Here is a 57,671-nt window from a genome sequence, read left to right on the forward strand (position 1 = left end):
GATGTTATCAGGTTGTACCTCCCCTTGCCCCTCTTTATCTAAAGAGGGGAATATAGAAAAAAGGAAATCAAATGGCATTACCAAGAACATTAAAATTGATGAATGTGTTTAATAACGGGGTGAGCTTTCTCGGCGTTGCTGAAGAAGTGGAACTCCCGAAATTAACAATGAAAATCGAAGATTATCGAGCAGGTGGAATGATTGGTGAAGTGGGGATTAACCTTGGCTTAGAAAAGCTAGAGCTTACCCATAAATACGCTGGCATTGTGCCTGAATTATTTACTGGCTTTGCGTCTGAAACCATTGATAGCGAACTTATTCGCTTTGCTGGTGCATATCAGAAAGACGATACAGGCGATGTTGCTGCGGTTGAAGTGTTGATGCGTGGTCGTCATACGGAATTAGACGGTGGCAATAGCAAAGCAGGTGAGAAAACCGAAAGTAGTATTAAGTCGGCATTGACTTATTACAAGCTATCGGTGGACGGCAAAGAGATTGTTGAAATTGATTTGATTAACTCGGTGTTTAAAGTAGATGGCAAAGACCGTTATGCGAAACATCGTGCGGCAATTGGATTGTAACGACCATATCGGACGGGCACAGGACCCGTCCCTACCCAAATACTCTAAATGGAAAAACTTATGACAACTAAAACAATTACCCTAAAACAACCTATTATTCGTGGTGAAACGCAGATCAGTGAAATTCAACTGCGTAAGCCAAATGTGCCTGCGTTGAAAGGCTTAAAATTGCTAGATTTAATGCAGTCTGATGTGAATGCAATCAGTACGTTATTGCCACGCATTACGCAACCAATGCTGACTAAAGCCGATGTTGATCGTCTTGATGTAGTGGATTTTACTAAGCTCACTGGTGCTGTTTTTGATGTGATGGGTGTGAATGAAGAAGAGAGCGAAAGCGAAACTGATGAGGGAAAGTCAGACTAGTTCCTTCTTGTGTTGAAGATGCCATCGCTGACATCGCCACCGTTTTTCACTGGCAACCGAATGCTTTTGATGAGATGGATTTAGATGAGTTGATGCGATGGCGTGAGTTGGCTCGGCAACGAGCCGAAGTTAGTCAAGATGAATAGAGAGATTAAATGCTCCAAAATATCGCCCTAATGAGTTTGGGATTTTTTGTCTTTATGCGACAAACGATACCCTTTCAAGAAACAAGTCGAGATGTCTCGTGGAATCACCCAACAAATAATGTGGTGGGGAAATTACCACGCACGCAATTTACAGGCAAAGCTGGTGAAACCATTACCCTAAGTGGCACGTTAATGCCTGAAATTACAGGCGGTCGAATGAGTTTATTGGCGTTGGAAATGATGGCTGAAAAAGGCGTGCCATATCCGTTGATTGATGGTGCAACCTTTATGATTAAAGGTTGGTTTGTGATTGAGAGTATCAATGAACAATGCACCGAATTATTTGGCGATGGCACGCCCCGTAAAATAGATTTTTCAATGACGCTAAAACGCACTGATGATTCTATTTTGGGTGATATTATTGATGATGTGATGAGTTATTTGTAGTCGCCTGCTCTGCGAATTGCTTTAATGCTAGCGTTACCACTTGATTTTGCCCAATCCCCATTTCTTGACTTAACTGCTCTAAGAGTGAAATGGTATCAATATGTAGTTTAAGCGATTTCTGTTTAATGCCTCGTTTCGCATCACTTTTTGCGTTGATTTCTTGTCTTGTCATTGCCATTTGAATTACCTATTGATCTTTAAATTAAGTTTTTGTATAGTTGGAGCCGTCAGGGGAAGCTGCAACTTCCCCCTTCGGATTATCTTAGCTAATTACAGTTCCAGAGCAACTAGCTAAACAACAGATAATCAGGATAATGAAGAAAAGCGACTTTTTCATATCCTTACTCCTATTGTTAGCCCCACTTTCTACAAGGTGGGGTTTCTTGTCTCTAACCCCTTGCTAGATATGGTTATTGTAAGGGATCTTACATTAAATTGCAAGTGTTTTGTTATCTTTTTTTCCACATTTTCAACAAGTTATCTCTTTTTTCAGATGGTTTTAATATGGCGTTTATTTTTCTATTTGATGATGACTTATGTTTGAAAAACTGCTCCAAACTAACCACCGCAAGCCGAAGGTGCATTTAAGCGTTCGACCTGATCCGAAAAGTGAGAAAAAGGATATTACGACCTTACTCTCCCAGCGTTTGATGAGTTTAACTTTAACGGATAGTCGGGGCTTTGAAGCGGATCAGCTTGATTTAACCTTAGATGATGCAGACGGTTTGTTAGATTTGCCAAGTCGTGGGGCGATTCTGTCGCTAGCGTTTGGTTGGGCTGATGAGCCGTTGGTGTTTAAAGGGGAATATACGGTTGATGAGTTGGAACATTCGGGTGCACCTGATATTGTGACGATTCGGGCCCGATCTGCAGATATGCGTGGCACGTTAATGAACCGTTATGAACGTTCTTTTAATAATCAAACCATTGGGGCGATTGTGAAAAAGATTGCCGAAGAAAATCAGCTTAAGCCGTTGGTTGATAAGGTGTTCGAGAATTTTGTGGTTAAACATATTGACCAAACCAATGAAAGTTCAATTAACTTGCTTTCTCGCCTAGCGGAAGAACACGATGCGATAGCTACGGTTAAAAATGGCAATTTACTGTTTATTCAAGCAGGGCAAGGGAAAAGTGCCAGTGGCAAGCCATTGCCGACAATACGCATTACCCGACAAGATGGCGATAGCCACCGTTTTGCGATTGCAGAGGGCGATAATTATAAAGCCGTTAAAGCCTATTGGCACGATACCGACACAGGTAAGCGTGGTGAGGTGATTATTGATGAAAATAGTGACGTGAAAAAGGTCAATAAAAAGACTAAAAAAGGTAAGGTCAGCAAAAGTAAGAAAACGGTGGTAGTGCAGAATGAGCCTGTTGAAAGTGATGCCGATAATATCAAAACCCTACGCCATACTTATAAAACCGAACAATCTGCCTTGCGTGCTTGTCAGCGTGAGTTTGGTCGTTTACAACGTGGCGTTGCCAGTTTTTCACTGAATTTAGCGGTGGGTAATGCGGAGTTGATGCCTGAGTTGCCAATTGAAGTGAAAGGCTTTAAGCCACAAATTGACAGCTCCGAGTGGATTATTACGCAAGTAACACACTCAATCGGTGATGGTGGATTTACCACCGCGATTGAGTGTGAGTTGGGAACAGGGAGAGATGCCGAATAAAATCTGCACTATGCGGATTTGTTATGAAGATGTTTAATAAGCTGAGATACCGTAAGATGTAATTGCATTAAATTATATAATGAATAAACACCAATACAAAAATGAAGAAAAAACAGCGAATACTTTATAGGCTTATTTGGTGAAATTGCAATGATAATATCCGTAAATAATGCATTGCTCGCTACTAAAAATAGTGTGATAAAGAGCCATTTACTAAATAAAGCGTAGGTTGTGAATAATGATTTTTGCATAATCCCCTCCTAAATAAAACAGGGGCATTATACAAAAATTATTCGTGCTTATAGAGCCTTTTGAGCTTGTTTCTGTCCACATAGCCTATGATTTGCTTGTGATTTTCAAGTTGAAAAACGACTTTAACCCGTTTGGCATTTCCTTTGGGTTCGCTAAGCATACAAAGCTGAGTGCCATTCAATACAAAATCCACCGATTTTTTCCCTTTTGGATATTGATAAATCTCAATACCACTACGGTGATCTACTTCCACAAATTTAACCGCTTCTCTTTCTAATTCAGAAATAGCACCACAAATTTCAGAAATCGGATCATAAGTTAAATCTTTGTAGAATTCTTTTATGGCAGGATATGCAGGAATAAACCAATATAAAAAAGCAAAGATCAATACAATCAGTTTTTTAATTGATAGAATGCTTCATCACAAGAAACCATTTCTTTACAGTATTTTTTATCGCAGTCGTATTCGGTGGCTTGAGCTACTGTTGCGAATAGAAAACCGAGAGTAAGACAGTACAATATGGCTCTCATAAATATCCTTTACTCGTTTTCCCCCACAATTTCTAAAAATGTAGCTTCATCAATAATACACGCAGCTACTTTTTCCGCTTGGGCAAGTTTAGCTGGTCCAGCATTTGATCCATAAACCAAATAAGACAAGTTTTTAGTTACGCTTTTTTTCACCGAGAAACCATTTTCTGCAGCTAGAGTTTCTAGGCGTTCTCTATCTGCTTTCTTAAATCCAGTAAAACAAATTTCTTCATCAATACTATATTCATTGTCAAAATCATCTTCGTTGTCAAAATCAAAGTCAGATTTTTTATTGCGATATTTGATGACTTCATAAATGCTGTGATTAGCTAACCAATCTGTTTTGGTCAGGATTTCACCTGTTGAAAGATCAATAATTTCATCATCAATTCTTTCAACACGAAATGTCCGTATATCTTCCCTATCGTGGCAATAGGCTTCTAAGTATTCACTATCTAATTTTTTTACATCAACGGTGCGGTGGGTCAAATTACCTTCAAAGTCTGTGTACCAAAATTGAATAGTCTCTTTATTTGTATTATTTCGAGCTTTCTTTGAAGGCTTGGTTTGCTGAATAATCTGTGGAGAAGTCTCTAGCAACTCATTTGAATTTGCTTGCTCTTGCTTCTGTTTCTTTTTCTCTTCACGATCAGCCCAAAAACCTAAACCTATCAATACACTAGTCGCTACAACTGCCCATTCGCCACCAAAATAGGAACCGATTGCACCGACAAGAGCGATTAAAATAAAAAGACCTAAACAACCTGCAATCATAGTTTGTACCCTATTTCTTAATCCCAGCCACTTCAACTACATCTCGGTTAAAGACTTGTTGGTTATTGTTATTGCCATTCGCCACTTGATTTACGCCATTTCCTACGCCATTGAGCGAAGCATTAAGCAGTTGCAATTTTTGGGCGGAATCTAACCGCTTGTAGTTATCCAGTAGCAGTTGTTCCATTTCATCAAGGGCTGGCTTAGTTTCTTTGCCCAAAATAAGCCAATTCAAATCAACATCATATTCATCTGCAAAAGTAACAATCGCCTGTAAAGGCATTGAATTTCTACTTTTCCAACCTGAAAGGGTATTCTGTGCAATTCCAAAAATTTCTAATAAAAATTTATCTGTCTCTCTACTCGCACTCTCTTTCATTCGCTCAATAATTAAGCAACTATCATAATTTTTCATTAAAATCCCCATTTTAGATTGATATATCTCACAATGAGATATATAATTCACACACATTAAAGAGATTGAAGCAAAGAAAGCAAATCAATCAAATTTCCCAAATATACCACCAAGGAGCAAAAAAATGAACACATCAGCACGCAAAATCGTGAGCTTTCAAGAAGCTTTTGAAGTAAGCCGTCAATTACGTTGGAGAATGGAATACTTAGAAGAATGTGGTGCAAAAGGTGTGTGTTTTGCTCTTGAGATTGAAGAAGAATTAGCGGCAGCAAAAGCCTTATTAGCCCGTAAATTTAACGCTAAAGCAAAAGCGAATGCGTTGGATATTAAAATCCAAGCTCGTGTTGAACGTATCGAAGCGTTTATTGCTGAAACAAAAGAAACCATTCACTAAATCACAACGGGGCGTAAGCCCCATTTTATAGGAGAACAATATGGAAAAACAAACCAAAAACGAAGCGGAAGCCCAAGGAAATGTACGCTTTACGGGCAAAATTGCGGAAAAAATCAGACAACTTGCCGAAGACGATGATCGCTCTATTTCTTATGTAGTGAAACGTTTAGTCAGAGAACGTTTGGAGCAGATGGGGGAAGTATGAGTAATTTAGACAAAAGCCCTGAGCTTGCAGGGCTATGGGCAGGTATTAGTCAGCAAGATAAGCCAGAATTATCGGTGTTAATGTATCAAAGAGCGCATCTTGATATTCAGTTAAACCGTTTGAGAGTTGCTCTCGTTGCTCATCAAGAGCCTCAGCCCACTGCTCAAGTGCAGTTTTTTGGTTTGCCGTCAGTGTTGGCTGAAGTAATGCTAAAGCCTGCTCTATCTGTGTTGCAGAATGAGCTTCAACGGCAAGATTGTCGTTTAAATCCGCATCAACAAGAGCGTAATCAATACCCGATGTCGCTAGGATTTGTTGCTGAGAATTGGTATTTAGTCGTCGCAACGCTCGAAGCAAGCGATAGTTTGAAATCTGCGTTAAAGCCTCTTTGTTTAGGTGATTTTGGTTCATATTCATTCCTTAAAGCATTTTTGGGGCTTTAAGTATAACAGTAGGTCAATGACAAATGAATGGTAATGAAAAAAGCCCTGAGATTGCAGGGCAAGAGAAAAATGCTAACCACGAGGGGCAAGTTCGATTTCTGTTACCGCATACAATGGAGACGCTCTATATAGGCGGTAGATTTCACGATACATCTCGTGTGCTTGATGTGATTCTAGGGTTGCACGGACTTTCAGTAGATATGCTTCGAAATTGCGAAGGCTTTCTGAATTCAGCGGAATACCGTGAGAAGCAAGCATCAATAATGCGTTGCGTGAAAGATTTTCGTTCTGATTCGCTTGATGAGCGAAGAACAAAAGGCTACTTGCGAAGAGAACTTGACCAGCTACTTTGGGGGATAGATTCACTAGTAGATCGTCAAGCAAATTATGAAGCAGGGAATCATTCAAATTTGGATTTCTTTTCATAGTGTTTCCTTAAGTTGAGTAAGACAGAAGTTAAATTATAAATAAATAGGAGGCATTGGCAAAAAAACAACAATATCTAACCGCTTGTTAGGGGTAACAATGGTTAGTAAAAAACGTTAAGGCTGGGCTGTGAGCTGTGGGGACAGTGAGCAGAATGGTGGATAGATTTGGTAAAAGTAAAACATATGGCAAAGGGTAAAGATGAATGTAAATCTAAAATGTCTTAAATGCGCTACAAAGTTGAATGTGAGAACCTCTGACAACCCAACTTTGCAGACTTGTACCACTATTTTTAGATGCCATAACTGTGGCTGTTATGGAAAAGCCTATTCGGAAATTGTGGAGTTTTACGAGCCTGAATACCGAGAGGCTGAAGGTTGGCGACTAGCAACTAAGCCGTTAAATCAGCTAGATAGACAAACTGTTGATATGTTCGCACCTGAATATACACATTCATCTCAATTCAAATATTAATCTTTAAACGGTACAAAAAATAGCCTTTTTAATCAGGGCGGGTTTTTTGCACCCTAAAAATAGGAAATTGCACAATGAATAAACAATTTAGACGTAATCAACGTTGGCGTATGAACCGACAATTGAATAACCGCAGACGGGTGAATTTGTGGCTGTTGGAGAAGCGTGTGAGCTATTTGGAAGGTCGTGAAGAGGTGTTGGTGCTTGATTTGGAGAACACCCACGATTTGATGAAAGCCCTTGAAACAAAGGTGCAAGCGTTGATTGCGGAAAATCAGGCATTAAAAACGACACAACCTGTCGGGCTGTTGGCTCGTTTAGGTGCGTTTTTGTCGAGTAAGGGTAATCCGTAGGGTTCGGAGGGTGTATGAGTAAGATTGTTATTGAGGTGGGTAAATCGTTTCGTATGGCTGATGGTAGCAAAGCCACAATCTTTGCCGATTTGCGTCAGGTTATTGAAGGGGGCGATCACTTTGGTTTCCATTTTTTCGGCGGTTATGTCTTTGAGGGGCAATTTTATGAATGCCGTTGGAATGAGCAGGGGCAATCAGACAGAACAAACTATCGTGGCTTTTTAGAAGGTCCTTGGCAGGAATAATTGGGGGAGTTATGGCGTTGGATTGGTCGCAGTTACGCACTCAATGTTGGCAAAAGGTGGTTGATCGCTTTTTGCCAAGAGGTAAGCGTGATTGGTTTTTTCTGCGTGAGCGTTGGAATTTATACAGTGATGATATGCGTTCTATTGTGCTTGCAGTTGCAAGAATTGAGACACTTCAGCCTATTGAGCTGTATAGCAACACAGAAAAACGTGCGATTGCCACCGCTATTGCCCTAATCAATGCCTTTAGTGAGTCGGATAAGGCGTTAATTGCGAAAGAAAAACATAAATGGGAAAAGCTGTATCAGCCCGAAGAGTAGGAGTAAGAAATGAGTCAGTTACAACGTGCAGAGTTTTTTTATCAATTTTGGTTTAGCTGTTTTTGTCGTACTGGGTTGCCTTGTGCTTTTAAGCAGATGATGCGGTATTTCGACCGTATGGCTGAGCTAAAGGGGGTGTGATGATTTGTATTCGTCAGAGTGTTGAATTGTTACCCAATGATAACCGAGAGCAAGCCGTTAAGCGATTACTGTCGATATTAGAAACAGGCTTACTTTCTGAGCTTAGTCAGTTTGATGGCAATAATCCCAATCCGATCACCATAACATTGCGTATTAAACAAACCATTACACAGAAGGAAAATTAGATGAACCGTAAGATTATTTTTACCATCGATGGTGCTGAAACTTTTGAGATTGAAAAGAATGTCTATGGCTACCGTATTTTACAGGTAATTACGGAGCAGGAAGCGAGAGCGGTCAGTGGTTATTATGCTAATGCTGGGGAGTTGGTTGATGGCTTGGTTGAGTTAGCCATTTTTTCAGGTGATGATGCGGTGGCGTTAGCGGATATTGGCAATTCGCTTAAAGGTATTCGCACTTCATTGAGTGAGTATTTAGGTTGTTACGCTGAGATGTAAGCCGATGAGTGGTTGGGATTATGGCAAGCGTGCGGCTGAAGTGGATGCGGAGCGTTTGCAAAACTTTGAGCGTAACAGACCGCTTGCTCGCACGCCGATTAAGCCTGTATTAGATGACCCACGAGCCAATGCCACTCAGCTTGAGTTGTTTGAGCTGGTGGGGCGTGATACTTATGAGTATGTGGAGGGTTTGATCCGCTCTTTGCCGTCTTTGCGTCAGCGTGAGCATTTCCGCAAGATTTATTTGCGTGAGTATCGTTCGGTTGAAGATGACGGTTCGTTAGCCTTTTCTAGTGGGAATTTACCGAAACGCCACGCGAATACGTTTTTGCGTGAGCTGTTGGAAGATCGGCTAGGCAAGGTGTTCAAGCAATATCGCTTTGACCTTGAGTGGTTGAGTTTGACGATGGCTCAAAAATGGCAGTGGGCGTTAGACTTTTCTGAGCAGTTTCGGGGTGAGAGCATTGTGTTAGATGGCGATGCGTCAATGGCGTTTGAGAAAGCTGATGATGTTCGCCGTAAGTTGCCTTTCTATTTGATGAGTGAGTCGAAGTTAGCCGTTGTTGCTCATCATCTTTCTTTTATCTTTTCTAAAATTCAAGCCGATTTTTTCACAGAGCAAGCCTTAAATCAGACCGCAGATAAAACGTTGTCTTGCGGTGATGTTGATGCGTTGGTGGTGGTGTTGTATCGCCATTTGGGTTTGTTGTGTGAAGCGATTGGTTTGGAGTTTCATTATTGGAAAACCTTTAGCGAGCGTGATGGCGATGCGGATTTCCGCCCGAATATTAAGTCGATTGAGATTGCACTGAATAAGACTGTTTGCGATAAGTTTTGGTTGCGTGCGTTGCGTAAGGCTCAACGTCAGATGGTGGAACATTTGGCGATTGCTTGCGGTGAGGTGCGTAAGGGTGTTTCTCCGTATATTTCAGAGAAAAGTTTTTCTGAGTGGCGTTCGAAGATGAAGAAGAACTTTGATTTTCTGAAGTCGATGATTGTTGAGAATGTTGATGACCCTGATGAGCAGATTGAGCTTTTGACGATGTATCAGAAGTCGTCTGCTAATCCGTCTATTCGCCGTTTAGAGATGATGACTCGTTTGCGTGGCATTGAGGAGTGGGCGGAAGAAGCGGGGCATCAGGCGTTGTTTTTAACTTTGACGGCTCCGTCTTCGTTCCACGCTCAGTTAAGCAAGGGCGGTCAAAATCCGAATTGGTCGGGAGCAAGTCCGAAACAGACTCACGCTTATTTAAATAAGGTGTGGGCTCAATATCGGGCGTTGTTGGCTAAACGTAAAATCGGTTTTTACGGAATGCGTGTGGCTGAACCGCACCACGATGGCACGCCACACTGGCATTTGTTGATTTATGTTAAGAAAGAGTATGTTGATGAAGTCAGTGAGCTGTTTCGTGCTAAGGCGTTGGAAGTTGATGGCGATGAGAAAGGGGCGAAAAAGCATCGTTGCAAGATTGAGATTTGCGATAAGGCAAAAGGCTCGGCTACGGCTTACATTGCGAAATATATTGCGAAAAATATTGATGGTTTTTCGGAGTTTGGCGATATGTCGGACGAGGTGGAAGGCTTATCTATTAAAGATAATGCTCGTTATGTCAGTGCCTGGTCGAGATGGTGGGACATTCGTCAGTTCCAGTTTTTTGGAGTGAGTTCAATCGGTGTGTGGCGTGAGCTTCGCCGTTTGACTGCTGGGCAGTGTGGGGACGATCAGCTTGAGCTTTTACGCATTGGGGCTGATTTGGGCGATTACGCTTTTTATTTGGATAAACAAGGGGGCGGTGGAGCTGGTCGTTCGGTTCAACTCGCTAAATTACATTATGAAGATAGAGAGGAGAATAAATATGGTGAAGTAGGTAAGAAAGTTGTTGGGATTGCGAATGCGTTTAAACAGGCTGGGGAGTGGGTCAAAACAAGGCTCAAAAATTGGGTTATCAAAAAAGGCTCAGTGAAGTCTGTTTCTGAGCAGGAGGCAATCAATTCTAATACGGAGCGTAGCTCCGCTTGGACTTGTGTCAGTAACTGTAACCCTAGTGATAGCAAGGGTTCAGGGGCTGATACAGTAGAAATTGTTGATAATTTCATCACGCAAAATGCTCATCAATTGCAACGGTTAAAAATGGCTCTTGGTTGGCGTGGAATTGATGAAAAAACGTTCTCAAAAACGCATTTTTTCACTCTTCTGAAAGGCGGTTCGGTGAAGTTATTCGGCAGTGATTACGTTTCCTTTGATGGAAATGAGGTGCAGATTTGCCGTAAGGGTGGGTTTGAGCTAGGTAAATTTAATAAATTGGAGAAATGTTATGGACTTTAGCTATAACGAAAATGAGGCTCTACAAGGTGGAGCAAGCGGTTATATTACTCAGACAGGTGCTTATGTGGTTAAGATCACAATGGCAAAATGGACGGTCTCACAGTCAGGTGCGGAAGCATTGGAGCTTTCTATTGAAACTGAAAATAGTGAGAAGCTAGATTACCTTTCTATTTATTACAGGGGTAAAGATGGCAATGTTATTGATTTTGGGCGAAATATGATCCAGTCGCTGATGGGATGTACTGGAGTGAAAAAACTTAGTCGTCAGCCTACTGAGAATGCGTTGATTGCACCTGAATTGATCGGTAAGAGTGTTGGGTTGTGTTTACAAAAACATCTTTATACAAAGCAAGATGGTAGTGATGGTTTTTATTTCAAGATTATTCAAGTTTATTCTGCAAAGTCAGGGCTAACATTATCTGAACACAAAAATAATGAACCAGCCAAGCGTGTTGCTTACTTGATTAGTACAATGAAAGATAAAGATGAGCGAGAAAAACCTAAGAGAACAAAGCAGTCAAAACCGAAGAATGAGACTAACCAAGCCAATGAAGCCACTGCTCAGCTATATGGTAAATATGATTTCGATGATGATGTGCCGTTTTGATATGTAAGGGGTAAATATGAGTAATATCAATCAAACCATCACCCAGCGGGGCAAGCAATACGGTAGCTTTGATGATGTGGCTTTAATGAGTCAGCAACTCAAGGGGATTTTGCACAATACGAATACTCAGCTTTCTGCTGTTCAGCAGGAGGCGGTGGAGATGATTTGTGTGAAACTGGCTCGTATTTGTGCTGGGGTTGATCCGAGTTATGCGGATAATTGGCGAGACATTGCAGGTTATGCGGTGTTAGGTGGGAAATTGGAAAATTAGGGGGATGTATGGAAAAGGTGGAACAAGTGGCTGAAATTGAGAAAAATGTTGCAAATATGCCTGAGCCTGATATTGAGTTTATTAGGTTAGGTGAAGTGGTTAAATTGTTTGGGGTAAGTCGTGCGACATTTGACCGTTGGCAACGGCCCGATTCGGAGTATTATATTCCTGATTTTCCGAAAAAAATCAAAATGGGGAATTTATCGTTTTATGTTCGGTCGGAAATTCGGGCATATATGCAGAAAATGATTGATGAAAGTTAAAAGAAAGGCTGGGAGTTTTACCCAGCCTTTTTGTTATTGTGATTTCCAACCGCATTTTTCGATGAAATTACCCCAGTAATTCATTATTGGTATTCGCTCTGGTAGGTAATTGTGGCGATTATAGACTTTTCTCACTCGGTTACCTTTGATGGTATGGGCTAACACGGCTTCAATAGCATCAGGGTCAAAACCTTGGCTATTAAGGTGGGTGCTGATTAAGGCTCGCATACCGTGTGAGGTAAAGATGCCTTTGTAGCCGTTAGATTTCATTGCTCTGTTCACTGTTTCGCTACACATTGGTCGGCTACCACCTTTGAAATGAGGGAATACATAATTTGAGCGACGGCTGAAAGCTCGCATTTGTTGTAAAATGTTTATCGCTTGGGGCGAGAGTGGTACGATATGATCACGTTTTTTGTAGCGTGAGCCTTTCATTTTTTCTTTTGGTATGTGCCATAGGCGATTTTCCCAGTCAATTTCCGACCATTCTGCAGATACGGCTTCGGCTGGGCGAACGCCTGTGAGGAGATTCCAAAAAATCAGATGGCGAGTCTGTGGCTTGATATTTGCTGTTTGCATCCGATAGATGAACTCTGGCAGTTGTTCGTCACTGATAGTTGGGTTGTTATCCGCTGGCTTATAATGAAAGGCTTTTTTGGCTTTATGGCAATTATGCATTTCAATTAGGCCCGAGTTTTCGGCGTGATCCATTATTCCTTCAATAGTGCGTAATACTTTCTCGATGACGGAGGTTTGCTGTTTGCGATAGACTTTTTGCAGTGTATCCACCAGTAATTTTGAGTTGATTCGTTCAAGAGGTAGGTTCGCCAAGGTTGGGAAGATGTGGTTTTCTAGCCGTCGCCAATCTTGTTTCATCGTTTTTTCTGTAACCTGTGTGGTTTTGAATGCCTTCCATTTTAGGGCTGCGTTGTAAAAGGTGCGTTCTATGTTGTCGCTAATGCGTTGTTGGATTCCCAGTAGGTATTCTTTTGGGTCGATTTTTTCAATTAGCAACTGTTTGTATTCCGCTCGTTTTTCCCTTGCTTGTTTGAGAGACATTGTAGGGTAATGTCCTAGCGTGATTGATGTGCGTTTTTTGGTGATGGGCTTGTCGTAAATAAGTCGCCAGGTTTTTGAGTTAGGCGTGATGTCTAATACAAGCCCTTCGCCGTCTCTGAGTCTGCCGTTTTTTGCATTTTTTATGTCTAGGTTTGATAGCGGTTTGATGATAATAGCCATTGCTTATATCCCCTTTGTTCTATCGGGTTTGGTGTGCAGAATTTTGGTCACATTTTTAGTCCGATAGGTCTGTTTTTGCCTGATCTAGTTTGATCTCTGCAAAAGCCTAAAAATAGCCTAAAGCATTGATTTTACTAGCGTTTGATCGGTGTTGGTTTTGGGGTGATAAAAACTGTGGAGGCGTGTACCGGAGTCGAACCGATCTACATGGATTTGCAATCCAGTGCATAACCGCTTTGCTAACACGCCATTTAAAAATGGAGCGGGAAACGAGGCTCGAACTCGCGACCCCGACCTTGGCAAGGTCGTGCTCTACCAACTGAGCTATTCCCGCATTTGATTTGGTATGTCGTTAAGACGTTGCGTATTCTACGAATTTTTAACGCTGTGTCAAATTATAAATTCATTGGCAATTTTCGATTGACGAAAAAAAGTTCGTTATGTTGTTTTTTTGATAAATTTAGTTGCGAATTGAGCAAAAAGGCGGATAATTGCGAATGAATAAGAATAACTCTTATTTGTATAATTTATCTCTCAATGTAATTTATTCAAGGAGCCTATTATGCGTTTAAAATCCTTAGCGTTCGCTATCTCTACTCTTTTCTTAACAGCTCAAGCTAATGCAACTGATTTATCTAAAGAAACGGAAGCATACAAAAATTTTGTTGTAGCTCAAATTGATAATTTGGTTTCAGACACAGAAAAATTTGTGAGTTATTTAAAAGCAGGAGATTTGCAAAAAGCAAAACAGATCTACCCGCTTGCACGTATGTATTTTGAACGTTCAGAACCTATTGCAGAAAGTTTTGGCGATTTAGATCCTCGTATTGATGCTCGTTTAGCTGATTTAGCTGAAGAAGGCAAAACTGAAAAAGATTGGTCAGGATTCCATAAAATAGAACAAGTTCTTTGGGAGAAAAACACCACTAAAGGAACAGAAGAAACTGCAGATCAGTTATTAAAAGATGTTAAAGAGCTGCGTGCAAAAATTCCAACAGCTGAAGTAACACCAGAATTAATGATTACTGGTGCAGTAGATTTATTAAATGAAGTTTCAACGACAAAAGTAACGGGTGAAGAAGAAATTTATTCAAAAACAGACCTTTACGATTTTAAAGCAAACATTGAAGGGGCTGAAAAAATCTATGAATTATTCAAAGAAAAATTAGAGAAAAAAGATCCAAAACTATCTAAAGAAATTGCCACTCGCTTTGCTGAAGTAAATGGATTACTAGATAAACATAATCAAGCCAAAGGTAGCTATGATTACGTTGGTTACGATAAATTATCTGATAAAGAGATTAAAGCTCTTGCAGAAGCTGTAAATAAATTAGGTGAACCTCTTGCTCAAATGGGTATTCTACTAGCGAAATAAGGAATTATTATGAGCGATCAACATAATCAAAATGCTCGCCGTGATTTCTTAAAACAAGCAACCTTAATCAGTGCCAGTCTAATGGCTGGCACTGCCTATGCTTTAGAACCGCGAGTTCCCTCACAAATTAAAAACCTCTATCCATTTTTTGGTACACATCAACAAGGTATTGCCACTCCCGCACAAAAACAGATCTATTTTATGGTGTTGGATTTACACACTCACGATATTCAAGAAATCAAAGAGATGTTTAAAACGTGGACGACATATAGTGCTAATTTAACCTCTGGAAAGAATGTAAAAAACTATGGCTCAAATACTTATATTCCACCAATAGACACAGGTGAAGCAGACGGTCTAAATCCACATAATCTAACCTTAACCTTTGGTATTAGCCCAACTTTCTTTGAAAAATTAGGTATTACCAAGTTAAAACCGAAAGCATTAAATCCCCTTCCTCACTTCCCTCGTGATCAATTAAAAGAGCATTACAGCGGTGGCGATATTTGTATCCAAGCCTGTGCAGACGATCCTCAAATTGCTTTTCACGCAGTACGAAATTTAGTGCGTGTTGCTCGCTCTAAAATTACAATGCGTTGGAGCCAATCAGGTTTTAATTCCTTTGAAAATGGTGATACCCCTCGTAACTTATTTGGCTTTAAAGACGGTACGGGTAATCCACAAGGTGAAGCCTTGAACGAAACAGTATGGTGCAGTGAAAATGATTGGCTCAAAAATGGTTCTTATTTGGTTGCTCGCCGTATTCAAATGCACTTAGAAACTTGGGATCGCACGAATTTGAATGGACAAGAAGAAACCTTTGGTCGCCATCGTGATTCAGGCGCTCCATTAGGTGAGAAAAAAGAGTTTGATGCTGTTGATTTAGAGAAAAAAGATGAAAAAGGCAATGTCGTTATTCCTGAAATTTCACATCTTCATCTTGCGAAGAAAACAGGCTTACAAATACTTCGCCGTTCTTTCTCTTATGCGAGTGGTGTTGATCCTAAAACAGGGCAATTTGATGCTGGGCTACTTTTTATTTCATTCCAAAAAGATCCTGCACAATTTATTACGATCCAAAACAGTTTAGGCAATATAGACAAAATGAACGAATATATCACTCACATCGGCAGTGGCTTATTTGCTTGTTTTGCAGGGGTAAAAGATGAAAATGATTACTTGGGCAAAGCATTATTTGATCAAATTTAACCACCTTATTGCACTAGCTACGCTCAGCATTACGCTGAGCGTTTGTGCTTATGCAAAAGTAGAAACCAGCCATCTTTTTGTGTATCTTTCTGATGCAATGGCTGAAGTGAAACGAGGTGAAATTGCAAAATCTCAGCCGTATCTTACCGCTTTAAAACAGGAGTTTGAAGCGATCCCAACTCATCAATCAAATGCTGGACAAGCGGTCAGTTCTGCAATTTCTTTTGCAATTAACCAACCGAGTTTAACCACCTTTGAGCAACTTTCAAAAGCGCTTTATACCTTTGAAAAAGAGCAAAATCCCGTAGATTACAACCAAAAACGACAACAATTCGCTAAACGTGTATTGCCTGTTTATCAACAATTAGCCAAAGCGGTTTCAGAGTAAGATTTAACCGAAACTCAAATTATCTTTAAGCGGTTCAATAGCACTTGGACGGCAAATGAAAAAGTCGTTCGGGAAACTAGTTTAGGACACTACGGGCAAATAGAAACAGCAATGACATTACTACGCATTGCAATGCTTTCTGAGCCGACAAACTTTGCAGAAATGCAAAAACAGGCGATGGCATTAGGGCAAGCTTTAAATGACTTTAAACAAGGTAATACCCTTCAACCACAAGCATCAAACTTAGCGAATGCTCCACAAACATTAGCAGAAGGTATTCAACTCTTAGAAAAGAGCCATCAAGCTTTTGAAAATAACCAATCTGAACAAGCCAGAGCGGATATCACACTTTTTATTCAACAATGGGCAATTTTTGAAGGAGATGTCCGTACTCGTAATAGTACGCTCTATACTAAAATTGAAAGCGATTTGCCAATTATTATGGTAAAAGGCAACAATCCAGATAATTTACAGCATTTTCAACAACTTATCAGCGAAATGAAACAGCTTGATACCGCTAAACATTATACGGCGATTGATGCAATGCTCATTTTATTACGCGAAGGATTAGAAGCCTTACTCATTATTATGGCATTGCTCACCACTTTAAATGTCGCTAATCAACCCACTGCTAAACGTTGGGTTTATGCTGGTGCAGGTTTAGGGCTAATGGCTAGTATTGCAGGAGCAATGGCATTACATCTACTCTTCCCTGCGATTTCTGCTGGTACAAACCGAGAAATTTTAGAAGGTGTAGTTGGTGTGGTTGCAGTGCTGATGATGTTATTTGTTGGGGCTTGGCTACATCGCAAATCATCTATTCAAGGTTGGCAACAATTTGTGAATAAACAGGTTAGTCAAGCACTAGCAACTGGTAGCTTAGTTTCTATGCTATCTCTTAGTTTCTTATCCGTATTCAGAGAAGGAGCAGAAACAATTTTATTCTATGCAGGAATGTTACCGCTTATTAGCACACAAGATCTCATTTTGGGCTTGATGCTAGCCGTTGCATTATTGGTATTCATCGCGTTTATAATGGCATTTTCATCTAAAAAATTGCCTATACACCATCTATTTAAAGTAATGACACTACTTATCTACGGGCTAGGATTTAAAATTTTAGGGGTAAGTATTCACGCTTTACAACTTACGCAAGTTATCCCAAGAAGTGTTGTTGATAACTTAAGTAGCATACCTGAAATTGGTTTTTATGCCTCTTGGCAAGGGGTTATTGCACAGCTTGTCTATCTTGCTCTTATACCGATTGTTGCGAAATTCTTTAAGAATTAAACCATTAGTAGTATATGTCTAAAATTTCAGAATAATATTCACTAGTTTGGTGAATATTATTCTTGAAATATGTAAATAATCCACTCTCATAATTTACATATTCTATACAATTTTAAAAGGTATGTAACATATACATAAATAACTCTTTGATTTCATTCTAAATATTTATATTCCCAATTTGTGATCTAATTCAAAGTTTACTATTGTTTTGTAAACTTGTTTTTGATACAGTCCAAATAATAGTTTTATCTATTTTTTTTCTACATTTTGCCTACAAGCTAAGGAGAGCAAATGAAAAAAATGATTAACTTATCTGACAAAGATGCTCTTTTTATTGAGCAACTCTCTTTAGGCTTATGCAAAGATCCCTTCGCTTTTTTAGGTATTCACGCTGTTGCTAAAGGCGTTATTATCCGAGCCTATTTACCCGAAGCCTTAACTGTAACGATTATTGATGAGCAAGCCAATCCTATCGCTCAAATGCAGAAAATAGATGATCGTGATTTTTTTGCTGTTGAGTTAAGTGGTAAAAAAACAGACTTATCTTACCGCTTACTCGTTGAATATGCTCACATTACCCTTGATATTGAAGACCCTTACCGTTTCCAATCTCATTTTTCTGATTTTGATAGCTGGCTATTATCTGAAGGCTCACATACTCGTCCTTATGAAAAACTAGGTGCACATTTAGTTACACAAAATGAAGTCGGAGGTATCCATTTCAGTGTCTGGGCGCCAAATGCCAAACGGGTATCGGTAGTAGGCGATTTCAATTTCTGGGACGGTCGCCGCCACCCGATGCGTTATCATAGTAATAGCGGTATTTGGGACATTTTTATCCCTAACGCTAAAAAAGGGACACTCTATAAATTTGAAATTTTAGATCATAATGGCAAACTTAGATTAAAGTCAGATCCTTATGCTTTCTTTTCGCAATTTCGTCCTGATACTGCATCTGTTGCAACAGGCTTACCCGCCAAAATTGAGACCAATGAGCAACGTCGTAAAGCCAATGAGCCTGACCAACCCATTTCCATTTACGAAGTTCATTTAGGTTCGTGGCGTCGTAATCTAGAAAATAATTATTGGCTAAATTATCAAGAAATTGCCGATGAACTTATTCCTTATGTCAAAGAGATGGGATTTACCCATATTGAGTTATTACCAATATCAGAATTTCCATTTGACGGTTCTTGGGGTTACCAGCCGACAGGGCTTTATGCGCCAACAAGCCGATTTGGTTCGCCTGATGGATTACACCATTTAATCAGTAAAGCACACGAAGCAGGGATAAATGTTATTTTAGATTGGGTTGTTGGACACTTCCCAACTGATGAACACGGGCTAGCCTATTTTGATGGCACACATCTCTATGAGCATTCTGATCCTAAAGAAGGCTATCACCAAGATTGGAATACCTTAATTTTTAATTATGGTCGCCACGAAGTGCAAAATTACTTATCGGGAAATGCACTCTATTGGGTTGAACGTTTTGGCATTGATGCTCTACGGGTTGATGCTGTTGCCTCAATGATTTATCGGGACTATTCACGCAAAGACGGCGAATGGATTCCGAATAAATACGGTGGACGTGAAAACCTAGAAGCGATTGATTTTCTGCGTAAAACCAACACAATGTTACAAGCTGAAAACCTTGGCAGTATCACTATCGCCGAAGAATCCACGTCATTTGCAGGCGTTACTCATTGCCTAAAAGAAAACGGTTTAGGCTTTGATTATAAATGGAATATGGGTTGGATGAACGATACGCTACGTTATATGAGTACCGATCCTATCTATCGTAAATATCATCATAATTTGATGACATTTGGAATGATGTACCAATATAGCGAGAAATTTATGCTTCCGCTTTCGCACGATGAAGTTGTTCACGGCAAGTACTCAATGCTTGGGAAAATGCCTGGGGATTGTTGGCAACAATTTGCGAATTTGCGTGCTTATTATGGCTATATGTGGGGCTATCCTGGTAAAAAATTACTGTTTATGGGCAACGAATTTGCACAAGGTCGTGAATGGAATTTCCAAGAAAGCCTAGATTGGTTCTTGCTTGGAGAAGAAGGCGGTGGCTGGCACAAAGGTATGCTAAGTTGGGTACGAGACCTCAATCACCTTTACACAAAAACGCCTGCTCTTTATGAATTGGATTATTCTCCTGATGGCTTTGAGTGGTTAGTTGTTGATGATGCTGAACGTTCTGTATTTGCCTTTGAACGAAAAGCGAAAAAAGGTAACAGTGTTATTGTGGTCAGCAATTTTACCCCTGTTGTTCGTGAAAATTACCGCATTGGTGTAAATCAACTCGGCGAATATAAAGAAATCTTAAACTCTGACTCGATTTATTATATGGGAAGTAATGTTGGCAACTTTGGTAAGATCGCTTGTGAAGAACTCCCTTCACACAATAAGCCTTATTCGATCAACTTAACCCTACCTCCGCTTTCTACACTATTTATTGTTTGTGAGCCTTGTATTCACTCAAACACAACTAAGCTAAACACAAAAAAGACAGTAGCTCGAAACACAAAGAAAACGAAAGGTAAATAGTGATATGCAATATCTTACAGGGAGAGCCTTTCCACTAGGTAGCCAAATAACTAAATTTCAAGGCAAGCAAGGAGTTAATTTTGCAATTTTCTCACGCAAAGCCACCGCTATTGAACTCTGCTTATTTAAAGAGCAGAGTGAAATTCGCTTACCAATGGTAAAAAGTGATGATATTTGGCATCTTTTTGTAGCCAATGAAACGGCTAGTTGTGAATATGGCTTTCGAGTATATGGCGAAACGAACGAAGCAACAGGTAATTTATTTAACCCAAACAAACTATTGCTCGATCCTTATGCGAAAAAAATTATTGGTACGCCTGATTTAAGTAGTGAAGAGAAAGGAAAATGGTTTCTGTGGAATGATGAACGAGATAATGCACATCTTGCACCAAGATCCGTTGTGATCGATGCTGATTTTGATTGGCAAAATATTCGCCCACCAATGACACCTTGGGCTGAAACCATTATTTACGAAACACAAGTAAAAGGTTTCAGTAAACTTAACCCTGATATTCCACCTGAAATAGCAGGAACATTTGCAGGAATGGCACACCCAAGCTCAATTTCACACTTAAAACGCTTGGGTATTACCGCAGTGGAATTATTGCCAATTACTTATCATATTGATGAGCCTCATTTACAAAAAATCGGTTTATCAAATTATTGGGGATATAACGTTATTGGGCATTTTGCTGTTGATCCTGTCTTAGCTTTTGATAAGCAAAACCCACTAAATGAATTTAAAACACTCGTCAAAACCTTACATCAAGCGAACATTGAAGTGATTTTAGACGTTGTTTTTAACCATACTGCCGAAGCAGGTAAAGATGGACCAATGCTATCATTACGCGGTATTGATAACAGTGCTTACTATTGGCTTAGTGAACAGCAAGAATATGAAAATTGGAGCGGTTGTGGTAATGCATTAAATATCCATAGTGAAATGAGTGTCTTACGTTGGGTGATTGATTGTTTAAGCTATTGGGTAACTGAATGCCAAGTTGATGGCTTTCGTTTCGATTTAGGTGCAATGTTAGGTAGAACACCGAACTTTTCAGATAGGGCTGCATTTTTCACTGCTATTGCAAGCCATTCAACCTTAGCGAATATAAAAATGATTGCAGAACCTTGGGACATCGGTTCAAATGGCTATCAGCTCGGAGCATTCCCAAAACCTTTTGCAGAATGGAATGATCGTTATCGTGATGAAATGCGTCAATTTTTCTTAACCACAAGCGGTCAGTTAAGTTCATTTGCTCGTAAATTTGCGGGAAGTGATGATATTTTTGGACATAACCGCTTACCTAATAGCAGTATCAATTTTATTACTGCTCACGATGGCTTTACATTACAAGATCTAGTCAGCTACAACCAAAAACATAATCACGCCAATGGTGAAAATAACCGAGATGGACATCACCGTAACCTAAGTAACAATTACGGAATTGAAGGTGAAACAAATGATCCTAACATTCTAGCTAAACGAGATGCTGCCCGTAGAGCCCTATTAGCTACACTCCTACTCTCTGCTGGTACACCAATGATACTTGCTGGAGATGAGTTAGGGCATACTCAACAAGGTAATAATAATAGTTATTGCCAAGATAACCCTATCACTTGGATTGATTGGCAAAAAGCAGATCAATCCTTAATTGACTATGTGGCGACGCTTATTCAACTACGCAAACATATTCCATTACTTTCACACAATCAATGGTGGAAAACTGAATCAGTTCAATGGCTGAATAAAAACAACACCCCTATTTCACATAATGAATGGCACGATGAAAGCATTCGATCGTTAATGATCTTACTTGAAAATCAATGGCTTATTTTGATTAACGCCACACAAACAACACAACAATTTTTACTCCCAGAAGGACAATGGCAAACCCTTTTAGGTATAGAAAAGGCAACTCTGATGACTGATACGCAATCCGTTACTCTCGACCACTTAGGAGTATGCGTACTTCAAAGGATTATTTAAAATTCACTTAATTGGAGATAACAAAATGCTAAAACAGGAAGCATCAACAGACAGACGTAACTTAGCCGCCCAAACCCTTGTGTTAATTCTTGCTGGGGGACGTGGTTCTCGCCTTTACGAACTTACAGATATGCGTGCAAAACCTGCCGTCTATTTTGGGGGAAGCCGCCGAATTATTGACTTTGCATTATCTAACTGTATCAACTCAAATCTACTGAAAATTGGGGTTATTACCCAGTATGCGGCTCACTCACTACTCCGCCATTTACAACGTGGTTGGTCATTCTTACCTTATGAGCGTAACCAATATATTGATATGCTCCCCGCACGTCAGCAAATTGATGATAAAACGTGGTATCGTGGTACAGCTGATGCGGTTTATCAAAATATGGAAATGATGAAATCACACTATCGCCCAAAATATGTTGTGATCTTAGCTGGCGATCATATCTATAAAATGAACTATAACAAAATGTTAGAAGATCACGTTGATTCTGGTGCTAAATGTACTGTTGGCTGTATTGAAGTACCAAGAGAACAAGCCACTGAATTTGGCGTAATGGCAGTTAATGAAAAATTAAAAGTAAAAGCCTTTGTTGAAAAACCAAGTGATCCACCTGCAATGCCTGACAAACCTAATTCATCATTAGCATCAATGGGAATTTATGTATTTGATGCGGATTATCTGTATGAAATGCTCGAACAAGAAGTTAGCAATCCAGATACTTCTCACGATTTTGGTAAAGACATCATTCCAAAAGCCGTAGAACAAGGCGTAATCTACGCTCACCCATTTGAACGCTCGTGTGAAGGTCGTAATACCACAGGTGCAATTTACTGGCGTGATGTGGGGACTATTGACAGCTACTGGTCGGCACATATGGATTTAGTCAGTGAAAAACCACAGCTCGATCTTTATGATGAGTCTTGGCCAATTCACGGTCGTCCACAACAGACTGCACCTGCACGTTTCTTCTATAAAAAATCGCGTGCACATACCCTTGACAATTCCTTAATTGCAGGTGGCTGTGTTATCACTGATGCAGAAATCAGTAATTCCGTTTTATTTGGGCGTGTACACGTTAATGAGGATAGTATCATTGAACAAGCCGTTATCCTACCGCAGGTAAAAATTGGGCGGAATTGTGTAATTAAACGAGCCGTTGTCGATCGCCATTGTGATATTCCTGACGGCTTGCAGATCGGTGTTGATCCTGAACAAGATGCCAAATATTTCCGTATCAGTAAAAACGGTATTGTATTAGTTTGCCAAAAAATGTTGGATAAATTAGCTAAAGAAAAAGCATCTCAAACAGCGTAAATATCATATACTTAGATATAATCTATAAGAACGGACGCCACGCTTGGCGTCCGAATCAAAACACTTTGTCAATAATCTGAAGCGGTAAGATCCGCTGATTTTTTTGCACATTTAATTTGGTAATAGGAAATGAAAATTTTACATATTGGCTCAGAAATGTATCCGCTTATTAAGACAGGGGGCCTAGCTGATGTACTCGGTGCATTGCCTTATGCACAACAAGCAATGGGTAATGATGTGCGTGTTATTTTACCACTCTATCCCCAAGTTGCAGAAAAAATAGGTGAAACCCAAGAAGTCGCAACAATCGGAACTTTTGCCGGTGTTGTTACGCTACGTTTTGCCTATTTCAACGGTTTAGGGGTCTATGTGATTGATGCCCCGCATTTATTCAATCGTCGCTTACCCTACTATGATGATAACTATCAAGACTACGGCGATAACTACAAACGTTTTGCACTGTTAAGTTACCTAGGTGCACAACTCGCTGAAGGGCTAGATCACTGGTGGGGACGTGCAGATATTTTACACGCACACGATTGGCAAGCAGGTTTAGCTTGTGCTTATTTAAAAAGCTGGCACAGCCCTGTAAAAAGTATCTTCACTATCCATAATATTGCTTACCCAGGACGTTTCCAAGGCTATCATCTCGCTGAATTAGGTTTGCCTTGGGAATTTTTCTCTCCCTACGGCTTAGAATTCTATGGAGAAATGTCCTACTTAAAAGCAGGCTTGTTCTACGCAGATAGAATTACGACAGTTAGCCCAACTTATGCTCAAGAAATTACCGAACATATTGCAGGTGGCGGTATGCACGGACTATTGCAAACACGTCAAGCCGAAGGACGTTTATACGGTATTTTAAATGGTGTTGATGATACAGTTTGGAACCCTGAAACAGACAACCATATCATTTCAAACTATCGAGCTAGTTATATGCAAGGTAAAGCAAAAAATAAAGCTGAACTACAACGCTATTTTGGCTTACCTGAAGAAAAAGATGCGTTACTCTTTGTGATGGTTACACGCTTAACGGAACAAAAAGGGGCGGATTTCTTACTTGCTAAAATAGATGAAATAATGCAACACCCCGTACAGCTTATTGTACTTGGTAGTGGTTCACCTGATTTAGAAAATGCATTACGCTACGCACAATCTCGTTATCCTCAACAAATTGGCTTAAAAATTGGCTATGATGAAGCACTTTCTCATCAAATTATTGCAGGCGGAGATGTTATTCTAGTCCCAAGTCGATTTGAGCCTTGTGGTTTAACCCAGCTTTATGGCTTAAAATATGGCACATTACCGCTTGTGCGTAAAACAGGTGGATTGGCTGATACGGTCAATGATAGCCATAAAGAAAGCATTGAAAATCGCACTGCCACAGGTTTTGTCTTTAAACACCCTGATGCAGATGACTTTATGGAAGCTACACTACGAGCTATCAATTTATGGAAAAAACAAAAATTGTGGTCTAGCGTACGCCAAAATGCTCTCGCACAAGATTTTGGTTGGGCAAAAGTAGCCGAACAATATCAAGCACTTTATCGAGAAGTGGCTTAGTTCTATACAGAGAAAATGTAAGTTATTGTTAAAACATATGGGTAGCTTACACTTTCTCAACCAAGTGACGTCTATAGTATATATTCCTAGAACAACAAAAACCATCACCTAAGTCCTAACAGCTCCTTATTATCCAAACTTATCACTGCATTTATTTACACATAAAATACATAATTTACTCACACTTAATAATCTCACTAACTTTACTGATATAATGCAATCTTTTTACACTTTACCTATTAGGAAATGAAATGAAACCAAATCAGATTACCTTAGCAATGTTATTTGCTTTACCAGCACTGGTATCAGCTCAGCAAACTTCAAATGAATTACCTGCTGTTAATGTTTATTCTGCCTATGCAGCACCTGTCAATCAGGATAAAACCGCTTCATCAGTTACCGTTTTAACTGAAAAAGATTTTGCACAGCGTAATGCAACTTATGTCAGCGATGTGTTGAAAACTGTGCCAAGTATGGCGATCAGTGCATCAGGTGGGCGTGGCACATTAACAAATTTTTATTTACGCGGTGCAGATGCTAACCATACAGCAGTAGTGATTGATGGAGTGAAAATGAACCCAGTCACTGGCTACGGTTTTGATTTTGGTGGATTAAGCCTAAGCAATATCGAACGTATTGAAGTGTTACGCGGTGAGCAATCTGCATTATGGGGTAGTGATGCAATGGGTGGTGTGGTTTATATCACAACCCAAAGCGGACTTTATAAAGATAAACCATTTAATGTCGATTTTGATTTAGGAACTGGTTCAAAAGGCACTTATGATGCTTCTGCAACCGTTTCAGGTTATCACAACGGTTTTTATTACGCATTGAATGGCAATAGCCACCGTACTCGTGGTATTTCGGCTTATAGCTCACACAAATTCCGCTATACTGCTGAAAACGGCACGCAAATCGTATCGGGTGGAGCCATAGAAAAAGACAAATTCCATCGTGATAATGCGTCATTACGCTTTGGTTATGATGGCAAAGATCGTGGTATTGAATTCTTAGCTTCTCACGCGACACAAACCGCTCGTTATGACGGTAGCTTAGCAGGCGAAACTACTTTTGATGATCGCACCCGCACTCGTGAAACTTTATTCAAACTAAGTGGCTATATCGGTAGCGATCAAGAATTATTCAAGCATAAAGCAAGCGTCAGCAATGTGAAAACCGATAGTGACACATTTAGCTCTTGGGCGAGTGCCTATGATGCGAATAAAACAAATGCAAACTATCAGCTCGATATTAACTTCGACCGTGATGGTGCAATCACACAAGCATTTAGTCTTTTAACTGAATACCAAAAATCTAAATATCGTTCAACATCATATAGTAACGAGAAAACATTAAGTGAAACTAGTTTTGCTGGAGAATATCGTTTATTGAGTGAAGATGATCACGCTCTTACAATCAGTGGACGTTTTATTGAAAATTCACAATATAAAAACGCATTCACAGGGCGTATTTCAGGTGCATACCGTTTATCACCTAATTTCAAAACACACGCAAGTTTCGGGACAGCAATCCAGAATCCGACAATGACCGAATACTACGGTTATAACGGATCTTATGTCGCAAATCCTGCACTCAAACCTGAAAAAAGTTTAGGTGGTGATTTAGGTTTACTCATCGAATCTAACGATAAAAAACATAGCCTTGATGTGACTTACTTCGCTCGTAATGTCAATAATTTAATCAGTAGCAAAGTATTGTCATCTGATCCAGTAACCTATGTAACAGTTTCACAAGCGATTAACCTTGATGGCTTAAGTAAACTTAAAGGGGTAGAAATTGCTTATAATGGAAAACTAACCGATACACTGAATACTTTTGCCAACTACACCTACACTCGTGGCAAAGATAGCAAAGGCGTTGAATTAGTTCGCCGTCCGAAACATCTTGCTAATGTAGGCGTGGCATATCAAATTACCGAACAACTTGGTGCTAATGCAAGCCTTTCTTATGTTGGCAAACGTATCGACAATCACTTCAATGAAGTAACTTATGCTTCATCTCGTGTGAAACTGCCTTCTTACACTCTAGCAAACCTTGGTGTGAATTATCAAGTTAGCCCAAATGTAAATATCTATGCAAATCTCAACAATATTTTCAATAAAAAATATGAAAATATTATCGGCTACGGTCAAATGGGGCGTAACGTTTACGTTGGTTTAAAAGGTAGTTTCTAATCATTACTGGGGCTAATATGATTAGCCCCTACATTTTATGAAAAAAACACTGACATTTTTCACCGCACTTTTCTTACCGTTTACAACAGCTTTGGCACAAGAACAGTTCGTTTCGCTTACCCTTTGTAGCGACCGCCTGCTCATTGAATTAGCTCATCCAGAACAAATTTCTGCGATGTCGCTTTATTCCAGAAATCCGCTAATTATGCTGGATAAAATCAATCAAGACAAACCGATACTTGAACCGCAGCTTACACAATTATTACCCTATTTGGATAAAACTATTCTGATCAATGAACATTTTTATCCGCAACTTGCCACCGATTTAAAAAAATTAGGGGTAAAGATTATTCCCTTAAATGACACTCCACAAACACCCGAACAGCTGTTTGAGTTGATATTACAACTCGGGCAATTAACGGAAAATCAATCTACCGCAGAACAATTAGTGCAGAGGCTTAAACAGCAAAATTTTTCGCTAAACCAACCGCTTAGCGATACATTAGTGTTATCAGATACAGGGGTAATAGATAGCGCCCAACCGCATTATCAGACGCTATTAACGCTACTCGGTTTAACTCCTATCAAGCTACAATTAACACCACAAAATTTTTCACTGGAAAAAATATTACTAAGTCAGCCAAATGTGTTGATCTCGCTCACCGATAAACAGGGTTATAATGAGCAAGCCGAGCTACTCAACCACCCTATATTGCAAAAAATCTTCCATAACCGACCGCTTGTCAGCATTCCATTAAAATATACCTACTGTTTCGATCACGGTATTTGGCAAGGGGCGGAAAAAGTTTATCAGCAGTGGCAGGGTAAGTAGAAAAATGAGAGGCTGATCGAAAAATCGTGATTTTATTGCTATTCCCTATTGCACTTTGACTAAATCTCATTATGATACTGATATTTTATACAGTGTTTAATGGGTGCAAAAAATGGGTAATGTCATAAAGCTATTTGACGGTAATCAAATTCGTTCTATTTGGGATAATGCTGAAGAAGAATGGTATTTCAGCGTGATTGATATTGTTGCTGTCTTAACTAACAGCGATAAACCTCGTGATTACTGGTATCGTGTTAAAAAGCGAATGAGTGATGAAGAAAAAAGTGAACTGTCGACAATTTGTCGACAGTTGAAATTAAAAGCACCTGATGGAAAAATGCGAGAAACCGATGTCGCCAATATGCAAGGTATATTTCGCATAATTCAATCAATTCCTAGCCCTAAAGCAGAGCCATTTAAAATATGGTTAGCAGAAGTAGGTAAAGATCGCATTGATGAAATTATTGATCCTGAATTGACGATTGATCGTGCATTAGCTACTTATTTAAAAAAGGGTTATACAAAGGAGTGGATTAACCAACGTTTACAATCTATTCAAGTTCGAAAAGAACTCACTGATGCGTGGCAAGAACACGGAGTAAAAGAAGGTAGAGAGTATGCCATTTTAACCAATGAAATATCTAAAGCTTGGAGCGGAATGACAACCCGAGAATATAAAGATTTTAAAGGATTAAAAAAGGAAAATTTACGAGACAATATGTCCACGCTTGAGCTTGTTCTCAATATGCTTGCTGAAGCAACTACAACGGAATTAACCAACATTACTCACCCACAAGGGCTAGAAGAAAATAAGAAAGTAGCCCAAGATGGTGGAAGTATTGCAGGTGATACAAGAAAAGCGATAGAAAACAAAACCGGAAAACCGATTATTACACCTAAAAACGCCATTTCTTTTGCGAAATTGATTGAAGATATTTCTAAAGAAATCAAAACAGAGAAAAATGAGTAACACAAACAAATTAAACGCCACACTATTTTTACTTTTAATCGCTATTATATTGTCAGCAAGTTATTATCAACTTGCGGATTTTTCTGCATTATTCAATGCGGAAGGCGTTATTACTGATATGCGTTCCCTTGTTTTAACGGATATTCGCTTACCACGCCTAAGTTTAGCGATTTTGACAGGGGCAAGTCTTGCTCTTGCGGGTAATGCAATGCAGGGAATTTTTCAAAATCCACTTGCCAGCCCTGGCTTACTCGGAAGTGCAAATGGTGCGACAACTGCCAGCGTATTTATTCTCTATTACTTCTCCGCCCCCTTTAGCCTATTACTGCTAGGCGGTATTGCTGGAGCATTATTCAGCTTTCTGTTGGTTTATCTGATTGCTAAAAATCACGGTACCACAATGATGATTTTAAGCGGTTTAGCCATCAATATGTTATTAGGTTCTGCGATTGCATTACTGCTCTCTAATGCTCAAAGCCCTTGGGCATTAGCTGAACTCTATCGCTGGCTACAAGGTTCGTTAGTGTGGGCAAAATTCGATACGTTGCTTATTTCTTTACCTTTTATCTTATTCGGAATTTCCTGCCTTTACCAACAACGCCGTTATGTTGATTTACTCACCTTTGGAGAAGAAACCGCAAGTACGATGGGCATAAATCCTAAACGGAGCTTTTTCATTACAACATTCGGTGTTGCTTTATTAGTGGGAGCAACCATTCCCCAAACGGGTACTATCGGCTTTATCGGCTTAATTGCCCCTCACTTTGCACGCATTTTATTGAAAAAACGCCCTTCGCAACTCTATGTAACCAGTGCTTTAATTGGGGCATTATTACTTGTGATTGCCGATCTCTGCATTCAATATATCCCGTTCTTTTCCCATATTTACATTGGTACACTCACAGCAATTATTGGTGCACCAGTGCTAATTTGGATTTTGCTCACTCAACAGCGGAGAATATATGATTAATGTTGAAAATCTCACATTGCCCTATGCGTTACATAATGTGAATTGCCAAATACCACAAGGCAAACTGATTGGCATAATGGGGGCAAATGGTGCGGGTAAATCCACGCTGTTGAAAAGTATCGCTGGGATCTTACCGCTTACAAGCGGTGAGATTTGGCTGAATAATTGCAAATTATCCGCAATGACTGCCCAAGAAAAAAGCCGACACATCGCCTATCTCGCCCAAAGCACTGCTATTCACTGGGATCTTTGTGTATATGATGTAATTGCACTTGGTTTGCCTTATCCCTTAAAAACAGCGGAAGAACAGCAAAAAGTGCGGTCAATTTCGGCACGATTTTCCCTTTCTCACTTACTTGATAAGCCATTCCAACAGCTTTCAGGTGGAGAGAAAACGCGTGTACAATTAGCCCGTTGTTGCATTAAAAACAGCCCTTTACTACTTGCAGATGAGCCTATCGCCGCACTCGATCCCTACTACCAACTGGATATAATGGAACAGCTTAAAGCTCTCACGCCACAGCACACTTGCGTGGTTGTCATTCATCATCTCTCGCTGGCTTATCGTTTTTGTGATGAGATCATATTACTCAACGAGGGTAACATTATTGCTCAAGGCGAAACCCAAGCGGTATTAACTCGTGAAAATATTGCTAGGGCATTCAATATCAAAGCGGAAATTGATGAGAAAAGAAAAGAAATTATTAGTTTGAATAAAATACAGGAATAAACACGCCCAAATGAAACGTGAATTCCCCATAATAATGCTATGGGGAAGAAAATTAGCCCTCACGACAATCTAACCATTGTGTTCGTACGCCTTGATGGTTTTTATAGTAAATAGATTTATATTCACTCGCCACTAAATCTACATACGCCCCTTCAATCGCACGATATGAACGATAAATCACTTCAAAACGAGAACCTCGAGCATTAAGTGCTTTATTTTCAATATGATCGAAAGGTTCCGCTTTACCGCCATCTAATTGAAAATAGATACCAAAATTTTCCTTCATTCTGCTTTCTCTCGATAACGGGAAGTAAGTCGAGAGATAAGAGCTTGAGCCTGTTTCAAAATTACGGCAAGTATAATAATAACGCTTATAGAGCGTTGGGTTTGTCAATTCAGCTTGGCTAATATTTTCTTTTAAGTAGCCTGTTTTAACTGTTTTAGTGGGTTTAGTATCTGTACAAGCAAATAAGCTCGCCAACGTTGAAGTGAATAAAATAAGTTTAAGTTTGTTCATTATAAAATTCCGAGAAAATCATCGCCAATTTGACCGTGCTATCATAACGGAAATGAACTAGATAATCATCTCATTAAAACAAACTCTGTTGCCCAATTAAACATTCAGGCGTAGGTTTTACCACAAAACCATATTCTGCCAAATACACTTTCAATTTAGCGATATTGTAGAACGAATGGCTATTGGTAGTGTTTTGGAAATAGAGATAAAGCGTATCAAAATCCGCTTTGTGCTGATGAAGTAACTTCGCTAAATGCAGTAATTCTACATCGTTATAATGATAATCGTGGCGTTCTTGAGCAGATTGAGCTTTCCACCAGTTCGGATTACGACCGTGTAATCGCAGATAAGCGGTGCGTTGGTTGGCATAAAATTGAAAGGCAGGTAAGCCAATATTTTGCGGATAATCCACATTACACCAAATGAGGTTTTGCTTACCTTGAAAATAGTCCAATACCGACTGAATATGCCAACTCCGATGACGAAATTCTATCGCCAACGGATAATCATTAAACCACCCAACCAATTCAGCCAGATAATAACGATTAGCGAGATGCCGTTCAAAACTAGATGGAAACTGGATAAATAAATTCGCCAAACATTCTTGTTCCATCAAAGGCTGTAAGGCATTCAAAAAGGCAGTAGCCTGCTCTTTTGTCGCCGTTCGTTTATGACTAAAATCTTGATGCAGTTTAATCGAAAATCGCAACCGACCTTCCGCCTTTTCCACCATTCCTTGTAATGCCTTATCCCCTATCGGTGCGTGAAAAGTGCTATTGATTTCAATAGTGTCATAATGCTGGCTATAAATGGACAAAAAGTCTGTTTTATCTGTACCAAACTGATAAAGCGTCCCGACTAAATCCGTATCGCTATAACCGCCTGTGCCGATATAAATGTGGGGTGAGTGTTTATTGCTCAACATCTAAGAATCTTTTTGGCTTTTCAACAAGCGGTCAAAATCACTTTCAAAATTGCGATCTTGGATCACTCGGTATTTTTCAAATTCAGTTTCTGCATAAAGTTTCGCTTCATCAAAACTGATTTTTCCTTTGCTATCTAAAACTGGTAAATCATCGGCATTTAAGAAAATATCCAACCGCTTCGCCCAATCTTCCATTGTCATTGGAATTTGTCGTCTTGCTCGCCGCTCTGCTAAATCTAAAAAAGCATTGACGATAGCACCTAAATCTTTCAATTCATCATTGCTCAAGTAATTTTTTGCTACTGATACATCACTTTTCAAAATTTTACCGTCAGGTGATTTTGCCCAAGTGGTCAGCCCCATATTTGGTTTATCACTATTTGCACGCTCAAAAATCAATTCAGCTGCGGTATGTTGATGAATAGCGTAATGTAATTTGTTTTGTACCGTAGCAAAAAACTGTTTTGTTGTAGGGGCATTTTTATTATAGTCCACCGCAGTCGCATAAATATCGGTAATTTTCTGATAGAAACGGCGTTCCGATAGACGAATTTCCCGAATTTCTTCCAATAATCGTTCAAAATAATCTTCGCCCAAGAAAGTACCATTTTCCATACGTTCACGATCTAACACATAGCCTTTTTGGGCAAATTCACGCAGTACTTGTGTCGCCCATTGACGAAATTGCGTTGCTCTTACGGAGTTTACCCGATACCCCACCGAAATGACGGCATCAAGATTATAATGCTTGGTATTGTAGTTCTTACCATCTGCGGCAGTTATCCGGAAATTCCGGATAACTGAAAGCTCGTTTAATTCTTCGCTCTCAAAAATATTTTTTAAATGTTCGTTTACTGTACGCACATTTACTTCAAACAGCTCAGCAATACGTTTTTGTGTAAGCCAAATCTCATTATCTTCATACCGCACTTCAATACTTTGATCGCCAGTTTGATTGGTAAAAATCAAAAATTCAGCAGTGCTATTACGAATAAGTTTAGTCATATATTTTCCTTGCAAAATTTTGAATAAATGTAACCGCTTGTGGTGGGATTGTCGAATGGAAAGATGAAGTTTTTCGAGCGGGATCGCAAAATACTTGGCGCTTACAAGCGGTCAGATTTATTCCACATTTTGCGGTTTATCGAAATCGATATTTCCCTTTGCCTTGCCCTGCGACTTTTTCAATGACTTTAATTTCTAACATTTTCTTTATCAATTCCGATGATGCAGATGCGGAAAGATGAAGTGTATTAACCACATCTATTCGTGAAAAAATACGATTAGCTAAAATTTGAGAAAGTGCGGTGATATGCTTCTGTGTTTTCTCTGAATATCTTGTTTTTTCGTCAGGATTTTGCTCAATGTCCTGTTTTTGTTTTTCAATATCCTGTTTTTTCAAAAATTGTCCACTATTAATGTGCAACTGGCGATTGCTTAACAAATTGTTTTCGTCTAACAACAAATTACGCAGAAATAAAAGCAAGTATTCATTGGTTTCATAAACCCCTTTGGTGAGATTGTTATAATTTGCTCGCACCAACGTATTACGGAAATACCACGCATTTTCAGCAAAAATCGCATTAGTTGCATTAAAACCTAATGTTTTTAAATACTTAATAAAAAACACAGCTGTGGTGCGAGTATTACCCTCCTCAAAGACGTGAATTTGCCATAAACGTGCAATAAATGTGGCTAAATGCGTCATAATTTCTTCAAGAGAAAGCCCTCGATAGCTAAAATTTTTCTCCTGTGATAAATCACATTCTAAGGTATTTTTCAATTCAGATGCCATACCATATACTACCCTTTCGCCCTCTAACACCCACTCTTTTTTGGTAATGTTATAAGTGCGGATTTGCCCTGCGTGAGAGTAAATACCTTTAAACAGATATTTATGAATGGCTAAATATTGATTGGCATTAAACGAAAAAGCAGGCTCGGATAGCAATTTTGCAATACGCACCGAAACTTTGTCCGCTTCTTCGGTACGATTTTCACTGGTTAATGACGGATTTTCTTCATAATATTGGCTAATCCATTGTTCTGCCGTATCAATGGAAATCTCACCTTCAATATTTTTAATCGCAGTGCTGATCAAATATTGAGATGGTTTTAATCCATCAACCTCTTGCAGCCCGATTGCCGTTTGCCAAGCATAGCTCTTTTCCTTTTTATCCACTTCAATATGGCGGATATATTCTTCAAAAGGATCTTTAGTCATTCTGTCTTTCCGTTGTGCAATATTTTGGGTAAATTTAACCGCTTGTTGAACGCTTGTCGAATAGAAAATGAAACTTTACAGATTGTGAAGAAAAAGCATCCGTCAAGAGCAAGAGACGGGTACTATCGGGGAAAAGTATTAAAACTCATCTAAATCATCTTCATCATCCATTGATTCTTTATGTCGGTATCCACTTTTATATTTAAGTGCAAGTTGCATATAATCCTTATTTTTAATTTCTTCATTTTCAGATGTTTCTTCAATTAAATGATTTACTTTATTCTCATCTCCATAAATCTTAGTTAAAACATCCCAAAGTAGAACCTTTTCTCTATGTATTGTAGGATCATTCCCTCTTTGATATTTGCGTTCTGATATTGAAGATTTAAGTAATAATAAAAATACTTCAGAAGAATTTAATATGTCATCAGAAATAGCATTTCCAATTGAAACAAAGAAATAAATTATATGTGATAAATTATAGGTTTCCGTAAGCTCTTCAATTGTTGAAGAACGAATATTATTCAATAATATTTCTTCTAATTCTTTTGCTTCCAATTCGGATACTAATTGATGACCTCGTCCCTCTCTATATCCAATAATTCCTACAATTTCATATTGCCCATATAGATCACTAGAATCTAGTAGTTGCATAATAGTTTCTTTTTTATCTTTATCAGGTAATCTCCTAAGTAATCTATAGACCAATCTTCCCCAAATCATGTCAGCATCTAAGTCAAAAAAACCTTTTTCTTTTTCGGGTACCCTTGGTAAATTCCTGTACAATGTCGGTATAGCTGCTAGTGCTATTTCTTTAGTAAAGTCTCGCTCATATTCAATTAAGTTATCAACAACATTTTCTAGATAATAATCAGGAACAGCTGATAAAGCGATCTTGAAATCTTGTTCTGATTGCCTGGCAAGCCAAACTTTTCGTGATAATTGAGCTTCTATAACTTCTGGAGTAATCACTTGCTCAAAATATAAGTTAAAAAATGTTTCATCTGCAATTCTTCTATCCTTTTTAAATTCCCTATTTATGTAATAATTTGATTTTAAATTTACATTATTAACATCAAATAAAACACTTAATAAAGATTGATATATTTCATTATTTTCTATGAATTTTGTTAGAATTATTTTTCTATTCTCATCATCTGATTGAGAAAGTAAGAACTCCCTTATTTCATAAATTTCTTTAAATTTTTCAGGATAAAAAATTCTTATAGCTTCAATAGTGAGCAAATCAACTATATCAATTTCCTTACCTAATTGTTTAAAAACATTTGATAGAGAAGATGTGTAACGTCTAATGTCTCGAATGTTTTTTATTGTCGGTTTAATGATATTCCAATATGCATTAGACCAACGAGACTTATCTAGGGAAACATTTCCTACAATTTTATCTAAAGATGAGAATAAATTTTCTTGTAATAGTTTTTTAGGCACCTGCGGTATATCAAATGGAATCTGAATTATCTTCTCTAAATAAGTCTTTCCATCAATGTTATTATCATTTAATGTTTTAATCACTCTATTTTTATCAAATGATAAAACATAAACAATATTAGGAAAGTTTCCTGTAACCCTTACCAATTTTAAAATAGATTGTAGTTCATCAGAGGATAAACGATCTATATCATCTAAAATTACTGTAATAGGTTTACTTATTCCTTTTAAAATTTCAATTAATTTATCACGTTGATTTTTCAAACTGTTTTTTTCTTTCTTTTTCTTTGAAAAAAAACTAAAAAAACCACCTAAGGTACTAAAATAATTCCCTACAAATGGAATCGGTTTTAAGTTAGATAATAACTCTCCAAAAATTCCTAAACTATCCGCTAGATCACTATCATCCTCATAATCTCTTAATTGAGCAGAGATTTCAGTAAAAAATAAAGCGACTAAATTATGAGCATCATTAAACATCCAAGGATTAAAATCAAGTACAAAAGAATTTTTTTCTAATTCCGGTCGCATTAAATTTATATAGGATGTTTTACCGTTTCCCCATTCTCCACATAATCCCACAACCAAACCTTCTTTATAGTCAAATGAAAAAATGTGTTTAGCAAATGCTTCTGCGCTACTAGTTCTGTCTAATAAATCATTGCTAGAATCTTTTATTGGGTTATCACTTATTAATTCCATATGTTTTCCTTTAGTAAATGCTCATATATTTTATGTGTTACCTACTTCATCACCACACTCAACCACTTGACCATTTCTCTCTCATTCCATCCCTTACGTTTCGCATAATCCACCGCTTGATCTTCATCAATGCGTCCTAGGGTAAAATAATTACTCGCTGGGTGGGTGAAGTACCAACCACAAACGCTTGCCGCTGGCCACATTGCGTAGCTTTCGGTGAGTTTCATTCCGATGCGTTGTTCTACTTCGAGTAGATCCCAGATGATCTGTTTTTCGGTGTGTTCTGGGCAGCTTGGGTAGCCGGGGGCTGGGCGGATGCCAATGTATTCTTCACGAATTAAGCGGTTGTTATCAAGGGTTTCGTTGCTGTATCCCCACACTTTTGTACGCAGTTCAAAGTGCAGGTATTCCGCCATTGCTTCGGCTAAACGGTCGCCTACGGCTTGGAGCAAGATGGCGTTGTAGTCGTCTCCTGCGGCTTTGTAGCCTTCGACTAAGTCGTGTTCTTCAATGCCTGCACAAACGGCGAACATTCCGAACCAGTCTTGTTGTCCGCTTTCTCTGTCGGCGATAAAGTCGCTCAAGCAGAGGTTGTATGGGCTTTTGCTGTTTCTGCCACGTTCGCTTTGTTGGCGGAGGTTATAGACTTTGCCAGCCACTAAAGTGCGGTCGGCATTTTGATAGATTTCAATATCATCGCCCACCCGATAAGCAGGGAAAATCCCCATTATACCGCTTGGGTTGAGTTTGCCGTTTTGTTCAAATTCATCTAACACTCGTTGTGCATCGTTATACACTTTACGGGCTTCTTCGCCACCCTCAGGGTAATCAAAGGCATCAGGATAACCGCCCATTAAGCCCCATAAACGGAAGAATGGCGACCAGTCAATAAATTTCCGCAAGGTCGCAATCGGCACGTTTTTGTATTCAATAATACCTGTTTGGTTAGGTTGTGGCACTTGGTAATCCGCCCATTCGCCACTGAATGCGTCAAAACGGTTGGCTCGAGCCTCTTCAATCGGTAACTGCTTGCGTGGTGCTTTTTTATTTGCAAAGGCGATTTGAACTTGCTCGTACTCTTTCTTCATTCGTTCCCACAGTTCCGACTTGGTTTCAGGGTTCATCAATGCAGCACAAACGGTAACAGCACGAGAGGCGTTAGTGGTGTAAATGACTTCGTGTTTATATTTTGGATAGAGCTTGATTGCGGTATGCTCTTTTGACGTGGTTGCACCACCGATTAACACAGGCAGGTTAAGATTAAGGCGGTTCATTTCGCCTAAGAAATATTCCATTTCGTCAAGCGATGGGGTAATCAGACCGCTTAAGCCGATAATATCCGCTTTTTCGTCAATCGCTGTTTGAATGATTTTATCGGCAGGCACCATCACGCCTAAATCAATCACTTCAAAGTTATTACATTGCAACACAACGCTTACAATATTTTTGCCGATGTCGTGCACGTCGCCTTTTACCGTAGCGATGACTACTTTACCGCTTGATGAGCCTTGTTGTTTAGTGGCATTGATAAAGGGTTCTAAATAAGCGACAGATTGTTTCATTACACGAGCAGATTTTACCACTTGCGGTAAGAACATTTTACCATCGCCGAACAAGTCGCCCACTACCTCCATTCCTGCCATTAACGGCCCTTCAATCACTTCAAGGGGAGTTGGGAATTTTTGGCGAGCTTCTTCGGTATCTTCAATAATAAAATTGGTGATCCCTTTCACTAAAGCGTGTTTTAAACGCTCTTCCACTGGCCAAGTTCGCCATTCGGCAACACTGTTATCTTCGTTGGAAGCGGTCACATTTCGGTATTTTTCTGCAATTTCAAGCAAGCGATCTGTGCCATCTGATACACGATTTAATACCGCATCTTCAATCACATTACGCAACTCAGGATCGAGATCGTCATAAATGGCTAACTGCCCTGCATTGACAATCCCCATATCCATTCCTTGCTTAATGGCGTGGTAAAGGAAAACAGCGTGAATGGCTTCACGCATTACATTGTTACCACGGAATGAGAAAGAGACGTTCGACACACCGCCTGAGATTTTGGCGTGTGGTAAGGTTTGTTTGATGCGACCAGTGGCATTGATAAAATCTACACCGTAGTTGTTGTGCTCTTCGATCCCTGTGCCAATGGCAAAGATGTTCGGGTCAAAAATAATGTCTTCTGGAGGGAAATTCAGTTGATCAACCAAAATTCGATAGGCACGGGTACAAATTTCGACTTTACGTTCTTCCGTATCCGCTTGCCCCACTTCATCAAACGCCATCACCACCACAGCTGCACCATATCGGCGAACTAATTTCGCTTGATGAATAAATTTTTCTTCGCCTTCTTTGAGTGAAATCGAATTGACAATCCCTTTCCCTTGAATGGATTGCAACCCTGCTTCAATCACTTCCCATTTTGATGAGTCGATCATTACGGGCACTTTTGCCGCTTCAGGTTCTGTTGCCATAATGTTGAGAAAACGAGCCATACATTTTTGTGAATCTAGCAAGGCTTCGTCCATATTCACATCAATCACTTGAGCACCGTTTTCTACTTGGTCGATAGCGATTTCGATTGCTTCAGCAAATTTCTCTTCTTTTATCAAACGCTTAAACTTGGCTGAACCTGTTACATTATTACGCTCACCCACGTTTACAAACAAGCTTTCATCATCAATGTTTAACGGCTCTAAGCCCGATAAACGCATCGCTGTTTTAATCTGTGGCAAAGCTCTTGGTTTGATTCCTGCCACTACATCGGCAAAGGCTTTGATATGCTCAGGCGTTGTACCACAACAACCACCGACAATGTTTAAGAAACCGCTTTCCGCCCATTCTTTGATATAAGCGGCCATATCATCAGCCCCTAAATCATAGCCGCCAAAGGCATTTGGCAAGCCTGCATTCGGGTGTACGGATACATAGGTTTCACAGATTTTCGACATCACTTCCACATAAGGACGCAGCTCTTTTGGGCCTAAGGCACAGTTCAAACCAAAACTGATCGGCTTCGCGTGGCGGAGTGAGTTGTAAAAGGCTTCGGTAGTTTGCCCCGAAAGGGTACGCCCAGAGGCATCGGTAATCGTGCCTGAAATCATAATCGGCAACTCAACACCAAGTTCTTCAAAAACTTGCTCAATCGCAAAGGCAGCAGCTTTCGCATTTAAGGTATCGAAAATAGTTTCGATCATAATGATGTCAGAACCGCCTTCAATTAAGCCTTTTGTCGCTTCTGCATAGGCATCAACCAATTCCATAAAGGTCACATTACGAAAACCCGGGTCGTTTACATCAGGGGAAATTGATGCGGTGCGGTTAGTCGGGCCCAAAATCCCTGCCACAAAACGAGGCTTGTCTGGCGTGCTGTATTTATCCGCTGCCATTCTGGCTAATTTAGCCCCTGCAAAATTCAGCTCATAAGCCACCGCTTGTAAGTCATAATCTGCTTGAGCAATAGTGGTGGAACTAAACGTATTGGTTTCAATAATATCCGCCCCTGCTTCCAAATATTTTTCGTGAATAGCTTTAATCAGCAAGGGTTGGGTAAGGGTCAATAAATCGTTATTGCCACGCAAGTCAATCGGGCTATCGGCAAAACGCTCACCACGGAAATCTTGTTCGGTCAGTTTATATTGTTGGATCATCGTCCCCATTGCACCGTCTAAAATCAGGATACGTTGGGCAAGGGCATTTTTAAGAAGAGAAGATTGGTTATTCAAGGTGCTGTCCGTTTAATTCAATAAAAATAAATAATACAAGATGGTATCATTTTATCTTTATTCTGCAAAACTGAAACAGAAGGATAAGAAGAGAAATATATGACAATACAATAAAGCGAAAAGTTACTATCCCACATTAGAGATAAGTAACTTTTCAGTAAATATTAAACTAAACCAGCTTGCTGTAATGCTGCTAATACTTTTGGTTGAGCAGATTCAGAAAGCGTTGTTAATGGTAAGCGAAGTGTTGGTTGACTAATTAGCCCCATTTTGTAAGCGGCCCATTTGACTGGAATTGGATTGGCTTCAACAAAAAGATCGTGATGCAATGCCATTAAACGTTGGTTAATTTGTTCTGCTTCTTCAAACTTGCCTGCCAATGCCAAATTACACATTTTTGCCATATCCGTAGCTGCAAGGTTATTGGTTACAGAGATAACGCCTTGTCCACCAAGTTTCATTGATTCTAAACCTGTTGCATCATCACCACTTAGGAAAATAAAATCATCACCTGCAAGTTGTTTAATCAATGGTAAGCGACTTAAATCGCCAGTTGCTTCTTTGATACCAACAATATTTGGAATTTCCGCTAAACGCCCTACTGTTTCAGGTTTTAAGTCGCTTCCTGTACGTCCTGGTACATTATAAAGAATTTGTGGTAAATCAGTACTTTCAGCAATTGCTTTATAGTGTAAGTACATTCCTTCTTGGGTTGGTTTATTGTAATAAGGAACAACACTTAAACAGCCTGCAACACCACTATCTGCTAATAATTTAGTCATTACAATCGCCTCACTGGTCGCATTAGAACCTGTGCCTGCAATAATTGGAATACGTCCTGCTGCATATTCCACTGCTTTTTTAATCACTTTCACATTTTCATCAATGCTTAATGTTGTAGATTCACCCGTTGTACCAACAGAAACAATAGCGTGAGTACCTGATTTAATATGAAATTCAATTAAACTTTTTAATTCATCAAAATTGATTTCACCATCATTCATTGGGGTAAGCAGTGCAACAATACTGCCTGAAAAAAGTGGTTTTGCCATTTGTAGCTCCTGTATATTTTTATCGTTTTAAAATTATGCCTAGCTTGCAAAATTCAGTTTAAATATGCAAGCGTTTTCTGAGATTTTTGCAAAATTTTGTTGAAATCTTACCGCTATTCAATCCCTTTTTGGTAAGACATCATCACTAAAGTTCGCCATTTATCTTTTCCTTGTTCATCTTTCCCCATATTCGCAATATTCGGAAAACGTCCCCAACATTCAAATTGATGCTTTTTCATTAGATTCATACTAACTTGATTCAATTCAAAGACATACGCCATTAGGGTATTGATACCACAGGATAACATCTGATCTTGCATATACTGAATAATTTGAGAACCATAACCTTTTCCTTTGGCACTTTGGTCAAGATAAATACTAATTTCAGAAGTATGTACAAACGCAGGGCGTTCATAAAAAGGAGAAAAACTAAACCAGCCAACAACCTTTTCATTTTCAACGACACTCCAAAGTGGATATTGCTCACTCTCCAAATGAAAATCAAACCACCCTCGGCGACTTTCAACAGTGGCGAAATAAAGATCAGCTGTTACCTGATGTGTCGGTATTGCTTGGTTATAAATAGCTAAAATAGTTTCAAAATCCGATGGAACGGCTTTACGGATCTGCATCTGAAATTGTCCTTATAGTGATAATAGTTGAGTTAATTCACGGGCTATACTGTCTTCATTATTTGAGCCGATAGTTTTGTTTGCACTTTGCTGCACTTCTGATTCAGATTCTCCCATTGCAATCCCCATACCGACTAACTGCAACATACTGATATCATTGAAATTATCACCAAATGCAATGACATTTTTAGGTTCGATACCTTCTCGTTTTAGTAGCTCCGCCAAACAAGCACCTTTACTGTTTCCTTGAGCAGTAATATCTACCCTATCAACCCAAGACCACTCAGCACTAAATTGATCAAGCGGTAATTTTTCCACAAAATTTTGCATCTTTTGTTTATCCGGATCACTAATCAATACTTTCCAAATGAGTGTCTTCCCATCTAAGAAATCTTCAAAACGAGCTACTTGGTGAACATCGGGGCGAACCTTTTCATCACAACTATTTACCCAAGTGAGTAATTTGCTGAAATGGGGATTAAGTACTTCATAGGTCATACTATCTCGAGTATAAACAGCAATATGAATATGCTCTGCCTTAGCTGATGAAATAAGATAGCTAGCTTGTTCTGTTGTTAAAGGTTTGGATGCCAGCACTTCATCTTTTTGAAAATCATAAAGGTAAGTACCATTACAACAAACCACAGGGGTATCTAACCCTAGCTCCGCATAATATGGACGCACGGCAGTATGGTGTCTGCCTGTTACAATAAAAACTTTAAGCCCTTTTTGTTGAGCCTGTTGAATTGCTAACTTACTTGAATTTAAAATTGTACCTTGACTAGAAAGCAATGTACCATCTAAGTCGAAAGCAATAGCTTGATAAGACATATAATTCCCCCAAATAAAAAAGGATGATTACTCATCCTTTCTATTTTACGCTTTTATTACTAATTTCGGTAATTATTTGTTACCGTTGTATGCAGGTGTTTGATAAAGTGGTGCTGGACCATTTGGACCTGCAACATTGCCACCTTCATTTTGTTTTACTACGCCACCATTTGCAGAAATTTCTACACGACGGTTTGGACGTAAACAATCACGTAATGCTTGGCCTGATTCGCCATCACACGCCTTAACTTGGTTTGCTTTACCATAACCAACAGCATCTAATTGAGCGGTTACGCCTTGTTCTACTAGACGAGCTTTAACCATATTTGCACGACGTTGTGATAAATCTAAGTTATATGCTTCTGAGCCTAAACGGTCTGTATAACCTGCGATTTTAACTTGTTGAGCACCAGATGCTTTTAATTGTGCTGCAACGTTATCAACAACTTCTTTACCTTTTGCAGTTAATCCATCTTTGTCAAAATCGAATAAGAAGTCACCGCTTAAGTTATAAGATGAGTTACCGTTACAACCATTTGGATACCAAAAGAAACTTTGTGCGTTCATATTCTTGTCAAATAAAATTTTATACTGACAAATTTTGTGTTCACCATTTTCACGATAATTAAATACATAGTCCCACTCACGAACGCCGTATAAGCCTTCTGCAAAATGGGGACGACCGATCAAATTATATAATTGATCTTTATTCATACCACGTTCAATCTGACGAACATTTTCCCAGTTTGGCCAAGAACCAAATTGAGAACCATCGTGGTTAAATTTTGATTTTTCAACTTTAGGGAATACAGGATTCTCTGTAGTACCTTCATCAGATACCTTACTTAAGTTACCACAAGCAGCCATCGCTAATGCAAGACTAGCCAATAAAACACCACGAAAAACTTTGCTTTCTTTCATTTAAAATTATTCCTTATAAAAACTTGTAAAGGTAGATTAATATTATTGCCAAATACCAAAAGGATTGAGCCTCGCTATTCTACATCATAAAATTGTTTATTGCTAATATTTCAACCAATTATATTGATAGATATTCTATGAATAATTGTACCGCACGACTTCCCCTAAATTCATTAATATCTAGCCTATAAACTAATTTTGCTTTTTTTATAGACATATCGGGGAATTGTCTCACATCTACATTAAACCAAATCGCATCAAATAACACACCATCACTATTTTCAACTAACATTTTTAAATGCTTTTCACCCACTAAACGTTGCTGAAGAATATTAAAATCCCCCTCAAAAGTAGGTTCAGCAAAATGTTGCCCCCAAGGCCCCGCTTGTTGTAATAATTCTGCCGTTTGTAAGGTTAATTCCGCCGAAGATAATTCACCGTCAGTATAAATAATACCTTGTAGTTGCTCTGGCTGAATAAATGTTTTAATCGTTTTATCAAATGCTTGCTGAAATTGTAAAAATTTATCGCTGTAAATAGTAAGCCCTGCCGCCATTGCGTGCCCACCAAATTTAACAATAAGCTCTGGATATTGTGCATCAATGCGTTCAAGTAAATCACGAATATGTAAACCTGAAATTGAACGAGCCGAACCACGCAATAATTTACCCTCTTCACCATCTTGAGCAAAGGCAATCACAGGGCGATGAAATTGATCTTTAATTCTTGATGCTAAAATACCAATTACTCCTTGATGCCAATCTGCTTGATACAACACAATCCCACTCACTTGCTCATTATCCGCTAAATTAGGCAATTTAGCACAAATAGCTAGCGCTTCTGTTTTCATTTCTTGCTCAAACTCTTTACGGGTCTGATTTAGAGAATCAAGTTCCAATGCAAGTTGTCTTGCCGTAATAAGATCGTTACAGATCAATAAATCTACGCCTAACGACATATTTTCTAATCGTCCTGCTGCATTTAAACGTGGAGCGATAGCAAAACCTAAATCACCTGCTTGTAAACGAGATAGCTCTCTTTTGCTAATTTCTGCCAAGGCTTGAATACCAACTCGGCATTGTCCTGCTCGGATACGGTTTAATCCCTGAGCCACTAAAATACGATTATTATGATCTAAAGGTACAACATCTGCGACTGTCCCTAATGCGACTAAATCAAGTAACTCTGAAATATTTGGCTCTTTGCCATTAAACGCATTATGATCTCTTAATTTTGCTCTTAGTGCTGCCATCACATAAAAAATAACGCCGACACCAGCAAGTGATTTAGAAGGAAAGCCACAGAAAGCTAAATTAGGGTTAATCATTGCATCTGCATTTGGCAAATTCTCTGTGGGTAAGTGATGATCGGTCACTAAAACTTTAATGTCTTTCGATTTAAGTAGATTAATCCCATCAAAAGATGAGATCCCATTATCCACCGTTAAAACTAAATCAACCCCTTGAGCAATGACATTTTCCGCTACTGCAACACTCAACCCATAACCCTGAGAAAAACGATCTGGAATAAGATAATCCACGTTTTCAAAACCAAATTGGCGTAATGCTAAAATCGCGAGGGCGGTACTCGTTGCTCCATCGGCATCAAAATCACCAACAACGATAATGCGATCTTGCTTGAGATAACTTTGATATAACAACTCTACCGCTTGTTCAACATTAGCTAGTTGATTTGGGTTATGTATTCCTTTCAGTGAAAGATCCAACTCCCGAGCAGAGCTAACACCACGAGCTTGATAAATACGATTTAATAATGGATGTTCAGATAATTTTTCTGTGGTCGTAATCGGACGGCGTTTAATCAATTTTTTCATAATCAATAAGAAATTAAAGCGGGTAGATTTTGCAAAAAATTTACCCAATCCACCCGCTTACAATACGATTAAAGTTATTCGCTTAACATTTTTACTAACTCTTTCGGCTCAACAAAACCAGGAATTAACTCCCCACTTTCTGTAATAATATTTGGTGTGCCATTTACACCAAATTTTAGCCCAAGTTGGTAGTGTTTTTTCACAATATTTGGTGTTTTTAATTCTTTTGGTAAATTCCCATTTTCTGCTTCATTTAAGGCAAATACTTTATCTTTAGCTGTCCAAATTGCTTCCATCTGTTTTGCTGTTTGTGTTTCCATACCACCACGTGGGAAGGCTAAGTAACGAATGGTAATTCCAAGATCATTATATTCTTTAATTTTAGAATGTAGTAAATGACAATAGTGGCAAGTAATATCCATAAATACGGTTACTGTATGCTTTGGATTTTTCGCTGGATATACAATCATTTCATTACTCAGTGCATTTAATTCTGAAAGTAATGCATTATTTGTAATATCAACCACTTTACCATTTTTTAATTCAAACACTTTTCCTTGAATAATAAAACGACCGTCTTGGCTAATTTGTACGATACCTTGATCTGATGTTGCTGTTTTAAAGCCTGGTAACACAGAGTCTGAAATTTTGACATTAGTTGCCCCAACTTTTTCTAACTGTTTTTGTAAATTTGCGTTATCAGCTAATGCAGAAGTCGCCCAAAGTGATGTTGCTAATAACATTGCAGTTTTCTTAATCATTCTAATATTCCTTAAAGTTTTAATTGTGCTTCAATTTTTCTTGCTTTAACCAAGAATGCTTTACGCTCTTTTTCAGGCATTCCTGAACCTGTTCCAGGTAATTTCACCGTCATTGGATTCACTGGTCGCCCATTGATATGAAATTCATAATGTAAATGTGGCCCTGTTGAACGCCCTGTATTGCCTGATAAACCAATACGCTCCCCTTTTTTGACCGTTTGACCTGGGCGAACTAGTTGGCGACTTAAATGCATATATACCGTTGTATATTGCCCACCGTGGCGTAATTTAATATAACGTCCAGCCCCATTTGCTTGATAAGCGACGTGTTCGACCACTCCATCGGCGGGTGCAATAATCGGAGTACCGACTGGCAAACCAAAATCCACCCCTTTATGTGGTGCTACTCGGCGAGTAACTGGGTGCAAACGTCTAGGGTTAAATGGAGAAGATACTCTTGGTGTAAATTGTAATGGATAGCGAGCAAAACCACGCCCTAGAGTTTCACCGTGTAAGCTATAATAGCGTCCATTATCTGCTTGAATTGCATAATAGCTTTTATTCTTACTAACTACCCGAATCGCTTCAACATTACCTAATTCCGTAACCTTACCATTGATATATTCACGCTTAACTAAAATAACAAACTTATCACCTTTTTTCAGTTTATTCATTGCTATTTGCCACTGTAATCCAGCTGCTAATTGATTAATTTGACGGGTAGATAATCCCTCTGCTTTTAAACTTGAAGTAAAGTCGCCATTTAATGTACCTTTAACAATATCTTGTTTCCAAATTCCTGTCTTCTTAATTGTTTGCACACTAAATTGATTTTTCGACTTTCTCTCAAAAATCTTTTCTTCTTTTTCAGACACCAACCAGTTCATATATTCCAATTCGCCATCTTTATCCAGCACCCAATAAAATTGCTGTCCTGTTTTCAAATTGGCTAATTGTGGGAATTTCTTCTCAAGAACTTTCGCAGTGGTTGCACTTAATCCAGACTGTTCTAACACATCTGCTAATTTATCACCACGCGCGACGGTATAACTAAATTGATTTTGAATGCGTAACGCTTCATCAGCAACATCTAAAAAACTCTCTAATGCTGTTTCAGCTTCAGGCGACAGCTTTTCTTTTTGAGCGTTTTCTTTAGCTGCTTCATTTTGAATACGCTCAATGGTTTCATCATCAATATCATCTTGAGCAATAAAATCATCTTCATAAGAAGTTGCGTTTTCATCCGTTGCTTCATTTGATTCAGGCTCATCAAATTCCCCGTCTTGAATATCAATATAGGTAAGCTCTTCATTCGCCATAATGGCAGAATGCGAAATATTCTCTAATGCCGATGTAACATTTCCCTTTTCTGATGATGTATCTGCTGGCTCTTGCTTTTCTGTGGCAAGGTTAGACGACCCATTTACCACTGTATTTGAGCTATTGACAATAACTTGTCCGCTCTGCTCGACTTTAGCGACATTTATGCTAACTGCATTACTCGGCATCTCTTGTTGTTTTAAGGTTAAAACAATCCCAATAAAAATAGATGCCATAGCAGATAGGAATATAATAAATTTTATTCTATTCTTTTTACGTTTTCTATCTCGTGCAAAAACAACGTGTTGCAAAATATTATCCTATGTTTTCTCTTATCTTTATTATTTATTTACACAATCATTCAGCTAAGACCCAATAACGAAATAAAAATTCCATTATTGCTGGTTGTCAAAGCAAAAAAAATCCGTTAATTTTATCGGGTTATTCCATTTAACCCAGTAAAAATGAACATCAAACAAATCAAACCGTTTTCGAATACGGATCAGGCTTTAGTAACCCTTAAAGCAATCAATGTAAACTTTGGTAGCCAATCCATCTTACAGAATGTTAGTCTGAAGATTTACCCTAATACTATTACCACTATTGTTGGTCCTAATGGTGGAGGGAAATCCACTTTATTAAAAGTGCTACTCAAACTGCTTCCCCCCAATAGTGGTGAAGTTGTTCATCATAAAAATTTAAAAGTTGGCTATGTACCACAAAAATTGCATTTAGAACACTCCATTCCAATTACGGTACATAAATTTCTGTCACTAAAACCGAATGCAACAAAGCAATCAATAGATGAGGCTTTGGCACTCTTTTCTATTACTCATTTGGCTGGAAATAGTATGCAAAAATTATCGGGTGGCGAATTACAACGAGTATTACTCGCTCGTGCGATTTTAGACCGCCCACAACTATTAGTACTAGATGAACCAATGCAAGGTGTGGATATTACAGGTCAAACGGAACTCTATCAACTATTAAATAAAACAAGGGCGTGGTTAAATTGTGCTATTTTGATGGTTTCCCACGATCTCAACATCGTAATGGCAAATACCGATGAAGTGCTTTGTATCAACCGCCATATTTGCTGTGCAGGATCGCCAGATAGAGTGTCATCAGATCCAAGCTTTATTCACTTCTTTGGCGATCAATTTGCTAATAATGTGGCATTCTATGCCCATAGACACAACCACCATCACAACCTACACGGAGATGTTTGTGATGGGCATTGCCAACATTAATTTTTTGAAGGGAAAATATGTTTGAAATCCTTTTTCCTGCTTGGTTAGCAGGCTTACTACTCGCTTTTATTACTGCACCACTTGGTGCCTTCGTTGTTTGGCGGAAAATGGCCTATTTTGGCGACACTCTTTCTCACTCGGCATTATTAGGTGTTGCATTAGGTATTTTCTTAGAAATCAATCCCTATCTTGCAGTGATTATAATGACGATTGCTTTGGCTCTTGGATTAGTTTGGTTAGAAAAACATTCTAACCACTCTGCCGATACCTTACTTGGCATCATTGCTCACAGTAGCTTATCTCTTGGAATCATTACCATCAGCTTATTAGATAACGTCCGAGTAGATTTAATGTCATATCTTTTTGGTGATCTCCTCGCCATTGATTTTAATGATGTGATATTTATCGGTGTTGGCGTTGTATTGATAGCAACTTTACTGGCAATTTTCTGGCAAAAATTCTTATCTATTACTATCAGCCCTGAACTCGCCCAAATAGAAGGGTTAAAGGTTTCTCAGTTACGCTTACTCTTGATGCTACTCACTGCACTCACGATTGCTTTAAGTATGAAATTTGTTGGTGCGTTAATTATTACATCATTGCTAATTATTCCAGCCGCAACTGCTCGGCGTTTTGCTACCACGCCAGAAAAAATGGTGGGATATGCTATTTTATTCAGCATTTTATCCGTTACAGGCGGGCTACTCTTTTCAGGTTTAAAAGATACGCCAGCAGGCCCATCAGTAGTAATTTGTGCAAGTTTTCTCTTTTTAGTGTCGCTGTGCAAAAAACAACATAACTAAGATCAATAATTCATAAGAATCTAGTTGAATTTTTTGTAAATTTTGGTTTAAATCACACCGCTTGTTGAATTATCTCAAGCGGTGTGATTATTTAAATAATAAATAAAAAAGTGAAGTAAATTATATGTGCCAATTATTAGGAATGAACTGTAACACTCCAACTGATATTACCTTTTCTTTTGATGGGTTTCGCCGTCGTGCAGGTTTAACCGATCACCATACTGATGGATTCGGTATTGCATTTTTTGAAGGAAAAGGTGTGAGAATTTTTAGAGATAACCGCCCTGGAGCTTCATCACCAATGGCAGATCTCGTCAGCCAATATCGAATTAAATCTTTCAATGTTATCGCACATATTCGTAAAGCTACTCGAGGCGATGTTAATTTAGAAAATACTCACCCTTTTATTCGAGAGCTTTGGGGGGAAAACTGGGTATTTGCCCATAACGGTACAGTAGAAGGTATTACCGTTTGTGAAAGTAATCACTACCAACCTATCGGCACAACAGATTCAGAAGCAGCATTTTGTTGTATTGCGGCACAACTGAAAGAACGCTTTCCATCAAAACCAACTGAAAAACAGATTTTTGATGCGATTGTAGAAATCACTAGTGAAATCGCCAAATATGGCGTGTTTAACTTTATTCTTTCAAATGGACATTGGATGATCGCGCGTTGCTCTACAAATCTCTACTATGTATGCCGTAAAGCACCTTTTGGCACTGCATTACGAGATGATGACGTAATGATTGATTTCCGCCAATACACCTGTGAAAGAGACAAAGTAACAATTATTACCACCCAACCACTGACTAAAAATGAACAGTGGACAAAGATGAAAAACGGTGGCTATGTTTTCTTCAAAGAGGGCGATATCCTTTATGAAATTGAAGGAACACTCCCTGATAATCTAAATCACGTTTAATTCATCTAATTTAACATCATATAATCTGTAATTGTGGTTATAAAATAGGGTGTAATGCATAAATGTTCTATTTATCCATTGCACCTTATTCTTTATATAGAATGTAGAATCCACTTATTTGGTGTAATGGACAAAAGTATGGGAAATTTATCATTACACTCTTTTTAAGTATACGATATGCTTACCTTCCTATATATATTTAAAACTTATCTTAGCCTTGATAAAAATAAACCGCTTGATATGGTTGTAATGTCAGTTTATCCGATGTTTTATTTATCACTTCGGAATAGTTATTTAGTAACATAGTCACAGACTGATTTTGCCATTCTGTTGGTAATTCAATTTGTTGGCTTTGTTTAGCTAAATTGGCAACAACCAATAGTTTTTCTGTTGCTGTTTGGCGTTGATAAACCCAAATGCTTGAGTGTTCAGGCAGATAATCGAGATAATTACCGTCCGTAAATATTGCCAACTGTTTACGCAATGCAATTAAAGTTTGGTAGGTATAAAATACTGAATTCTTATCTGCAATGGCTTGTTCTACATTGATTTGCGGATAGTTTTTTGCCACATCAATCCAAGGTGTTCCCGTACTAAAACCCGCATTCAATGAACTGTCCCACTGTACTGGCGTTCTGGAATTATCCCTTGATTTCTGCCCAAGTATTTGCAAAATTTTGCTCGTTTCGTACCGCTTGTCTAATAACGCTTGATAGGCATTTAGGCTTTCGACATCTCGATATGCTTCAATGGTGGAGAAATTCGGGTTAGTCATTCCGATTTCTTCGCCTTGATAAATATACGGTGTACCTTGCATTCCGTGTAACAGCATTGCTAACATTTTTGCCGAGATTGTACGATATTCGCCTTCATCACCAAAACGAGAAACAATTCTAGGTTGGTCGTGATTACACCAAAATAACGCATTCCACGCTCGATTGTGCATTCCATTTTGCCAGTAATTAAAAATAGATTTTAGCTCGACATAATCAGGTTGAGCATAAGTCCATTTTTCACCATTCGGATAATCCACTTTTAAGTGATGAAAATTAAAGGTCATTGAAAGCTCTGTGCCTGCTAGATTTGCATATTGCTGACAATGGCTTAATTGTGTTGATGACATTTCACCGACAGTCATTAACCCAAAAGGCGTTAAGGCTTTTTGATTAAGTTCTTGTAAATATTGATGAATTTTAGGGCCGTCCGTATAAAAACGGCGACCATCACCGATTTCATCATTTTCAAAATGTTCGGGTTTAGAGATTAAATTCACCACATCTAAGCGTAAGCCATCAATGCCTTTTTCCGCCCAAAATTGACAAATTGAGAATAATTCTGTGCGTAATTTGGGGTTTTCCCAGTTTAAATCCGCTTGTTCAGGTGCGAATAAATGTAAGTAGTATTTTTGTGCTTTATCCGACCATTTCCACGCAGAACCGCCAAATTTTGATTGCCAGTTAGTTGGCTCTTCTCGCCAAATGTAGTAGTCGTGATACTCACTATTTGGATCTTCCCCCTCCACAAACCATTGATGAAAAGTAGAACTATGGTTGAATACCATATCCATCACAATTTTTATATTGCGTTTGTGAGCTTCAGCAATCAGTTGCTCAAAATCCGCCATTGTGCCGTAACTTGGATCAATGTTGCGATAATCGGCTATATCGTAGCCATTATCAATTTGTGGTGAAACGTACATTGGTGTAATCCAAATGCCATCTACACCTAATGTTTGCAGATAATCAAGGCGTTTAATAATGCCTTGAATATCACCTGTACCACTTCCTGTGGTATCTTGGAACGATTTTGGGTAAATTTGATAAATAACACCGTTTTTCCACCAGTTAGAATTACTCATTATTTTATGTCCTTAAATACTGTTATTTGCTTGCTGAAATTAAATGTAATAAGGGCTTATCGCCCTTACTACAAACTGCTTTTTATTCAATTTCGCCTTTTAATACTTTACGTTTATATACTGCCATTGTGAGTAAAACTGGTACAGCAATCGCAATCAACATTGCAATGGCAAACACGCCCCAGAATTGATGTTGAATAGAAAGAATACCAGGTAAACCACCCACACCAACGCTACTTGCAAGTACGCCAGCAAAACCACAAACCAATGCAGCCGATGCCGAGCCGATCATTGCACATAGCATTGGGAAACGGTATTTTAAGTTGATACCGTACATCGCAGGCTCTGTTACCCCTAAGTAAGCAGAAAGAGCTGCAGGTAATGCTACTTCACGCACTTTCGCTTTTTTCGCCATAATTAAAATTGCCACTACTGCCGATGCTTGTGCAATGTTTGAAAGTGCAATTAAAGGCCAAACAGGTGTCCCGCCAATGCTGCCAATCATTTGGAAATCAACCGCAAGCGTGGTTTGATGCACGCCAGTGACCACTAGCGGTGCATATAAGAAACCAAATAACGCCGCACCGATAGGGGCAAATTCACCTGTCATTGCTGCTTTTACAACAAAGGCTACGCCGTTGCCAATCTCACGTCCAATTGGTCCAATAATTGCGTGAGCTAAGAACACTGCTAAAATAATTGATGTTACAGGAACAATGATTAAATTTAAGAAATCAGGCACAATCTTGGTTAAGATACGTTCAATATAAGAGAGCACTAGTCCAGCCATAATCGCAGGGATAACCTGTGCTTGATAGCCCACCTTCTCAATAGAGAACATTCCGAAATCCCAAACTTCTGGCGTTTGTGAACCCAATGCGTAGGAATTCATTAGTTGTCCCGATACAAGCGTAACCCCAAGTACAATAGCGAGTATTTGTGATGTTCCCATTTTACGTGCGATAGACCAACAGATCCCAACAGGTAAAAAGAAGAAAATCGCTTCCCCAATTAGCCATAAAAACGAGTGCATACTTGCCCAAAAAGCACTCACTTCTACTAAGGTTTTCGTGCCATCTTCAAACATTTTAATGTCGCCAATTACATTGCGGAAACCTAAAATCAAACCACCACTGATAAGGGCAGGTAATAATGGAATAAAAATATCCGCCATATGTGAAATGGCACTTTCATACCATTTTTGATTTTTACGAGCAGCTGCTTTTACTTGATCTTTACTCACACCACTTTCTAAACCAGCTTGCTCCAATACTAATTTATAATAATCACCAACTTCTTGCCCAATAACGACTTGGTATTGCCCTCCCGTTGAAAAGTTAGCTTTTACCATTGGTAGCTCTTCAATCGCTTTGCCATCCACTTTACTTTCATCATTGAGTACAAAACGTAAACGAGTAATACAGTGTGTTAAGGTTGCGATATTTTCTTTACCGCCGAGTAATTCGATCAACTTAGTTACATTGCTCGGATCAATTTTCTTTGCCATAAATAGCCTCTTTAAAATGAAGGAATAAATTTGTGCGTATTATAGATAGGTTTATTTCTTAATCAATGGGAACGTTCCCATAAAATAAAAGAAAAATGTGAAGAAGATCACAAAACAGAAAAATAATAAGCCACCTAACCAACATTTAACCTTTCTTATTCCAAAATAATAAATAAAATACACCTTAAATAACAAGTTAATATATAGGAATAAGTATGAAAATTATCTCACCGCAAGAAGTAAAAGAAATGTGTATGCAAGGAGCAGTATTGATTGATATTCGTGAAACCGCTGAACATAGACGTGAGCATATATCTGGCTCACTTTCTTTACCTTTATCTCAGTTACAAGCTACAAATGCACCTAATTTCCCTTCAAATAGCGTAGTTATTTTTCACTGTAAATCGGGTGTAAGAACAAAGCAGGCTGAAATCCAATTAAATGAAATTTCTCAGCAACATAATTGTGATGTCTATCTGCTTGAAAATGGTATTGATGGTTGGAAACAAGCAGGGCTAGAAACTATACTAGATCGTTCCCAACCTATTGATTTAATGCGACAAGTACAGATTACGGCAGGTTCATTCGTATTGTTGGGTACGATACTCGGTACATTTATTCACCCTTTGTTCTATTCTATTTCAGCATTTATTGGAGCAGGTTTAATCTTTGCAGGAGTAACAGGATTTTGTGGAATGGCTCGTTTATTAGCCCAAATGCCTTGGAATAAATAAATGTAAGAACACTCTGCAAAACCCTACATTCAGTAATTACAAAATAGCCAACGGCAATTCCAACCGAGCCAATAGTTTCTGTTCGTCTTCCAAATCTGCCAAGACAAGTGGATTTTGGTGTAAAAACTCAGCTTCAAATTGAAGTTGCCAGTTACTAGATTGAATTTGTAGCGATAACTGTTGTGGAATAATTGTGGCTTGTCGAGAACGATTTAATAATACAGCCAAACGAAATACACGCAATAAGGTTAAAATATCCCGATGCTGAAAACGATTTGTTCCTCTAATATCGCTCTTTTTAAATCCTTTAAGGTGATAACGCATCAACAAAGTGAGTAAATTTTGTTGTTCACTATCAAACCCAGGTAAATCTCGATTAGCAATAATATAGGCCGAATGTCGATGTACATTATTATGGTTAATCGTAATGCCCACTTCGTGTAACATACTTGCCCAAGTCAGAATGGCTCGCAATTCGTTAATCTGAAACTTGTTTTTCCAAATTTTTACTTGCTCAAAAAGCTGTAATGCTGTTTGTTTTACTCGTTCAGCTTGTTGCAGATCGATATTAAACTGCTCTGCTAAAGCCTCCGCCGTTCGCTGACGAATATCACCAACTTGAAAGCTTTTCTCCAGACCATACATTACGCCTTCTCGCAAAGCACCATCAGAATAACGCATTGAACGAATTTGGAAGGTATGGAATAAAGCGAGTAAGATAGCTAAACCAGGTACAAGTACATCGGCTCGTTCCTCGACTAAACCTTTTAATTGAATTTGGTTTAAATTATTGAATTTTAAGCAAATTGAAATCAACTCTTGTAGTCGGGCTTCATTGATTACACCATCATGATAATGATTTGCCAATAACACCTTACTCACTGTCTTAATTGTACCCGATGATCCTAAAACGTGTTCCCACCCAAGTTCTCGATATTCCCAAGCAAGATCTTCAATTTTTTCCATTGCGGATTGATATGCAGTATCAAAACGTGCTTGTGTTAATTCGCCATTAGGAAAAAATCGTTTAGCAAAACTGACACACCCCATATGGCGACTTTCTGCACGTAATGGGGTAAAACCATCACCGATGGTCATCTCTGTTGAGCCACCACCAATATCAACCACAAATTTTCTACCTTTTTCTGGTTGTGTATGGCTCACCCCCGAATAAATCAATTTCGCTTCTTCAGCCCCTGTGATGATATGAATTGGGAAAGGAAAAACTGTTTTTGCTTTTGCTAAAAACTCTTCATTATTTACCGCTCTGCGTAAGGTGTAAGTTCCTACCACTTTAACATTTTCAGCTGAAAAACCCGTTAATCGTTTTGCAAATAATCCTAAACAAGCAACACCACGATCTATCGCTTCTTGGCTAAGTACTCGATGTTCATCTAACCCATCGGCTAAGCGTACTCGGCGTTTAATTCGAGAGAGAATTTGAATAGATCCGTTCACAATCCTTGCGACAATCATATGAAAGCTGTTTGAGCCTAAATCAATGGCTGCAAATTCACGAGGTGGATGAAATTCAGATTGCATAAGATGTCCTTTGTGAGCGAATAAAATAAGATGAAGTGTAACATTTTTTTCATCAAGAATGGATAATTTCCTTATCTTTCATAGCGATTTCTAGTAGAATGCGAAACGTTTTTTCTAACAAAATAATTTCTATATTTAAACTATTTGAGGTTAATATGTCCAAATTTCCATCAATCTCAGAAATTCTCGCTGGCAAAGTTGCCGTAGGTGAGGAAGTTTCTGTTCGTGGTTGGGTGCGTACTCGCCGTGATTCTAAAGCGGGTCTTTCATTTTTAGCGGTATATGATGGATCTTGTTTTGATCCAATACAAGCAATTATCAATAATGATCTCGCAAATTATCAAGATGAAGTATTACGCCTGACAGCAGGTTGCTCTGTTATTGTAACAGGTAAAATTGTAGAATCACCAGCCGAAGGTCAAGCCGTTGAACTTCAAGCGACCCAAGTTGAAGTGGTTGGTTGGGTTGAAGATCCTGATACTTATCCAATGGCAGCAAAACGCCATTCTATTGAATATTTACGCGAAGTAGCTCACTTACGCCCTCGCACGAACTTAATCGGTGCGGTAGCTCGTGTACGCCACTGTTTAGCACAAGCAATTCATCGTTTTTTCCACGAGCAAGGTTTTTACTGGGTTGCAACACCATTGATTACTGCATCAGATACCGAAGGTGCAGGTGAAATGTTCCGAGTTTCAACCTTAGATTTAGAAAATTTACCGCGTGGTGAAAATGGTAAGGTTGATTTTAGCCAAGATTTCTTTGGTAAAGAGTCGTTTTTAACCGTTTCAGGCCAGTTAAATGGGGAAACTTATGCTTGTGCATTAAGTAAAATTTATACTTTTGGCCCTACATTCCGTGCTGAAAACTCAAATACAACTCGCCACTTAGCAGAATTCTGGATGGTTGAGCCTGAAATTGCTTTTGCAAATTTAGCAGACAATGCCAAATTAGCTGAAGATATGCTGAAATATGTCTTCCGAGCAGTTTTAGCAGAGCGTAAAGATGATATGGCATTTTTTGCGAAACACGTTGATAGCAATGTCATTAACCGCTTAGAACAATTTGTAAACTCTGACTTCGCTCAAATTGATTACACTGATGCGATTGATGTGTTACTCAAATCAGGTAAAGATTTTGAATTCCCTGTTGAATGGGGTATTGATTTATCATCAGAACACGAACGCTACCTTGCTGAAGAGTATTTCAAATCACCTGTTGTTGTGAAAAACTATCCGAAAGATATTAAAGCATTCTATATGCGTTTAAATGATGATGGTAAAACCGTTGCAGCAATGGACGTATTAGCACCAGGAATTGGTGAAATCATCGGTGGTTCACAACGTGAAGAACGTTTAGATGTATTAGATCGCCGTATGGTAGAGATGGGGTTAAACCCTGAAGATTACTGGTG

60 protein-coding genes and 2 tRNA genes (1 of these 62 running past the window's edge) are annotated in these 57,671 nt (G+C 38.8%); 37 read left to right on the plus strand and 25 right to left on the minus strand.

The annotated features are described in order from the left end of the window. Window positions 1–71 precede the first annotated feature (71 nt). From A1D25_RS03875 to A1D25_RS03890, 4 genes are read left to right on the plus strand one after another with little or no spacing between them, the layout of a single operon-like run. Entirely contained in the window at window positions 72–581 is a 510-nt protein-coding gene (locus A1D25_RS03875; protein WP_157394383.1) for a phage major tail tube protein, read from the plus strand. 60 nt (window positions 582–641) lie between these two features. Beyond that, entirely contained in the window at window positions 642–947 is a 306-nt protein-coding gene (locus tag A1D25_RS03880; RefSeq protein ID WP_157394384.1) for a phage tail assembly protein, read from the plus strand. A 32-nt stretch (window positions 948–979) separates the two neighbouring features. Beyond that, complete coding sequence (locus A1D25_RS03885) at window positions 980–1,093, plus strand: GpE family phage tail protein (RefSeq protein ID WP_420825103.1); 114 nt, start codon at window positions 980–982, stop codon at window positions 1,091–1,093. Window positions 1,094–1,102: 9 nt separating this feature from the next. Then, window positions 1,103–1,540 carry a phage tail protein gene (locus A1D25_RS03890; RefSeq protein WP_157394385.1) on the plus strand — a complete coding sequence of 146 codons (438 nt, stop codon included), beginning with the start codon at window positions 1,103–1,105 and terminating at the stop codon, window positions 1,538–1,540. Here the strand turns inward: A1D25_RS03890 and A1D25_RS03895 are convergent. Beyond that, the gene (locus tag A1D25_RS03895) at window positions 1,512–1,718 is read right to left on the minus strand and encodes a ribbon-helix-helix protein, CopG family (protein WP_157394386.1); all 207 of its coding nucleotides are present in this window, start codon (window positions 1,716–1,718) and stop codon (window positions 1,512–1,514) included. The two genes, A1D25_RS03890 and A1D25_RS03895, sit on opposite strands and share 29 nt — an antisense overlap. A gap of 358 nt (window positions 1,719–2,076) precedes the next feature. Here A1D25_RS03895 and A1D25_RS03900 point away from each other — a divergent pair, with 358 nt between their 5' ends. After that, window positions 2,077–3,213, plus strand: a complete 1,137-nt coding sequence (locus A1D25_RS03900; RefSeq protein WP_157394387.1) for a phage late control D family protein — start codon at window positions 2,077–2,079, stop codon at window positions 3,211–3,213. A gap of 8 nt (window positions 3,214–3,221) precedes the next feature. Here A1D25_RS03900 and A1D25_RS03905 read toward each other — a convergent pair whose 3' ends face one another. The 4 genes from A1D25_RS03905 to A1D25_RS03920 all read right to left on the minus strand — a co-directional run bounded on the left by A1D25_RS03905 (window position 3,222) and on the right by A1D25_RS03920 (window position 5,185). Continuing rightward, on the minus strand, window positions 3,222–3,464 hold the full coding sequence (locus tag A1D25_RS03905; RefSeq protein ID WP_157394388.1) for a hypothetical protein: 243 nt from the start codon (window positions 3,462–3,464) through the stop codon (window positions 3,222–3,224). A 38-nt stretch (window positions 3,465–3,502) separates the two neighbouring features. Then, a complete protein-coding gene (locus A1D25_RS03910) occupies window positions 3,503–3,853 on the minus strand; it encodes a hypothetical protein (RefSeq protein ID WP_157394389.1) in 351 nt (116 codons plus the stop codon). Window positions 3,854–4,005: 152 nt separating this feature from the next. Next, entirely contained in the window at window positions 4,006–4,770 is a 765-nt protein-coding gene (locus A1D25_RS10920; RefSeq protein WP_162853270.1) for a WYL domain-containing protein, read from the minus strand. A 10-nt stretch (window positions 4,771–4,780) separates the two neighbouring features. After that, the gene (locus A1D25_RS03920; protein WP_157394390.1) at window positions 4,781–5,185 is read right to left on the minus strand and encodes a helix-turn-helix domain-containing protein; all 405 of its coding nucleotides are present in this window, start codon (window positions 5,183–5,185) and stop codon (window positions 4,781–4,783) included. A gap of 124 nt (window positions 5,186–5,309) precedes the next feature. Between A1D25_RS03920 and A1D25_RS03925 the strand changes: the two genes are divergently transcribed. Both A1D25_RS03925 and A1D25_RS03930 read left to right on the plus strand, forming a co-directional pair. Further along, entirely contained in the window at window positions 5,310–5,579 is a 270-nt protein-coding gene (locus A1D25_RS03925; RefSeq protein WP_157394391.1) for a hypothetical protein, read from the plus strand. Window positions 5,580–5,619: 40 nt separating this feature from the next. After that, entirely contained in the window at window positions 5,620–5,784 is a 165-nt protein-coding gene (locus A1D25_RS03930; protein WP_157394392.1) for a ribbon-helix-helix protein, CopG family, read from the plus strand. 45 nt (window positions 5,785–5,829) lie between these two features. Here the strand turns inward: A1D25_RS03930 and A1D25_RS03935 are convergent, their stop codons facing one another. After that, window positions 5,830–6,195: a hypothetical protein gene (locus A1D25_RS03935; RefSeq protein ID WP_157394393.1), complete on the minus strand. Its 366-nt coding sequence runs from the start codon at window positions 6,193–6,195 to the stop codon at window positions 5,830–5,832. A 55-nt stretch (window positions 6,196–6,250) separates the two neighbouring features. Here A1D25_RS03935 and A1D25_RS03940 point away from each other — a divergent pair, with 55 nt between their 5' ends. From A1D25_RS03940 to A1D25_RS03990, 12 genes are all read left to right on the plus strand, one after another. Continuing rightward, window positions 6,251–6,655 (plus strand): hypothetical protein, encoded by a 405-nt coding sequence (locus A1D25_RS03940; RefSeq protein ID WP_157394394.1) that lies wholly within the window; start codon window positions 6,251–6,253, stop codon window positions 6,653–6,655. Window positions 6,656–6,893: 238 nt separating this feature from the next. Beyond that, window positions 6,894–7,127, plus strand: a complete 234-nt coding sequence (locus A1D25_RS03945; protein ID WP_162853271.1) for a hypothetical protein — start codon at window positions 6,894–6,896, stop codon at window positions 7,125–7,127. Window positions 7,128–7,201: 74 nt separating this feature from the next. After that, window positions 7,202–7,480: a hypothetical protein gene (locus A1D25_RS03950; RefSeq protein ID WP_157394396.1), complete on the plus strand. Its 279-nt coding sequence runs from the start codon at window positions 7,202–7,204 to the stop codon at window positions 7,478–7,480. Window positions 7,481–7,494: 14 nt separating this feature from the next. Continuing rightward, window positions 7,495–7,725 carry a hypothetical protein gene (locus A1D25_RS03955; RefSeq protein WP_157394397.1) on the plus strand — a complete coding sequence of 77 codons (231 nt, stop codon included), beginning with the start codon at window positions 7,495–7,497 and terminating at the stop codon, window positions 7,723–7,725. A gap of 11 nt (window positions 7,726–7,736) precedes the next feature. Then, window positions 7,737–8,045, plus strand: coding sequence for a hypothetical protein (locus A1D25_RS03960; protein WP_157394398.1), 309 nt, complete (start codon window positions 7,737–7,739; stop codon window positions 8,043–8,045). Between the two features lie 9 nt (window positions 8,046–8,054). Next, a complete protein-coding gene (locus A1D25_RS11165; RefSeq protein WP_275895802.1) occupies window positions 8,055–8,186 on the plus strand; it encodes a hypothetical protein in 132 nt (43 codons plus the stop codon). Then, a complete protein-coding gene (locus A1D25_RS03965) occupies window positions 8,186–8,371 on the plus strand; it encodes a hypothetical protein (protein WP_157394399.1) in 186 nt (61 codons plus the stop codon). The genes A1D25_RS11165 and A1D25_RS03965 overlap by 1 nt, the downstream gene beginning before the upstream one ends. Continuing rightward, window positions 8,372–8,644: a hypothetical protein gene (locus A1D25_RS03970; protein ID WP_157394400.1), complete on the plus strand. Its 273-nt coding sequence runs from the start codon at window positions 8,372–8,374 to the stop codon at window positions 8,642–8,644. Window positions 8,645–8,648: 4 nt separating this feature from the next. Continuing rightward, a complete protein-coding gene (locus A1D25_RS03975; protein ID WP_157394401.1) occupies window positions 8,649–10,970 on the plus strand; it encodes a replication endonuclease in 2,322 nt (773 codons plus the stop codon). Then, on the plus strand, window positions 10,960–11,577 hold the full coding sequence (locus tag A1D25_RS03980) for a hypothetical protein (RefSeq protein ID WP_157394402.1): 618 nt from the start codon (window positions 10,960–10,962) through the stop codon (window positions 11,575–11,577). The genes A1D25_RS03975 and A1D25_RS03980 overlap by 11 nt, the downstream gene beginning before the upstream one ends. A 16-nt stretch (window positions 11,578–11,593) precedes the next feature. Continuing rightward, a complete protein-coding gene (locus A1D25_RS03985; protein WP_240327100.1) occupies window positions 11,594–11,848 on the plus strand; it encodes a DUF6378 domain-containing protein in 255 nt (84 codons plus the stop codon). Window positions 11,849–11,856: 8 nt separating this feature from the next. Next, complete coding sequence (locus tag A1D25_RS03990; protein ID WP_240327101.1) at window positions 11,857–12,111, plus strand: helix-turn-helix transcriptional regulator; 255 nt, start codon at window positions 11,857–11,859, stop codon at window positions 12,109–12,111. A gap of 33 nt (window positions 12,112–12,144) precedes the next feature. Here the strand turns inward: A1D25_RS03990 and A1D25_RS03995 are convergent, their stop codons facing one another. From A1D25_RS03995 to A1D25_RS04005, 3 genes are all read right to left on the minus strand, one after another. Further along, the gene (locus A1D25_RS03995; protein ID WP_157394403.1) at window positions 12,145–13,350 is read right to left on the minus strand and encodes a tyrosine-type recombinase/integrase; all 1,206 of its coding nucleotides are present in this window, start codon (window positions 13,348–13,350) and stop codon (window positions 12,145–12,147) included. A gap of 175 nt (window positions 13,351–13,525) precedes the next feature. Further along, window positions 13,526–13,599, minus strand: a tRNA-Cys gene (locus A1D25_RS04000). 9 nt (window positions 13,600–13,608) lie between these two features. After that, window positions 13,609–13,684: transfer RNA gene (locus A1D25_RS04005), tRNA-Gly, on the minus strand. A gap of 228 nt (window positions 13,685–13,912) precedes the next feature. Here A1D25_RS04005 and efeO point away from each other — a divergent pair. From efeO to A1D25_RS04065, 13 genes are all read left to right on the plus strand, one after another. Next, window positions 13,913–14,725 (plus strand): iron uptake system protein EfeO, encoded by an 813-nt coding sequence (efeO, locus tag A1D25_RS04010; protein WP_157394404.1) that lies wholly within the window; start codon window positions 13,913–13,915, stop codon window positions 14,723–14,725. Window positions 14,726–14,734: 9 nt separating this feature from the next. Beyond that, window positions 14,735–15,934, plus strand: coding sequence for an iron uptake transporter deferrochelatase/peroxidase subunit (gene efeB / locus A1D25_RS04015; protein ID WP_157394405.1), 1,200 nt, complete (start codon window positions 14,735–14,737; stop codon window positions 15,932–15,934). Continuing rightward, window positions 15,891–16,322 (plus strand): hypothetical protein, encoded by a 432-nt coding sequence (locus tag A1D25_RS11055; protein ID WP_240327102.1) that lies wholly within the window; start codon window positions 15,891–15,893, stop codon window positions 16,320–16,322. The genes efeB and A1D25_RS11055 overlap by 44 nt, the downstream gene beginning before the upstream one ends. A gap of 111 nt (window positions 16,323–16,433) precedes the next feature. Continuing rightward, window positions 16,434–17,612 carry an FTR1 family iron permease gene (locus tag A1D25_RS04020; protein WP_240327103.1) on the plus strand — a complete coding sequence of 393 codons (1,179 nt, stop codon included), beginning with the start codon at window positions 16,434–16,436 and terminating at the stop codon, window positions 17,610–17,612. Between the two features lie 300 nt (window positions 17,613–17,912). Next, entirely contained in the window at window positions 17,913–20,177 is a 2,265-nt protein-coding gene (glgB, locus tag A1D25_RS04025; RefSeq protein ID WP_157394503.1) for a 1,4-alpha-glucan branching protein GlgB, read from the plus strand. Window positions 20,178–20,181: 4 nt separating this feature from the next. Beyond that, entirely contained in the window at window positions 20,182–22,164 is a 1,983-nt protein-coding gene (glgX, locus tag A1D25_RS04030) for a glycogen debranching protein GlgX (protein WP_157394406.1), read from the plus strand. A gap of 25 nt (window positions 22,165–22,189) precedes the next feature. Next, window positions 22,190–23,485 (plus strand): glucose-1-phosphate adenylyltransferase, encoded by a 1,296-nt coding sequence (gene glgC / locus A1D25_RS04035; protein WP_157394407.1) that lies wholly within the window; start codon window positions 22,190–22,192, stop codon window positions 23,483–23,485. A 129-nt stretch (window positions 23,486–23,614) separates the two neighbouring features. Continuing rightward, on the plus strand, window positions 23,615–25,048 hold the full coding sequence (gene glgA / locus A1D25_RS04040) for a glycogen synthase GlgA (protein WP_157394408.1): 1,434 nt from the start codon (window positions 23,615–23,617) through the stop codon (window positions 25,046–25,048). Between the two features lie 251 nt (window positions 25,049–25,299). Further along, window positions 25,300–27,243, plus strand: a complete 1,944-nt coding sequence (locus A1D25_RS04045; protein WP_157394409.1) for a TonB-dependent receptor plug domain-containing protein — start codon at window positions 25,300–25,302, stop codon at window positions 27,241–27,243. A gap of 37 nt (window positions 27,244–27,280) precedes the next feature. Then, window positions 27,281–28,075, plus strand: a complete 795-nt coding sequence (locus A1D25_RS04050; protein ID WP_157394410.1) for a TroA family protein — start codon at window positions 27,281–27,283, stop codon at window positions 28,073–28,075. A 112-nt stretch (window positions 28,076–28,187) separates the two neighbouring features. After that, window positions 28,188–29,045, plus strand: coding sequence for a BRO family protein (locus tag A1D25_RS04055; protein ID WP_157394411.1), 858 nt, complete (start codon window positions 28,188–28,190; stop codon window positions 29,043–29,045). Then, window positions 29,038–30,015, plus strand: a complete 978-nt coding sequence (locus A1D25_RS04060) for a FecCD family ABC transporter permease (protein ID WP_157394412.1) — start codon at window positions 29,038–29,040, stop codon at window positions 30,013–30,015. Before A1D25_RS04055 ends, A1D25_RS04060 begins: the two co-directional genes overlap by 8 nt. Beyond that, the gene (locus tag A1D25_RS04065; RefSeq protein WP_157394413.1) at window positions 30,008–30,745 is read left to right on the plus strand and encodes an ABC transporter ATP-binding protein; all 738 of its coding nucleotides are present in this window, start codon (window positions 30,008–30,010) and stop codon (window positions 30,743–30,745) included. Before A1D25_RS04060 ends, A1D25_RS04065 begins: the two co-directional genes overlap by 8 nt. A gap of 52 nt (window positions 30,746–30,797) precedes the next feature. Here the strand turns inward: A1D25_RS04065 and A1D25_RS04070 are convergent, their stop codons facing one another. The 13 genes from A1D25_RS04070 to mepM all read right to left on the minus strand — a co-directional run bounded on the left by A1D25_RS04070 (window position 30,798) and on the right by mepM (window position 47,874). Further along, window positions 30,798–31,262 carry a hypothetical protein gene (locus tag A1D25_RS04070; RefSeq protein WP_157394414.1) on the minus strand — a complete coding sequence of 155 codons (465 nt, stop codon included), beginning with the start codon at window positions 31,260–31,262 and terminating at the stop codon, window positions 30,798–30,800. A gap of 73 nt (window positions 31,263–31,335) precedes the next feature. Beyond that, window positions 31,336–32,187 (minus strand): DUF72 domain-containing protein, encoded by an 852-nt coding sequence (locus A1D25_RS04075; protein ID WP_157394415.1) that lies wholly within the window; start codon window positions 32,185–32,187, stop codon window positions 31,336–31,338. Continuing rightward, window positions 32,188–33,192 carry a virulence RhuM family protein gene (locus A1D25_RS04080; RefSeq protein ID WP_157394416.1) on the minus strand — a complete coding sequence of 335 codons (1,005 nt, stop codon included), beginning with the start codon at window positions 33,190–33,192 and terminating at the stop codon, window positions 32,188–32,190. It abuts the gene before it with no gap. Between the two features lie 136 nt (window positions 33,193–33,328). Continuing rightward, entirely contained in the window at window positions 33,329–34,411 is a 1,083-nt protein-coding gene (locus A1D25_RS04085) for a Fic family protein (protein WP_157394417.1), read from the minus strand. Window positions 34,412–34,549: 138 nt separating this feature from the next. After that, on the minus strand, window positions 34,550–36,562 hold the full coding sequence (locus A1D25_RS04090; RefSeq protein WP_157394418.1) for a KAP family P-loop NTPase fold protein: 2,013 nt from the start codon (window positions 36,560–36,562) through the stop codon (window positions 34,550–34,552). A 41-nt stretch (window positions 36,563–36,603) separates the two neighbouring features. Further along, window positions 36,604–40,287: a methionine synthase gene (gene metH / locus A1D25_RS04095; RefSeq protein WP_157394419.1), complete on the minus strand. Its 3,684-nt coding sequence runs from the start codon at window positions 40,285–40,287 to the stop codon at window positions 36,604–36,606. Window positions 40,288–40,451: 164 nt separating this feature from the next. Continuing rightward, entirely contained in the window at window positions 40,452–41,339 is an 888-nt protein-coding gene (gene dapA / locus A1D25_RS04100; RefSeq protein WP_157394420.1) for a 4-hydroxy-tetrahydrodipicolinate synthase, read from the minus strand. Window positions 41,340–41,452: 113 nt separating this feature from the next. Then, window positions 41,453–41,971 (minus strand): GNAT family N-acetyltransferase, encoded by a 519-nt coding sequence (locus A1D25_RS04105; RefSeq protein WP_157394421.1) that lies wholly within the window; start codon window positions 41,969–41,971, stop codon window positions 41,453–41,455. A gap of 12 nt (window positions 41,972–41,983) precedes the next feature. Continuing rightward, on the minus strand, window positions 41,984–42,802 hold the full coding sequence (locus A1D25_RS04110; protein ID WP_157394422.1) for a pyridoxal phosphatase: 819 nt from the start codon (window positions 42,800–42,802) through the stop codon (window positions 41,984–41,986). A 72-nt stretch (window positions 42,803–42,874) separates the two neighbouring features. After that, a complete protein-coding gene (locus A1D25_RS04115) occupies window positions 42,875–43,723 on the minus strand; it encodes an OmpA family protein (protein WP_157394423.1) in 849 nt (282 codons plus the stop codon). Between the two features lie 118 nt (window positions 43,724–43,841). Continuing rightward, entirely contained in the window at window positions 43,842–45,557 is a 1,716-nt protein-coding gene (gene recJ, locus A1D25_RS04120; protein WP_157394424.1) for a single-stranded-DNA-specific exonuclease RecJ, read from the minus strand. A gap of 74 nt (window positions 45,558–45,631) precedes the next feature. Then, on the minus strand, window positions 45,632–46,318 hold the full coding sequence (gene dsbC / locus A1D25_RS04125; RefSeq protein WP_157394425.1) for a bifunctional protein-disulfide isomerase/oxidoreductase DsbC: 687 nt from the start codon (window positions 46,316–46,318) through the stop codon (window positions 45,632–45,634). Between the two features lie 11 nt (window positions 46,319–46,329). Continuing rightward, the gene (gene mepM, locus A1D25_RS04130) at window positions 46,330–47,874 is read right to left on the minus strand and encodes a murein DD-endopeptidase MepM (protein ID WP_157394426.1); all 1,545 of its coding nucleotides are present in this window, start codon (window positions 47,872–47,874) and stop codon (window positions 46,330–46,332) included. Between the two features lie 228 nt (window positions 47,875–48,102). Between mepM and znuC the strand changes: the two genes are divergently transcribed. From znuC to A1D25_RS04145, 3 genes are all read left to right on the plus strand, one after another. Beyond that, window positions 48,103–48,888, plus strand: a complete 786-nt coding sequence (znuC, locus tag A1D25_RS04135) for a zinc ABC transporter ATP-binding protein ZnuC (protein ID WP_157394427.1) — start codon at window positions 48,103–48,105, stop codon at window positions 48,886–48,888. Window positions 48,889–48,905: 17 nt separating this feature from the next. After that, window positions 48,906–49,691 (plus strand): zinc ABC transporter permease subunit ZnuB, encoded by a 786-nt coding sequence (gene znuB, locus A1D25_RS04140; RefSeq protein ID WP_157394428.1) that lies wholly within the window; start codon window positions 48,906–48,908, stop codon window positions 49,689–49,691. Between the two features lie 124 nt (window positions 49,692–49,815). Further along, window positions 49,816–50,616 carry a class II glutamine amidotransferase gene (locus A1D25_RS04145; RefSeq protein WP_157394429.1) on the plus strand — a complete coding sequence of 267 codons (801 nt, stop codon included), beginning with the start codon at window positions 49,816–49,818 and terminating at the stop codon, window positions 50,614–50,616. A 211-nt stretch (window positions 50,617–50,827) separates the two neighbouring features. Here the strand turns inward: A1D25_RS04145 and treC are convergent, their stop codons facing one another. Both treC and treB read right to left on the minus strand, forming a co-directional pair. Then, window positions 50,828–52,474: an alpha,alpha-phosphotrehalase gene (gene treC / locus A1D25_RS04150; protein WP_157394430.1), complete on the minus strand. Its 1,647-nt coding sequence runs from the start codon at window positions 52,472–52,474 to the stop codon at window positions 50,828–50,830. Between the two features lie 82 nt (window positions 52,475–52,556). Further along, window positions 52,557–53,981: a PTS trehalose transporter subunit IIBC gene (gene treB, locus A1D25_RS04155; RefSeq protein ID WP_157394431.1), complete on the minus strand. Its 1,425-nt coding sequence runs from the start codon at window positions 53,979–53,981 to the stop codon at window positions 52,557–52,559. Between the two features lie 215 nt (window positions 53,982–54,196). On the opposite strand from treB, the gene A1D25_RS04160 reads away from it, so the two are divergent. Then, window positions 54,197–54,715: a rhodanese family protein gene (locus A1D25_RS04160; RefSeq protein ID WP_157394432.1), complete on the plus strand. Its 519-nt coding sequence runs from the start codon at window positions 54,197–54,199 to the stop codon at window positions 54,713–54,715. Window positions 54,716–54,751: 36 nt separating this feature from the next. Here the strand turns inward: A1D25_RS04160 and ppx are convergent, their stop codons facing one another. Then, window positions 54,752–56,257, minus strand: a complete 1,506-nt coding sequence (gene ppx, locus A1D25_RS04165; RefSeq protein ID WP_157394433.1) for an exopolyphosphatase — start codon at window positions 56,255–56,257, stop codon at window positions 54,752–54,754. A gap of 155 nt (window positions 56,258–56,412) precedes the next feature. Here ppx and asnS point away from each other — a divergent pair, with 155 nt between their 5' ends. Then, a protein-coding gene (asnS, locus tag A1D25_RS04170) for an asparagine--tRNA ligase (RefSeq protein WP_157394434.1) crosses the window boundary here: on the plus strand, window positions 56,413–57,671 show its 5' portion. It continues 145 nt past the right edge of the window; 1,259 of the gene's 1,404 nt are visible here — the first part of the coding sequence; the start codon lies at window positions 56,413–56,415; the stop codon falls past the right edge of the window.

Source organism: Ursidibacter arcticus (assembly GCF_009761375.1).
Taxonomy (GTDB): domain Bacteria; phylum Pseudomonadota; class Gammaproteobacteria; order Enterobacterales; family Pasteurellaceae; genus Ursidibacter; species Ursidibacter arcticus.

Bases quoted from the DNA above. Each gene is read 5' to 3' on its own strand.
- ppx (WP_157394433.1), bottom strand. From the start codon at position 56,257: ATGCAATCTGAATTTCATCCACCTCGTGAATTTGCAGCCATTGATTTA.
- dsbC (WP_157394425.1), bottom strand. From the start codon at position 46,318: ATGATTAAGAAAACTGCAATGTTATTAGCAACATCACTTTGGGCGACT.
- A1D25_RS03990 (WP_240327101.1), top strand. From the start codon at position 11,857: ATGGAAAAGGTGGAACAAGTGGCTGAAATTGAGAAAAATGTTGCAAAT.
- A1D25_RS03940 (WP_157394394.1), top strand. From the start codon at position 6,251: ATGAATGGTAATGAAAAAAGCCCTGAGATTGCAGGGCAAGAGAAAAAT.
- A1D25_RS11165 (WP_275895802.1), top strand. From the start codon at position 8,055: ATGAGTCAGTTACAACGTGCAGAGTTTTTTTATCAATTTTGGTTTAGC.
- A1D25_RS03985 (WP_240327100.1), top strand. From the start codon at position 11,594: ATGAGTAATATCAATCAAACCATCACCCAGCGGGGCAAGCAATACGGT.
- treB (WP_157394431.1), bottom strand. From the start codon at position 53,981: ATGGCAAAGAAAATTGATCCGAGCAATGTAACTAAGTTGATCGAATTA.
- znuB (WP_157394428.1), top strand. From the start codon at position 48,906: ATGTTTGAAATCCTTTTTCCTGCTTGGTTAGCAGGCTTACTACTCGCT.
- A1D25_RS03980 (WP_157394402.1), top strand. From the start codon at position 10,960: ATGGACTTTAGCTATAACGAAAATGAGGCTCTACAAGGTGGAGCAAGC.
- mepM (WP_157394426.1), bottom strand. From the start codon at position 47,874: ATGGCATCTATTTTTATTGGGATTGTTTTAACCTTAAAACAACAAGAG.
- glgA (WP_157394408.1), top strand. From the start codon at position 23,615: ATGAAAATTTTACATATTGGCTCAGAAATGTATCCGCTTATTAAGACA.
- A1D25_RS03975 (WP_157394401.1), top strand. From the start codon at position 8,649: ATGAGTGGTTGGGATTATGGCAAGCGTGCGGCTGAAGTGGATGCGGAG.
- A1D25_RS03890 (WP_157394385.1), top strand. From the start codon at position 1,103: ATGCTCCAAAATATCGCCCTAATGAGTTTGGGATTTTTTGTCTTTATG.
- A1D25_RS04075 (WP_157394415.1), bottom strand. From the start codon at position 32,187: ATGTTGAGCAATAAACACTCACCCCACATTTATATCGGCACAGGCGGT.
- A1D25_RS03995 (WP_157394403.1), bottom strand. From the start codon at position 13,350: ATGGCTATTATCATCAAACCGCTATCAAACCTAGACATAAAAAATGCA.
- glgC (WP_157394407.1), top strand. From the start codon at position 22,190: ATGCTAAAACAGGAAGCATCAACAGACAGACGTAACTTAGCCGCCCAA.
- recJ (WP_157394424.1), bottom strand. From the start codon at position 45,557: ATGAAAAAATTGATTAAACGCCGTCCGATTACGACCACAGAAAAATTA.
- A1D25_RS04020 (WP_240327103.1), top strand. From the start codon at position 16,434: ATGACATTACTACGCATTGCAATGCTTTCTGAGCCGACAAACTTTGCA.
- A1D25_RS03970 (WP_157394400.1), top strand. From the start codon at position 8,372: ATGAACCGTAAGATTATTTTTACCATCGATGGTGCTGAAACTTTTGAG.
- A1D25_RS04160 (WP_157394432.1), top strand. From the start codon at position 54,197: ATGAAAATTATCTCACCGCAAGAAGTAAAAGAAATGTGTATGCAAGGA.
- A1D25_RS03925 (WP_157394391.1), top strand. From the start codon at position 5,310: ATGAACACATCAGCACGCAAAATCGTGAGCTTTCAAGAAGCTTTTGAA.
- A1D25_RS04070 (WP_157394414.1), bottom strand. From the start codon at position 31,262: ATGAACAAACTTAAACTTATTTTATTCACTTCAACGTTGGCGAGCTTA.
- A1D25_RS04105 (WP_157394421.1), bottom strand. From the start codon at position 41,971: ATGCAGATCCGTAAAGCCGTTCCATCGGATTTTGAAACTATTTTAGCT.
- A1D25_RS03895 (WP_157394386.1), bottom strand. From the start codon at position 1,718: ATGGCAATGACAAGACAAGAAATCAACGCAAAAAGTGATGCGAAACGA.
- A1D25_RS11055 (WP_240327102.1), top strand. From the start codon at position 15,891: ATGAAAATGATTACTTGGGCAAAGCATTATTTGATCAAATTTAACCAC.
- A1D25_RS03930 (WP_157394392.1), top strand. From the start codon at position 5,620: ATGGAAAAACAAACCAAAAACGAAGCGGAAGCCCAAGGAAATGTACGC.
- A1D25_RS03965 (WP_157394399.1), top strand. From the start codon at position 8,186: ATGATTTGTATTCGTCAGAGTGTTGAATTGTTACCCAATGATAACCGA.
- glgX (WP_157394406.1), top strand. From the start codon at position 20,182: ATGCAATATCTTACAGGGAGAGCCTTTCCACTAGGTAGCCAAATAACT.
- A1D25_RS03900 (WP_157394387.1), top strand. From the start codon at position 2,077: ATGTTTGAAAAACTGCTCCAAACTAACCACCGCAAGCCGAAGGTGCAT.
- A1D25_RS03950 (WP_157394396.1), top strand. From the start codon at position 7,202: ATGAATAAACAATTTAGACGTAATCAACGTTGGCGTATGAACCGACAA.
- glgB (WP_157394503.1), top strand. From the start codon at position 17,913: ATGATTAACTTATCTGACAAAGATGCTCTTTTTATTGAGCAACTCTCT.
- efeB (WP_157394405.1), top strand. From the start codon at position 14,735: ATGAGCGATCAACATAATCAAAATGCTCGCCGTGATTTCTTAAAACAA.
- A1D25_RS03920 (WP_157394390.1), bottom strand. From the start codon at position 5,185: ATGAAAAATTATGATAGTTGCTTAATTATTGAGCGAATGAAAGAGAGT.
- treC (WP_157394430.1), bottom strand. From the start codon at position 52,474: ATGAGTAATTCTAACTGGTGGAAAAACGGTGTTATTTATCAAATTTAC.
- dapA (WP_157394420.1), bottom strand. From the start codon at position 41,339: ATGGCAAAACCACTTTTTTCAGGCAGTATTGTTGCACTGCTTACCCCA.
- znuC (WP_157394427.1), top strand. From the start codon at position 48,103: ATGAACATCAAACAAATCAAACCGTTTTCGAATACGGATCAGGCTTTA.
- A1D25_RS04045 (WP_157394409.1), top strand. From the start codon at position 25,300: ATGAAACCAAATCAGATTACCTTAGCAATGTTATTTGCTTTACCAGCA.
- A1D25_RS04065 (WP_157394413.1), top strand. From the start codon at position 30,008: ATGATTAATGTTGAAAATCTCACATTGCCCTATGCGTTACATAATGTG.
- A1D25_RS03960 (WP_157394398.1), top strand. From the start codon at position 7,737: ATGGCGTTGGATTGGTCGCAGTTACGCACTCAATGTTGGCAAAAGGTG.
- A1D25_RS03935 (WP_157394393.1), bottom strand. From the start codon at position 6,195: ATGAACCAAAATCACCTAAACAAAGAGGCTTTAACGCAGATTTCAAAC.
- A1D25_RS04090 (WP_157394418.1), bottom strand. From the start codon at position 36,562: ATGGAATTAATAAGTGATAACCCAATAAAAGATTCTAGCAATGATTTA.
- A1D25_RS04060 (WP_157394412.1), top strand. From the start codon at position 29,038: ATGAGTAACACAAACAAATTAAACGCCACACTATTTTTACTTTTAATC.
- A1D25_RS03880 (WP_157394384.1), top strand. From the start codon at position 642: ATGACAACTAAAACAATTACCCTAAAACAACCTATTATTCGTGGTGAA.
- A1D25_RS10920 (WP_162853270.1), bottom strand. From the start codon at position 4,770: ATGATTGCAGGTTGTTTAGGTCTTTTTATTTTAATCGCTCTTGTCGGT.
- A1D25_RS04145 (WP_157394429.1), top strand. From the start codon at position 49,816: ATGTGCCAATTATTAGGAATGAACTGTAACACTCCAACTGATATTACC.
- A1D25_RS04050 (WP_157394410.1), top strand. From the start codon at position 27,281: ATGAAAAAAACACTGACATTTTTCACCGCACTTTTCTTACCGTTTACA.
- A1D25_RS04085 (WP_157394417.1), bottom strand. From the start codon at position 34,411: ATGACTAAAGATCCTTTTGAAGAATATATCCGCCATATTGAAGTGGAT.
- A1D25_RS03875 (WP_157394383.1), top strand. From the start codon at position 72: ATGGCATTACCAAGAACATTAAAATTGATGAATGTGTTTAATAACGGG.
- A1D25_RS04055 (WP_157394411.1), top strand. From the start codon at position 28,188: ATGGGTAATGTCATAAAGCTATTTGACGGTAATCAAATTCGTTCTATT.
- A1D25_RS04115 (WP_157394423.1), bottom strand. From the start codon at position 43,723: ATGAAAGAAAGCAAAGTTTTTCGTGGTGTTTTATTGGCTAGTCTTGCA.
- A1D25_RS04080 (WP_157394416.1), bottom strand. From the start codon at position 33,192: ATGACTAAACTTATTCGTAATAGCACTGCTGAATTTTTGATTTTTACC.
- A1D25_RS03905 (WP_157394388.1), bottom strand. From the start codon at position 3,464: ATGCAAAAATCATTATTCACAACCTACGCTTTATTTAGTAAATGGCTC.
- efeO (WP_157394404.1), top strand. From the start codon at position 13,913: ATGCGTTTAAAATCCTTAGCGTTCGCTATCTCTACTCTTTTCTTAACA.
- A1D25_RS03955 (WP_157394397.1), top strand. From the start codon at position 7,495: ATGAGTAAGATTGTTATTGAGGTGGGTAAATCGTTTCGTATGGCTGAT.
- A1D25_RS04110 (WP_157394422.1), bottom strand. From the start codon at position 42,802: ATGTCTTATCAAGCTATTGCTTTCGACTTAGATGGTACATTGCTTTCT.